Source organism: Variovorax sp. J31P207 (assembly GCF_030316965.1).
Classification (GTDB): Bacteria; Pseudomonadota; Gammaproteobacteria; order Burkholderiales; family Burkholderiaceae_C; genus Variovorax; species Variovorax ginsengisoli_B.
This window is the reverse complement of sequence record NZ_JASZYN010000002.1, coordinates 333,767-389,627: the sequence shown is the minus strand read 5'-3', so window position 1 is coordinate 389,627 and position 55,861 is coordinate 333,767. Positions and strand designations below refer to the sequence as shown.

General features: G+C 69.3%; 51 protein-coding genes (1 of these 51 only partly in view). 33 read left to right on the top strand and 18 right to left on the bottom strand.

Annotation, left to right across the window (positions count from 1 at the left end; all coding sequences use genetic code 11):
- Window positions 1-154: 154 nt before the first annotated feature.
- The 3 genes from QTI68_RS07420 to QTI68_RS07410 are packed head-to-tail and all read left to right on the top strand — an operon-like array spanning window position 155 to window position 2,384.
- Entirely contained in the window at window positions 155-1,051 is an 897-nt protein-coding gene (locus QTI68_RS07420) for a hypothetical protein (RefSeq protein ID WP_286520666.1), read from the top strand.
- Between the two features lie 44 nt (window positions 1,052-1,095).
- Window positions 1,096-1,548: a hypothetical protein gene (locus QTI68_RS07415; protein WP_286520665.1), complete on the top strand. Its 453-nt coding sequence runs from the start codon at window positions 1,096-1,098 to the stop codon at window positions 1,546-1,548.
- An 11-nt stretch (window positions 1,549-1,559) separates the two neighbouring features.
- Window positions 1,560-2,384, top strand: coding sequence for an NAD-dependent protein deacetylase (locus QTI68_RS07410; RefSeq protein ID WP_286520663.1), 825 nt, complete (start codon window positions 1,560-1,562; stop codon window positions 2,382-2,384).
- 1 nt (window position 2,385) lies between these two features.
- Here QTI68_RS07410 and QTI68_RS07405 read toward each other — a convergent pair whose 3' ends face one another.
- The 5 genes from QTI68_RS07405 to QTI68_RS07385 form a co-directional block, all read right to left on the bottom strand.
- On the bottom strand, window positions 2,386-3,045 hold the full coding sequence (locus tag QTI68_RS07405; protein ID WP_286520662.1) for a DUF1488 family protein: 660 nt from the start codon (window positions 3,043-3,045) through the stop codon (window positions 2,386-2,388).
- A 118-nt stretch (window positions 3,046-3,163) separates the two neighbouring features.
- Complete coding sequence (locus QTI68_RS07400; RefSeq protein ID WP_286520661.1) at window positions 3,164-3,367, bottom strand: hypothetical protein; 204 nt, start codon at window positions 3,365-3,367, stop codon at window positions 3,164-3,166.
- An 85-nt stretch (window positions 3,368-3,452) separates the two neighbouring features.
- Complete coding sequence (locus QTI68_RS07395) at window positions 3,453-5,921, bottom strand: response regulator (RefSeq protein ID WP_286520660.1); 2,469 nt, start codon at window positions 5,919-5,921, stop codon at window positions 3,453-3,455.
- Window positions 5,918-7,621: a SpoIIE family protein phosphatase gene (locus QTI68_RS07390; RefSeq protein WP_286520659.1), complete on the bottom strand. Its 1,704-nt coding sequence runs from the start codon at window positions 7,619-7,621 to the stop codon at window positions 5,918-5,920. Before QTI68_RS07390 ends, QTI68_RS07395 begins: the two co-directional genes overlap by 4 nt.
- A gap of 58 nt (window positions 7,622-7,679) precedes the next feature.
- Window positions 7,680-7,850, bottom strand: coding sequence for a hypothetical protein (locus tag QTI68_RS07385; protein ID WP_286520658.1), 171 nt, complete (start codon window positions 7,848-7,850; stop codon window positions 7,680-7,682).
- Between the two features lie 300 nt (window positions 7,851-8,150).
- Here QTI68_RS07385 and QTI68_RS07380 point away from each other — a divergent pair, with 300 nt between their 5' ends.
- The 4 genes from QTI68_RS07380 to QTI68_RS07365 all read left to right on the top strand — a co-directional run bounded on the left by QTI68_RS07380 (window position 8,151) and on the right by QTI68_RS07365 (window position 12,450).
- Complete coding sequence (locus QTI68_RS07380) at window positions 8,151-8,453, top strand: helix-turn-helix domain-containing protein (protein ID WP_286520657.1); 303 nt, start codon at window positions 8,151-8,153, stop codon at window positions 8,451-8,453.
- Complete coding sequence (locus QTI68_RS07375) at window positions 8,453-9,784, top strand: HipA domain-containing protein (protein WP_286520656.1); 1,332 nt, start codon at window positions 8,453-8,455, stop codon at window positions 9,782-9,784. Before QTI68_RS07380 ends, QTI68_RS07375 begins: the two co-directional genes overlap by 1 nt.
- Before the next feature lie 97 nt (window positions 9,785-9,881).
- Entirely contained in the window at window positions 9,882-10,754 is an 873-nt protein-coding gene (locus QTI68_RS07370; protein WP_286520655.1) for a carbonic anhydrase, read from the top strand.
- Window positions 10,755-10,803: 49 nt separating this feature from the next.
- Window positions 10,804-12,450, top strand: a complete 1,647-nt coding sequence (locus QTI68_RS07365; RefSeq protein ID WP_286520653.1) for a mechanosensitive ion channel family protein — start codon at window positions 10,804-10,806, stop codon at window positions 12,448-12,450.
- Between the two features lie 15 nt (window positions 12,451-12,465).
- On the opposite strand, the gene fabI is transcribed toward QTI68_RS07365, so the two are convergent.
- The 5 genes from fabI to QTI68_RS07340 form a co-directional block, all read right to left on the bottom strand.
- Entirely contained in the window at window positions 12,466-13,245 is a 780-nt protein-coding gene (gene fabI, locus QTI68_RS07360) for an enoyl-ACP reductase FabI (protein WP_286520652.1), read from the bottom strand.
- 10 nt (window positions 13,246-13,255) lie between these two features.
- Window positions 13,256-14,437 carry an acetate/propionate family kinase gene (locus QTI68_RS07355; RefSeq protein ID WP_286520651.1) on the bottom strand — a complete coding sequence of 394 codons (1,182 nt, stop codon included), beginning with the start codon at window positions 14,435-14,437 and terminating at the stop codon, window positions 13,256-13,258.
- 61 nt (window positions 14,438-14,498) lie between these two features.
- On the bottom strand, window positions 14,499-15,434 hold the full coding sequence (locus QTI68_RS07350) for a phosphate acetyltransferase (protein WP_286520649.1): 936 nt from the start codon (window positions 15,432-15,434) through the stop codon (window positions 14,499-14,501).
- Window positions 15,435-15,495: 61 nt separating this feature from the next.
- Window positions 15,496-17,712 carry a TerB family tellurite resistance protein gene (locus tag QTI68_RS07345; protein ID WP_286520648.1) on the bottom strand — a complete coding sequence of 739 codons (2,217 nt, stop codon included), beginning with the start codon at window positions 17,710-17,712 and terminating at the stop codon, window positions 15,496-15,498.
- Complete coding sequence (locus QTI68_RS07340) at window positions 17,712-18,284, bottom strand: GNAT family N-acetyltransferase (protein ID WP_286520647.1); 573 nt, start codon at window positions 18,282-18,284, stop codon at window positions 17,712-17,714. Before QTI68_RS07340 ends, QTI68_RS07345 begins: the two co-directional genes overlap by 1 nt.
- A 200-nt stretch (window positions 18,285-18,484) precedes the next feature.
- Between QTI68_RS07340 and QTI68_RS07335 the strand changes: the two genes are divergently transcribed.
- From QTI68_RS07335 to ppk2, 8 genes are all read left to right on the top strand, one after another.
- Window positions 18,485-18,733: an RNA recognition motif domain-containing protein gene (locus tag QTI68_RS07335; RefSeq protein WP_286520646.1), complete on the top strand. Its 249-nt coding sequence runs from the start codon at window positions 18,485-18,487 to the stop codon at window positions 18,731-18,733.
- Between the two features lie 9 nt (window positions 18,734-18,742).
- Entirely contained in the window at window positions 18,743-19,789 is a 1,047-nt protein-coding gene (locus tag QTI68_RS07330) for a hypothetical protein (RefSeq protein WP_286520645.1), read from the top strand.
- 24 nt (window positions 19,790-19,813) lie between these two features.
- Entirely contained in the window at window positions 19,814-20,212 is a 399-nt protein-coding gene (locus QTI68_RS07325) for a response regulator (RefSeq protein WP_286520644.1), read from the top strand.
- Window positions 20,213-20,366: 154 nt separating this feature from the next.
- Window positions 20,367-22,436, top strand: coding sequence for an ATP-binding protein (locus tag QTI68_RS07320; protein ID WP_286520643.1), 2,070 nt, complete (start codon window positions 20,367-20,369; stop codon window positions 22,434-22,436).
- A gap of 41 nt (window positions 22,437-22,477) precedes the next feature.
- A complete protein-coding gene (gene pflB, locus QTI68_RS07315; protein WP_286520642.1) occupies window positions 22,478-24,739 on the top strand; it encodes a formate C-acetyltransferase in 2,262 nt (753 codons plus the stop codon).
- Window positions 24,740-24,757: 18 nt separating this feature from the next.
- Window positions 24,758-25,615, top strand: coding sequence for a pyruvate formate-lyase-activating protein (gene pflA, locus QTI68_RS07310; protein WP_286520641.1), 858 nt, complete (start codon window positions 24,758-24,760; stop codon window positions 25,613-25,615).
- A gap of 42 nt (window positions 25,616-25,657) precedes the next feature.
- Window positions 25,658-27,250 (top strand): aspartate:alanine exchanger family transporter, encoded by a 1,593-nt coding sequence (locus QTI68_RS07305; protein WP_286520640.1) that lies wholly within the window; start codon window positions 25,658-25,660, stop codon window positions 27,248-27,250.
- A gap of 115 nt (window positions 27,251-27,365) precedes the next feature.
- A complete protein-coding gene (gene ppk2, locus QTI68_RS07300; RefSeq protein WP_286520639.1) occupies window positions 27,366-28,232 on the top strand; it encodes a polyphosphate kinase 2 in 867 nt (288 codons plus the stop codon).
- A 56-nt stretch (window positions 28,233-28,288) separates the two neighbouring features.
- Here the strand turns inward: ppk2 and QTI68_RS07295 are convergent, their stop codons facing one another.
- Window positions 28,289-28,753, bottom strand: coding sequence for a universal stress protein (locus QTI68_RS07295; protein ID WP_286520637.1), 465 nt, complete (start codon window positions 28,751-28,753; stop codon window positions 28,289-28,291).
- 82 nt (window positions 28,754-28,835) lie between these two features.
- On the opposite strand from QTI68_RS07295, the gene QTI68_RS07290 reads away from it, so the two are divergent.
- From QTI68_RS07290 to QTI68_RS07280, 3 genes are read left to right on the top strand one after another with little or no spacing between them, the layout of a single operon-like run.
- Window positions 28,836-29,408 (top strand): DUF3302 domain-containing protein, encoded by a 573-nt coding sequence (locus QTI68_RS07290; protein ID WP_286520635.1) that lies wholly within the window; start codon window positions 28,836-28,838, stop codon window positions 29,406-29,408.
- Window positions 29,408-30,628 (top strand): HlyD family secretion protein, encoded by a 1,221-nt coding sequence (locus tag QTI68_RS07285; protein ID WP_286520634.1) that lies wholly within the window; start codon window positions 29,408-29,410, stop codon window positions 30,626-30,628. The genes QTI68_RS07290 and QTI68_RS07285 overlap by 1 nt, the downstream gene beginning before the upstream one ends.
- Entirely contained in the window at window positions 30,628-32,007 is a 1,380-nt protein-coding gene (locus tag QTI68_RS07280) for a TolC family protein (protein ID WP_286520632.1), read from the top strand. The genes QTI68_RS07285 and QTI68_RS07280 overlap by 1 nt, the downstream gene beginning before the upstream one ends.
- Window positions 32,008-32,035: 28 nt before the next feature.
- On the opposite strand, the gene QTI68_RS07275 is transcribed toward QTI68_RS07280, so the two are convergent.
- A complete protein-coding gene (locus tag QTI68_RS07275; protein ID WP_286520631.1) occupies window positions 32,036-32,386 on the bottom strand; it encodes a hypothetical protein in 351 nt (116 codons plus the stop codon).
- Window positions 32,387-32,507: 121 nt separating this feature from the next.
- Here QTI68_RS07275 and QTI68_RS07270 point away from each other — a divergent pair, with 121 nt between their 5' ends.
- The 11 genes from QTI68_RS07270 (at window position 32,508) to QTI68_RS07220 (ending at window position 46,559) form a co-directional block, all read left to right on the top strand.
- A complete protein-coding gene (locus QTI68_RS07270) occupies window positions 32,508-33,977 on the top strand; it encodes a DUF3300 domain-containing protein (protein WP_286520629.1) in 1,470 nt (489 codons plus the stop codon).
- A gap of 18 nt (window positions 33,978-33,995) precedes the next feature.
- On the top strand, window positions 33,996-34,922 hold the full coding sequence (locus QTI68_RS07265) for a DUF2950 domain-containing protein (protein WP_286520628.1): 927 nt from the start codon (window positions 33,996-33,998) through the stop codon (window positions 34,920-34,922).
- Window positions 34,923-34,968: 46 nt separating this feature from the next.
- Window positions 34,969-37,671, top strand: a complete 2,703-nt coding sequence (locus QTI68_RS07260; protein ID WP_286520627.1) for a winged helix-turn-helix domain-containing protein — start codon at window positions 34,969-34,971, stop codon at window positions 37,669-37,671.
- A gap of 203 nt (window positions 37,672-37,874) precedes the next feature.
- Complete coding sequence (locus QTI68_RS07255; RefSeq protein ID WP_286521539.1) at window positions 37,875-38,723, top strand: TauD/TfdA dioxygenase family protein; 849 nt, start codon at window positions 37,875-37,877, stop codon at window positions 38,721-38,723.
- A gap of 34 nt (window positions 38,724-38,757) precedes the next feature.
- Window positions 38,758-39,816, top strand: coding sequence for a beta-keto acid cleavage family enzyme (locus tag QTI68_RS07250; protein ID WP_286520626.1), 1,059 nt, complete (start codon window positions 38,758-38,760; stop codon window positions 39,814-39,816).
- A 20-nt stretch (window positions 39,817-39,836) separates the two neighbouring features.
- Window positions 39,837-40,400: an RBBP9/YdeN family alpha/beta hydrolase gene (locus QTI68_RS07245; protein WP_286520625.1), complete on the top strand. Its 564-nt coding sequence runs from the start codon at window positions 39,837-39,839 to the stop codon at window positions 40,398-40,400.
- Window positions 40,401-40,487: 87 nt separating this feature from the next.
- Window positions 40,488-41,459: a quinone oxidoreductase family protein gene (locus tag QTI68_RS07240; RefSeq protein WP_286520624.1), complete on the top strand. Its 972-nt coding sequence runs from the start codon at window positions 40,488-40,490 to the stop codon at window positions 41,457-41,459.
- A 10-nt stretch (window positions 41,460-41,469) separates the two neighbouring features.
- On the top strand, window positions 41,470-42,831 hold the full coding sequence (locus tag QTI68_RS07235) for an MFS transporter (RefSeq protein WP_286520623.1): 1,362 nt from the start codon (window positions 41,470-41,472) through the stop codon (window positions 42,829-42,831).
- A 49-nt stretch (window positions 42,832-42,880) separates the two neighbouring features.
- Entirely contained in the window at window positions 42,881-44,524 is a 1,644-nt protein-coding gene (locus QTI68_RS07230; protein WP_286520622.1) for a 3-(methylthio)propionyl-CoA ligase, read from the top strand.
- Window positions 44,521-45,531, top strand: coding sequence for a YeiH family protein (locus QTI68_RS07225; protein WP_286520621.1), 1,011 nt, complete (start codon window positions 44,521-44,523; stop codon window positions 45,529-45,531). Before QTI68_RS07230 ends, QTI68_RS07225 begins: the two co-directional genes overlap by 4 nt.
- 29 nt (window positions 45,532-45,560) lie before the next feature.
- A complete protein-coding gene (locus QTI68_RS07220) occupies window positions 45,561-46,559 on the top strand; it encodes a Bug family tripartite tricarboxylate transporter substrate binding protein (RefSeq protein ID WP_286520620.1) in 999 nt (332 codons plus the stop codon).
- On the opposite strand, the gene QTI68_RS07215 is transcribed toward QTI68_RS07220, so the two are convergent.
- Both QTI68_RS07215 and QTI68_RS07210 read right to left on the bottom strand, forming a co-directional pair.
- Entirely contained in the window at window positions 46,546-47,244 is a 699-nt protein-coding gene (locus QTI68_RS07215) for a DsbA family oxidoreductase (RefSeq protein ID WP_286520619.1), read from the bottom strand. The genes QTI68_RS07220 and QTI68_RS07215 overlap by 14 nt on opposite strands.
- Before the next feature lie 143 nt (window positions 47,245-47,387).
- A complete protein-coding gene (locus QTI68_RS07210) occupies window positions 47,388-48,029 on the bottom strand; it encodes a VIT1/CCC1 transporter family protein (RefSeq protein WP_286520618.1) in 642 nt (213 codons plus the stop codon).
- 86 nt (window positions 48,030-48,115) lie between these two features.
- Here QTI68_RS07210 and QTI68_RS07205 point away from each other — a divergent pair, with 86 nt between their 5' ends.
- The 3 genes from QTI68_RS07205 to QTI68_RS07195 all read left to right on the top strand — a co-directional run bounded on the left by QTI68_RS07205 (window position 48,116) and on the right by QTI68_RS07195 (window position 50,572).
- Complete coding sequence (locus tag QTI68_RS07205) at window positions 48,116-49,342, top strand: DUF2252 domain-containing protein (RefSeq protein WP_286520616.1); 1,227 nt, start codon at window positions 48,116-48,118, stop codon at window positions 49,340-49,342.
- A 52-nt stretch (window positions 49,343-49,394) separates the two neighbouring features.
- Window positions 49,395-50,264: an amino acid ABC transporter substrate-binding protein gene (locus QTI68_RS07200; RefSeq protein WP_286520615.1), complete on the top strand. Its 870-nt coding sequence runs from the start codon at window positions 49,395-49,397 to the stop codon at window positions 50,262-50,264.
- Window positions 50,265-50,341: 77 nt separating this feature from the next.
- A complete protein-coding gene (locus QTI68_RS07195) occupies window positions 50,342-50,572 on the top strand; it encodes a hypothetical protein (RefSeq protein WP_286520614.1) in 231 nt (76 codons plus the stop codon).
- Here QTI68_RS07195 and phaZ read toward each other — a convergent pair.
- The 4 genes from phaZ to QTI68_RS07175 are packed head-to-tail and all read right to left on the bottom strand — an operon-like array spanning window position 50,569 to window position 54,771.
- Window positions 50,569-51,390, bottom strand: coding sequence for a poly(3-hydroxyalkanoate) depolymerase (gene phaZ / locus QTI68_RS07190; protein WP_286520613.1), 822 nt, complete (start codon window positions 51,388-51,390; stop codon window positions 50,569-50,571). The two genes, QTI68_RS07195 and phaZ, sit on opposite strands and share 4 nt — an antisense overlap.
- The gene (locus QTI68_RS07185; RefSeq protein WP_286520612.1) at window positions 51,387-53,054 is read right to left on the bottom strand and encodes an alpha/beta fold hydrolase; all 1,668 of its coding nucleotides are present in this window, start codon (window positions 53,052-53,054) and stop codon (window positions 51,387-51,389) included. The genes phaZ and QTI68_RS07185 overlap by 4 nt, the downstream gene beginning before the upstream one ends.
- The gene (locus QTI68_RS07180) at window positions 53,051-53,521 is read right to left on the bottom strand and encodes a MaoC family dehydratase (protein ID WP_286520610.1); all 471 of its coding nucleotides are present in this window, start codon (window positions 53,519-53,521) and stop codon (window positions 53,051-53,053) included. The genes QTI68_RS07185 and QTI68_RS07180 overlap by 4 nt, the downstream gene beginning before the upstream one ends.
- A 23-nt stretch (window positions 53,522-53,544) precedes the next feature.
- On the bottom strand, window positions 53,545-54,771 hold the full coding sequence (locus QTI68_RS07175) for a porin (RefSeq protein ID WP_286520609.1): 1,227 nt from the start codon (window positions 54,769-54,771) through the stop codon (window positions 53,545-53,547).
- A 239-nt stretch (window positions 54,772-55,010) separates the two neighbouring features.
- Between QTI68_RS07175 and QTI68_RS07170 the strand changes: the two genes are divergently transcribed.
- Window positions 55,011-55,861, top strand: partial view of a serine hydrolase domain-containing protein gene (locus QTI68_RS07170; RefSeq protein WP_286520608.1) — the 5' portion only. Its footprint extends 364 nt past the window's final position; the window shows 851 of its 1,215 coding nt (coding positions 1-851); the start codon lies at window positions 55,011-55,013; its stop codon lies off the right edge, out of view.

The following is a 55,861-nucleotide window of genomic DNA, read 5'->3' as shown; positions in this document are numbered from 1 at the left end:
TCCCGTAGCATTCGCTCCAGAGCATGGTGAGAGTTCTCCGCTTGCCGGCTGGAGCCATTGACGTGCCCGATGGCGTCCCTCGGGGACGCTGCGATCAGGCAGCACGGCGGCAACATTTGCGGCAAGTATCGCCATGCCACTGGAGGCCCGTGGGATGCCCATTGAAGCGCAAAGGGAAGAAGGTGTGTTCGTGCGTGGCGAGCGCCGATTGAGCGTGTCGGCGTACATCGGCCTGGTCGCTTCCTGCCAGTCTGCCCTGAACCTCGGGATGGCTCGTCTCAGCCCGGCGAGCCAGGTGGCGATCTGGAGTTCCCTGCAGCCCGATGCGCTCCTGCCCTCCAGTGGGAGACGCACGTTGTGGGCGTTGCGGCGAGGCGTATTGGACGACCTGGCGCCCCTGGCCCAGAGCATGCTGCCAGCCGAACGGCAGTGGGTCCCCACGAAAGACGAGCAACTGGCCTTTCGCGCCGTGCTCGAGGCCCTCGCGACCGGCCGGCAGACGCAAGGCGAGATCAGCGGTTTCTGCAACCTGATCCATGCCTGGCCGACGGTGTTGGGCGTGTCGGAGTACCTCAAGGGAGAACTGGCGGCCGCTGTCCGCCTGGCGACGCTGGAGATCGTGGACAACGACCAGCCGAGGCAGGTGCGATTGCCCAGCTGGGGCCTGGTCGGCGCGTTGCTGGACCCGGTCCGTGCCGCCGGGCTCCGGTCGGAGGTCGGCATCGGCGCATTCACGGCGGCGCTCGCATCGCTGCTGGGGCCGGCGAGCGCGGTGCTCACCGAGGTCCATGCGCACCTGCTGGTTCGTCTTTACGGGGCCACGCGAGCAGGCCGCAAGGCCTCGGCGCCGGAAATCGCGCTGCGCACCCTGTCGCTGGTCACGAAGAAAGGCGTGTCCCTGTCGCAGCAGCTGGCCGAGAGGCTGCCGCAGGTTGTGCAGGAACTGGAGAGCCTCGGGCTGATCCAGCGAACCGAGACGCAACAGATTCGCTGGGTATCGCTCACCCTCGTCCATCTCCCGCCGGGCCAGGGCGCCGCGCAGTCGACATGACGGCGTCACTACACTCTTCGGTGTGCCCCACGAAACGCAACGCCATGTCCCTGTCCGACCAGCTTCATATTCCCGCGCCGAACCCGGACGGCAGCTTTGCCGCGCCGGCGCCTCCGCCGGCCGATAGCGCCGCCGACGCGCTGCGCGACGCGCAGGCGCGGCACGCCGCGCTGGCCGAGCAGCTCGACGCGGTCAACGAGCTGCTGGCCAAGCCGCTCAACGAGATTCTGGCGGACCGCGAGCGCTTCAAGGAATCGGCCGCCGCGTGGGACGCCTTCGGCGCCATGTGGATGCTGTCGCAGCGCGCGATGAAACGCGTGGCGGTCGACCTCGCTGCGCAGCTCGGCGTGAGCGAGGACGAGGTGGTGGCCCGCGCGCTGGTGCACGCCAACGAGGTGCTCAACGGCGACGGCGTCGATCTGGGCGGCCTGGTTGCCGAGGCGCAGCTCGCGCACATCGCCCGGCACAAGGCGTTGCTGCGCAAGCAGTTCCGCTGAGCGCGGCGGCCATGGATGACATCGCTTCGCTCGCCGACTTCGCCGCGCGCCACCGCCGCCTCTTCGTGCTGACCGGCGCCGGCTGCAGCACCGACTCGGGCATTCCCGACTACCGCGATGCCAACGGCGACTGGAAGCGGCCGTCGCCGGTGACTTTCCAGGCGTTCACCGGCGACGAACTCACGCGCCGCCGCTACTGGGCGCGCAGCCTCGTCGGCTGGCCGACCATGGCGACAGCCCGGCCCGGCGCCTCGCACCGCGCGCTGGCCCGGCTCGAGGCCTCGGGCCGCGTGGGACTGCTGCTGACGCAGAACGTCGACGGCCTGCACGATGCCGCCGGCAGCCGCCAGACCATCGACCTGCACGGCCGCATCGACACCGTGCGCTGCCTCGGCTGCGAGACGCGCACGCCGCGTGCCCGATTGCAGCAGGCGCTGCGTGCGCGCAACCCCGCGTGGGCCGCACTGGAAGCCGGCGCTGCGCCCGACGGCGATGCGGATGTCGAGGGCCGGGATTTCGCCAGCTTCGACGTGCCGGCCTGTTCGCTCTGCGGCGGCATGCTCAAGCCCGACGTGGTGTTCTTCGGCGAGAGCGTGCCCCGCGAGCGCGTGCAAGCCGCCTACGCGGCGCTGAGCGAAGCCGATGCCGTGCTGGTCGCCGGCTCGTCGCTGATGGTGTATTCGGGTTTCCGGTTCGTGCAGGCGGCCGTGGCCGCGGGCAAGCCGGTGGTGGCGGTCAACCTCGGACGCACGCGTGCCGACGATCTGTTGGCGCTCAAGGTCACGCAGCCGGTGGGCGACGCATTGACCGCCCTGGCCGAGCAGCTGGCGGCATGACTCAGAAATCGGAAGACCGGACGATGATCGGTTCACGGCGCGTGGCGTCATAGCGCGACCAGGCGGCCACGTTGATCGCCACGTAGTTTTCCTCGTACGCACTCACCGCGCGGCTGGCGCCATCCGAGGCATGCACGTAGGCCCCGAAATGGGCCGCGAGCGCATCGTCGGTGATCAGGGCGTCGATCTCGCGGCCTTGCACCGGGAGTGCGAAGGCCACGCCATTGCCGACCCAGCGCGCGCCGCGCGAGCCGCCGATGCGATGGCCGCTGGCATCGATGCCCTGACGGGGTTCCAACGGCGCCCGCGCGGTTTCGACGGTTTCCTCGACGGGTTCTGGCTGCGGATCTTCAATGACTTCGGCCGACGCGAAGTCCCGGTCCAGATACATCATTTCGTAGTTGCAGATCTGGATCACGTCCCGGTCCAGCAACGGCCGCAGCGCCACGTCGTCGCCGTTGACCAGGGTCCCGTTGGTGCTGTGAAGATCGTGCAGGGTGACGAAATTCCCGAGTCGCGTGAGGACCGCGTGGGTCTTGCTGACGGTGGTGCTCGGGAGCACCAGGTGGTTGCTCATGCTGCGACCGATCCTGAACTCGCCTTCGAGCAGCCGCACATTGCGCAGCGCCACACCGTTCTTCGTCACGATCAGAGTCGGCATCGCTCGGGCTCCCTTCTTGGCGATGGTATTTCGTCACGGGCGTGGCCGCCCACGGTCGACACAAGACGAGAGCAATGAGACGAACTGATACAGCAGGCCGCGCCAGGCCGCGGCTGCGTCAATAGCGATACGGGTTGTCCGGACGGCGGTCGTAGCGGTCCGGGACGCCGTCGCGGTCGTAGTCACGCCGCCCGCCAGCGTGGGGTGGTGGCGGGGCAGGGCGACTGTAGTACGTGCCGGGCGGCGGACCGGCGTCATAGGGAACGGCGACGCAGCCGGTGAGTGCGGCGCCGGCCAGCAGCAAGGGAATGAGTGTTTTCATGCACTCAAGTTGCTCCGAACCGCCGCCTGTGACCACCGGCGCATCCACCCGTGTCCAGGTAGGTGCATGCCGCGTGATGCGCCCCTCAGGCTGCTTCCCTGCGTCCCGCGAAATAATCGACCAGGCGGTTCTGTTCCTGCTCGAACGCCGGCATGCCGGCGAGCACCGCCTTCCAGTCCCCGTTGCGGCTGGCACGGTCGATGGTCTCGCAGGCCGCTGCGAACGCGAGCGCACCGACCATCTTGCCGGCGCCCGCCATGCGATGGGCGAACTGGGTGGCCTGGGCGGCGTCGTCGGCCGCCACCGCCTGCCGGAGTCCTGCCGAGTCGTCCTCGCAGGTTCGCCGGAACGTCGCCAGAACCTCTTCCACCATCGATCCGTCGCCGCCGCATTTCGCCGCCAGCAGCGCCTCGTCGATCGGGCCGGCCGCGGGCGCGATGGCCGGGCCTGCGCCACCGGGCGCGGCGGGCGTCGGCGGCGCCAGGGGAAGCGGCAGCCATCGGTCCAGCTTTTCGGTCAGCCGCGCCAGTTCGACCGGCTTGACCAGGAAGTCGTCCATGCCGGCGGCGAGGCAGGCCTCGGCTTCCCCCTGGAGCGCGTTCGCGGTGCAGGCGACGATCGGCACGCGACTGCCGCCCCCCGATCCGGCTTCCTCGCTGCGGATGGCGCGCGCCAGTTCGTAGCCATCCATGTGGGGCATGTGGCAGTCGGTGATGACGAGGCCATAGCGGCCCGCCTGCCACATCTTCAGTGCCTGGACGCCGTCGTCGGCGGTCTGGGCGGCATAGCCCAGCGTTCGCACCTGGCGCAGGAGCAGCATGCGGTTGACGGGATGGTCGTCCACCAGCAGCACCAGCGTGCCCTCGGCCGCTGCCTGCGCCGCGGCGGGTGCCGCGCGCCGCATGGCGATGGCCGTCGAAAGCGCACGCACGCTCCCGGCGCTCTCCGGGAGGGCGTCGGCCACGGGCAGCGACAGCTCCAGGGCGATCGTCGTGCCGCTTCCCGGCCGGCTGTCCAGGCTGATCGAGCCACCCATCAGCTGCGCCAGCTGGCGGGAAATCACCAGCCCCAGTCCGGTGCCGCCGGGCCGCCGCCGCGCCTGCTCGCCGACCGCCTGGCTGAACGGCTGGAACAGGCGCTGCTGGTCCTCGGGCGAGATGCCGATGCCGGTGTCCTTCACCTCGAAGCGCAGGCGCTCCATCCCTTCCGATCGGCCCAGCCATTGCACGTTGATGTCGATCCAGCCCTCGGAGGTGAACTTGATCGCGTTGCTGACGAAGTTGTTGAGGATCTGGCGCAGCCGCACCGGGTCGACCGTCAGCGCCGGACTGACGCGCGGATCGACCATCCGGCGGACGATCAGGCATTTGCTGCTGGCATTGCCCAGGTAGATGCTCTGCACCTCCTCGACCAGGCGCTTGATCGACGCCACTTCGGGCCGGATCTCCAGCTTGCCGGCCTCGATCTTCGAGAAATCGAGGATGTCGTCGATGATGCGCAGCAGCGACCGGCTCGATTCGCGCACCAGCCCCAGCGTCTCGCGCTGCTCGGGGTCCAGCTCGGTCAGGCCGAGCAGTTCCAGCATCCCCAGCATGCCGTGCATGGGCGTCCTGATCTCGTGGCTCATGGTCGCCAGGAAGGTGCTCTTGGCGCGGGTGGCGGCCTCCACCTCGGCGCTGCGCTGCGCCAGAGCCGCGTTCAGCCGCTCGATTTCGCGCTCCCGCTTCTTCCGTTCCGTCACATCTTCCGCAATGGTCAGCAGGTAGCGCGGCTGGCCGGCCTCGTCGAGGATCGGGATCTTCTTCGCGTGGAGCACGCGCACGCTGCCATCGTTCGCATGCAGCGTCTCCTCGGGGATGTCCACTTCACGGCCGAGCGCCAGCGCTTCCTTGTCCTTGGCCGTGAAGAAGGCTGCCTCTGTCTTGGAACTGACGAAGTCGTCCACCGTCTTGCCCAGCAGCTCCTGCTGGCTGAGCCCCGTCAATTCCTCCATGCGGCGGTTGACGCGCACGAGCTTCAGGTCGGCCGCGTCCTTGACCATGACCTGGTAGGGAATGTGGTGGATCACCGAGTTGAGGAACGCGTTGGCCGTTTCCAGTTCGGCCGTGCGCAGGTGCACGCGCGCCTCCAGCTCGGCGTTCAAGGCCCGCAGCTCGTCTTCGGCCCGACGCAGCGTCGCCTTCTGCCGCTGTTCGGCGAGTGCTCGACGCACCGAGTAGAACAGCCGCCGCACCCGCTCCTTGAAGACGTAGTCCGTGGCGCCCGCCTTCATGCATTCGACCGCCTCCTCCTCGCTGATCAGGCGGGTCGACAGCACGATCAGGAGCGCTTCCGGCTGCTGCTGGCGCACCGCGTGCAGCATCTCCAGGCCGCCGGCTTCGTAGTCGGACAGGACCAGGTCGAAGGCTTGCCGATGCAGGGCGCGGACGAAGTCCTCCCGGGTCTGCACCCAGACGATGTCGCAGACCAGGCCCTCGTCCTGCAGCGTGCCGCGGATGCGCTGCGCGTCGGCCGGGTCGTCCTCCAGTTGCAGCACGCGAATGGCGGCGGTCATCGCGCTGCGTCCTGCTCGCCGCGCAGCGACTCGACGACCTCCTTGAACTCCTCGCGGTTGCGTTCGCTCAGCGCGGAGAGGGCCTCGTGTGCCTGCAGGATCCGCTGCTGCACGGCGGCACGAACGTCTCCTGTTCCGAGCGCGTAGAGAGGGGGCGCGGCGGGACCGGGCTCGCGGATCGCGGCCAGCACCTGCGCCATGCTCAGTTCCTCGAACAGGGCGCGCACGGCGGGCGTCACCTCCGCCAGTACCACGCCGCCCCGGGCGACCAGTTCGTGGACCGTGCCGAGGCAGGTGCTGTCCATGTACTCGCAGCCGGAGAGGTCGAGGACCAGCGGGCGTCCGCCGTCCAGCACGACGAGGGCGGTTTCATGGAAGGCATCGCAATGCAGCCAGGTGGCCCGGCCGCGCAGCGCGAGGTGCGCGGCATGGTCGGATTCGCCGTAGAACACCACCTCGCTCTCCGGGCGAGGCGCGCGGGACGCCGTCGCCTCGGGCAGCCCGGCGCCGTTGTCGAACCAGGAGGCGCCTGCATGCGCGTCGATCAGCAGGATCGTCACGTCGTCCCGTTCCGCTCCCGCCGGCGCGCCGGCGTGAAGCCGGGTGATGACCTCCTGCGCGCTGGCGACCGGGCTGGCGAGTACCTGCTGCAGCAGGTCCAGGTCGCGTTCCGACCCGGAGGGCAGGAGCCCGTCGGTATAGAGCAGGATCCGGTCGCCCGCCAGCAGTTGGAGACGCTCCTGCAGGAAATGCGCGTCCGGTGCCAGCCCGAGCGCGGGCCCGGTGCGGCGGACCAGGCGCGCCGGCTGGCCGTCGCGGGCGTGCAGCACCGGCGGATGGCCTGCCGATGCCAGCGTGAGGCTCGCGTCCGAGGTGTCCAGCAGGCCGAAGACGGCCGTCAGGAACAGCCCCGGCGCGGCATGCGCCTCGCAGATCGAGCGGTTCACCGCGGCCAGCACGTCCGCCGGCGGCAGCGCGAGGCCGGTCGCCGGGTCCACCAGCACCAGCCGCTGCTTGAACAGCACCGACAGCATCGCCGAGGTCACGCCGTGGCCGGTGGCGTCGGCCAGGTAGAAGGCGAGGTGCCGCTCGCCCAGCCGGACCACGTCGTAGAGGTCGCCGCCCACGTGCTGCCCCGGGCGATACAGCGCCTGGATGCAATAGCCCTCCATCGGGGGCGGGCTGCGCGGCAGCAGGGCGCGCTGAATCACTTCCGCCCGCTCGAGGTCGCGGCGCAGCACTTCGGAGGTCTCCTCGAGCTCGCGGACCTTGCGCTGCAGTTCCCGGTGCAGACGCTCGCGTTCGGCCAGCAGTTGCCGCCGTTCGAGCGCGTTGCGCACCGCCACCCCCATTTCCTCGGCGCGCGGCGACTTCGGCAGGAAGTCGAACGCTCCCAGCCGGATGGCGGCCACCGCCGAGTCGAAGGTCTCCAGCCCCGACAGGACGATCCACATGGCGTCCGGCACCGCCTGGCGTCCCCACCGCAGCAGTTCCAGGCCGTCCATCCGCGGCATCATGATGTCGGTCAGCACCAGGGCGATCTCGGGGTGCGCGCGAAGGACCGCCTGGGCGGCGATGCCGTCGACCGCCTCCAGGACCGGGGCGCAGCCGAGGCTTTCGAGGGCGCGCTTCACCAGCAGGCGAGTCACCGGCTCGTCATCCACCACCATCGCGACGGGAGGGGCAGCATCGAGGTTCATCAGGTCCGCCAGCGTTGCTGTGCAGACAGGGGATTCTCCGAGCCGGCGGGCGGGTTGTCTAGAAGCGGCCCGTTGCCCTTCGGATGACCGTCTTGTCCTTGGCCGGCGGCTTGGCGCCCGCGGGCGCTGCTGCCGACCGCGGCGCGCGCTTGGCGGGCTTGCGCCGGCCCTTGAGCGACTCGATCAGCGACAGGGCTTCCTTGTCGAACTTCGCTTTGTCGTCGGGCATGACGGCCCTTGGTTGTTGAGATTCTCTCTAGGGAAATCTCGTCGTTTTCCGGAAAACGAGGATGTTGATATTTTTGACTATTGTTGAGAGGTTGAGCAAGTTCCCGGCTGGTCAGCAGCCCTTGGCTTTGGCTTGGTTTATGTAGCTTTGGCCTGCCTTATGTGCTGCATCGCGCAGTATTGTTTCGCCATACCGAAACAACCCGCCTTCCTCGTCGCAATGGCGCTTTATTCCGTAATAACGAAACTAAAGGAGCGTTTGTGGTTTTCGAGGGTATAGTTTCGGCAAACCCGAAACAATATGGCCCGCACACTTCCCGAATTCCAGAAAAACCTGAGTCCAGCAGCCGCAACGCTCGAGCAGCTCGGGAAACTCGTGCGAAATCGACGCGCCCAGTCTCGCCTGCGCATCGACGACGCGGCGTCCCTCAGCGGCGTCTCCAGTGACGTGCTTTCGCGTTTGGAGAACGGCAAGCCGGTGACCGCGGACAAGCTCATCCTTGTGCTGGAGAGCTTGGGCCTGCGCATCCTCGTTGTGCCCAAGACGGAAATTCCTGCCATCGAAGCGGTGCTTGACCAGAGCGCTCCGAGCGAGGGCCGGTGATGGACGGGTACATCCTCGACGTGTACGCAGGCGGCGTGCGGGTCGGCACGCTGGGGCATGACCAAGCTCAGGATACCTTCCAGTTCACCTACGACGCTGCATGGCGCGCGTTGCCAGGCCGGTACCCACTCTCGCCACATCTGCCGTTGGAGGGCGGCGCGGCGCCGCACGCCATTCGCCGTTTTCTGGAGAACCTGCTCCCTGAAGGTGAGGCTCTGGTTGTGGCGGCCAATGATGCCCGCGTGGCGCGCAACAACGTCTTCGGGCTTATTCGCCACCTCGGGCATGAGACCGCTGGGGCGCTGAGCTTCGTGGCCGCCGGCCAGGTGCCGGCTGAGCAGGAGCCGCTGCGCCGGCAGCTGCCGTTCGAAGAGCTGCAGGCACGTATCGACAACCGCGCGAACGAGCCCTTCAACCGGTGGGACGGCAAAGTGCGCATGTCCATCGCGGGGCACCAGGACAAGCTTCTGGTGGCCATCGACGATGGAGAACTGTTCCTCGTCGACGGGGCACTGTCGTCCACGCACATCCTCAAGCCAGAGCCGGCGCGCGAGGCGGCGCCTTGCATGGTGGCCAACGAGCATTTCTGCATGCAGCTGGCCAACCGCATCAGCATGCGGCGCTGGAAAGCGCCTTGCGCCGCGCAGGTGAACATCCTGCGGGTGCCGTCGCCGGTGTTGAGCATCGAGCGATTCGACCGGCGCAGGACGCCGGGCGGCGTCGAGCGGCTGCACATCATCGATGGGTGCCAGGCGCTCGACTTGTCGGTGAGTGCGAAGTACGAGCGCAACGTGGGGGAACAACCGGACGTTCGGCACATTCGCGATGGGGCCAGTTTCGAAAAGCTCGGCACGCTCAGGCCCGGGTTCGTCCAGCCGGCGCTCGCGATGCAGCGGCTGGTGCTTTGGGCCGTGACAACCCTGCTCTTCGGCAACAGCGATTCGCACGGCAAGAACATCTCTTTCTTTGCAGACCGAACAGGGCTCACGCCGACACCGCTGTATGACCTGGTGAGCGTCGTTCAGTACGAGGCGTTCCATCACGACCTGGCGATGGCATTCGGGGACGAATTCGAACTGGATGCCGTGCTGTCTTTCGCACTCGCCGACTTCTGCGTGCGCATGAGCGTTGATCGCAAGTACTTTGCACGCGAGCTGACCCGACTCTGCGAGTTCGCGCTTCAAGAGGCGCCGGCGCAGGCGGCGAACCCCGCGTATACGGGAGAGGAAGTCGCCTTCGTTCAGAAGCTTGCCCGGTTTGTGGACACGCGAGCGCGGGCCTTGTTGGCCATGGCGCGCGACATCCCGAAATTCGCTGCGGACAGCTTCTAGGGACGGTCGAGACTGCGCCGCGGTGTGCACGGGGCAGGCCCCCCGCCTAGAATCGAAGCCCGCCCGGCCGCCATGTTCGTTCGCCAAGGGAGACGCGATGAGGCAAGTCGAGATCACCTACCGGTACGACGCCGACAGCACGGTCTCGCGGCCGCGGCCGTCGGATGCGGACGAGGCATGCCGACGCCTCGACGAGGGCAACCAGGCCTTCGCCACGCTGTTCGACAGCCTGGTGTCGGGAAGCGGCATGGCGCGACGGGTCATCGCTGTCGATTCGCGCGACCTCGGCATCCTGCCCGGCGACCATGGGCCGCCCAAGCAGCGCCCTTACGCGGCGGTGCTCGGCTGCTCCGACGCCCGCGTGCCGATCGAACTGATCTTCAACGAAGGGCCGAACGATCTCTTCGTCGTCCGGGTCGCGGGCAACGGCCTGGGCGGCGAAGTGCTGGGCAGCCTGCGATACGCCGCCGACAACCTGGGCGACAGCCTCAAGCTCGTCGTGGTGCTGGGCCACAGCGGCTGCGGCGCCGTGTCTGCGGCCGTCGACGCCTTCCTCCAGCCGGCGACCTACATCTCGCTGGCCCCGGACCATTCCCTGCGCGCGATCCTCGATCGCCTGCTGATCGTCGTCCACGCGTCGGCGACCCGGGTCCAGGCGATCCTCGGACCGGAGGTCACCCGCTGTCCGGGCTACCGCGATGCGCTCATCGAGGCCTCGGTCGTGCTGAACGCCGCGCTGACCGCCTACACGGTCCAGAAGGAACTCGGCGGCGTCGGGCAGGGCGACCTGCAGGCGACCTATGGCGTCTACCTCCTGTCGACCCGGCAGATCTGGGCCCCGCGCGGCGGCAGCGCCGAATGCGCCGGCCTCGCCCGCTGCCCCGTCGATCTGGCAGACTTTGCCGCCCTGGCCGATGCCGTGGCTCGATCGGATCGATTCACGAAGCTTCTCGAGGAGGGTCCGGCTTGAGCCGCCGGGCCGGCCCGGGCCGGCACCTTGGCGTGCGAGAGGAAAGACCATGGGACGCATGAGCGGGATGTTGGCGAGCGCGCTGCTGGGCACTCTGTTCGCGCTGGGCGCTGCCGGCGCGGCGGCGGCGGACACGGCAGCCACGGCCCACCCGCCGACCTCCGGCGCGGTCGTGGCCGATCAGGTCGACGAGCCCGCCACCCTGCGCATCCTGAATCGCGAAGTGCTGACGATGCGCGCACGCCTCGCCGGCTTGACCCCGCAGGCGCGCGTGCAGCGCGCCCGCGAGCGGATCGGGGCGCTGCCGGACGAGGCCGTGGACCTGCCGTTGAACCAGATCCAGTTCAACCTCGGCGAGGTGCACGGCGTGCAGTTCCTGCTCGGCGATCTGCCGCTCTTCTCGGTGCTTGAAGGCGACGCCGACATCGAAACCAAGCAGGGCTTCGATGCGCTGGTGCTGCAGACGCGGGCGCGGCTGGAGGAGATCCGCACCGCCTGGCGCCAGGCCCGCAGCAAGCCGCTGCTGCTGCAAGGCCTGCTGAGCACGCTGGTGGCCACCCTGGCGCTCGGCGCCCTGATCTGGATCGTCTATCGGGTCAGCGCCAAGGCGGTCGAATGGATGGAAAAAAAGCGCGACGTGCTGGCCGCACGCTTTCCCTACGTCGACTGGCGCGAGTTCCTGGCCCGGCTCGCCGTCGGGATTCTGCAGATCGTGCAGTGGGTCGTCCTGCTCGCCATCGGCTACTTCTATGTGTACTACGTGCTCGACAGCTTCGTCGCCACCGAGCCGATCGCCAAGAGCCTGGGCAACTGGCTCCTGGGCAAGGTCGAATGGCTGGCCGAAGGCTCGCTGGAAAGCCTGCCCGGCCTGGTCACCGTCTTCATCGTGCTGATGCTGACGCGCGCCGCGGTCGACGTGCTCGGCTACTTCTTCGATGCGCTGCAGAAGGGCCGGCTGCGCCTGCCGATGGTCCACTCGGAGACCGTGCCCGCCACCCGCCGGATCTTCACCCTGCTGACCTGGGCGCTGGGTGTCGCCATCGCCTACCCCTTTCTCCCGGGCTCGAGCAGCGATGTGTTCAAGGGACTCTCCGTGCTGTTCGGCCTGATGGTCACGCTCGGCTCGTCCGGGCTCGTCACCCAGGCCATGAGCGGCCTGGTCGTCGTCTATTCGCGCTCGCTGCACAAGGGCGACTTCGTCGACATCAACGGCGTGCAGGGCGTGGTGACCGAGGTGGCCTCCCTGGCGACCAAGATCGTCAACGTGCGCAACGAGGAGATCACGATTCCGAACTCGGTCCTGATCGCGAATCCGATCCACAACTATTCGAAGCTCGCAGGCAGCCAGGGCACCTTGCTCACCACCCGGGTCACGATCGGCTACGACGCGCCCTGGCGCCAGGTCCACGAACTCCTGCTCGGCGCCGCGAAGAAGACCGCCGGCGTGCGCGCCACGCCCGTCCCCTACGTCTACCAGCGCGCGCTGTCGGACTTCTATGTCGAGTACGAACTCTTCGTCAGCATCGACAACCCGCTGGAGCGCGTTCCGATCCTGTCGGTGCTGCATGCGAGCATCCAGGACGAGTTCAATGCCTACGGGGTGCAGATCATGTCGCCGCATTTCCTCGGCCAGCCGGACCGGGCCGTCGTGGTCGACAAGGACCAGTGGTATGCGGCGCCCGCGCGCCAGCCCTGAGCGCGGCGCGCGGACTCAGCCCATGATGTTCACGCCGCCGTCCACGAACAGCGTCTGTCCCGTCAGCCTGCGCGCATACGGCGTCGCCAGGTAGGCACAGGCGAAGCCCACGTCGTCGATGTCGACCAGCTCGCCCACCGGCGCCCGGCTCGCGGCCTCGTTCAGCAGCAGGTCGAAATCCTTCAGGCCCGAGGCGGCGCGCGTCTTGAGCGGGCCGGGCGACACCGGGTGCACACGGATGCCCTTGGGGCCGAGCTCGTACGCCAGGTAGCGGCACACGGCCTCCAGCGCGGCCTTCACCGGCCCCATCACGTTGTAGTTGGGCACCACCTTCTGCGCGCCGAGGTAGCTCATGGCGATCATGGTGCCGCCCTCGGTCATCAGCGGCGTCGCCAGCCGCGCCATGCGAACGAGGGAGTGGCAGGAGACATCCATCGCGCGCTGGAAGCCCTCGGCCGAGCAGTCGAGCAGGCCGCCCTGGAGGTCTTCCTTGGGTGCGAAGGCGATCGAATGCACCAGGATGTCGAGCCGGCCCCACTGGTTGGCGATGGCGTCGAACACGGCTTCGAGCTGCCCGGGCTGCTCGACGTCGAGCGGCATGAAGATGGGCGCATCGAGCGCCTTCGCGAGGGGCTCGACGTGCGGCCGCGCCTTCTCGTTCAGGTAGGTGATCGCCAGTTCGGCGCCGAGACTGCGAAAGGCATTGGCGCAGCCGTAGGCGATGGAGTACTCGTTGGCGACCCCCACCACCAGCGCCTTCATGCCGGCGAGGACGGGGCTGTGCGGTGGCGGCATGGGTGGATCCTCAGGCGAGAAGATCGCGCGTGTGGCGGGCGATCATCAGTTCTTCGTTGGTCGGGATCACCCAGGCGCCAGTGCGGCTGTCCGGCGTGCTGATGCGGGGGCCGCCCCTGGCATTCGCCTCGGGGTCGAGCGTGACGCCCAGCCAGGCGGCCTGGGCGCAGATGCGCTCGCGCACGGCGGTGGCGCGCTCGCCGATCCCGGCGGTGAAGACGATGGCGTCGAGCCCGCCGAGGGCGGCGGCCAGCGAGCCGAGTTCGCGGCCGATGCGGTAGACGAAGAGGTCGACCGCCACCCGGGCCTGCGGCTGGTCGGACGCCAGCAGTTCGCGCATGTCGCTCGACACGCCCGAGACGCCGAGCAGGCCCGACTCGCTGTAGATCAGCTTCTCGACGGCGCGGGTGTCCATGCCGTGCTCGTCCATCAGGTAGAGGATCACGCCGGGGTCGAGCGCGCCGCTGCGCGTGCCCATCGGCAGCCCGTCGACGGCGGTGAAGCCCATGGTGCTGGCGACGCTGCGGCCGGCGTCGAGGGCGCACATGCTGGCGCCGTTGCCGAGGTGCAGCACCACGGTCTTGCCGCGCGCGGCGCGTTCGTCGAAGCGCGGCAGCACCGAGGCGATGTATTCGTAGGAAAGGCCGTGGAAGCCGTAGCGCCGCACGCCGGCATCGGAAAGCGCCTTCGGCAGCGCGAACATCTGCGCCAGCGGCGGGTTGGAGCGGTGCATGGCCGTGTCGAAGCAGGCCACCTGCGGCAGGCCGGGCGCCTGCTGCAGCAGGGCCCGGATCGGCGCCAGGTTGTGGGGCTGGTGCAGCGGCGCGAGCGGGATCAGCTTTTCGAGACGGGTCACGATGTCGCCGTCGACCCGTACCGGCGCGGCGAAGTCCATGCCGCCGTGCACGACGCGGTGGCCGACCGCACTCAGGTGGTGTTCGTGGCCGTAGGTGGCGCGCAGCCATTCGACGATGTGCGCGATCGCGCCGTGGTGGTCGAGCCGGGCCTCGGCGTCCCAGCGCTTCTCGGCGATCGCGTTGCCGCCGCTGTCCTTCGCCACGAAACGCGGCGCCGCGGTGTAGAGGCCCGAGACCTGGCCGCCGACGACGAAGGGCAGGTCGTCCGCGCCCGCGAACACCGAGAACTTCAGGCTCGACGAGCCGGCGTTGAGGACGACGATCGCGTCGGTCATGAGGCAACCTCCGTGCTGCGCACTGCGGTGCGAGCCCCCTTCGGAGCGGCCGGGCGGGGGCTCATTGAATCGCCTTCGCCGCGCTCTCGCGCCGGGCGTGCGCGACCATCACGGCGACCGCGCAGGAGGCCAGCCGCGCGGTCACCGAGTCGGCCCGGCTGGTGAGGATGATCGGCACCTTCGCCCCCAGCACGATGCCGGCGGAATCGGCCTGCGCCAGGAAGCTGAGGCTCTTGGCGAGCATGTTGCCGGCTTCGAGGTTGGGCACGATCAGCACGTTCGCGCGGCCGGCCACCGGCGAGACGATCTTCTTGATGCCGGCGGCTGCCATGTCGATGGCGTTGTCGAGCGCCAGTGGTCCGTCGAGGATGGCGCCGGTGATCTGGCCCCGGTCGGCCATCTTGCACAGCGCCGCGGCCTCGACGGTCGACGGCACCTTCGGATTGACCGTCTCCATCGCCGACAGGATCGCGACCCGCACCTCGGGCTGGCGCAGCGCGTGCGCCAGGTCGATCGCGTTCTGCACGATGTCGACCTTCTCCTCCAGCGTGGGCGAGATGTTCACGGCCGCGTCGGAGATGATCAGCGCGTCCTCGTGCCCGGGCACGTCCATCACGAAGCAATGGCTGATGCGGCGCGCGGTGCGCAGGCCGGTGTCCTTGCGCACCACGGCGGCCATCAGTTCGTCGGTGTGCAGGCTGCCTTTCATCAGCGCCTCGGCCTGGCCGCACTGCACCAGTTCGACCGCCTTGGCGGCGGCGGCATGGCTGTGCGGCGCATCGACGATCTCGAAGCCGCCCAGGTCCTGGCCGCACTCCCTGGCCGCCGCTTCGATCTTGGCCCGGGGGCCGACCAGGATCGGCCGGATCAGGCCCAGCCGCGCCGCGTCCAGGGCGGCGGACAGCGAACTGGCGTCGCACGGATGCGCCACCGCGGTGGGGATGGTGTCGAGCGCCTTCGCGACCTCGATCAGCCGGTCGTACTTCTCGTGACTCATTCGGTAACCTCCGTGCTTCGCACTGCGGTGCGAGCCCCCTTCGGAACGGCCGGGCGGGGGCTCATGCCGCTCTCCTCGGGCGCACCGGCGTATCCAGGGACAGCACGCTGGCCAGCCGGCGGAAGCGCTCCTCCTGGTGCGCCGACAGCTTGCCGCGCGCGCCCGCCACCTTGCGCGCAGCCTCGACGCCCTTGCGGCGAAGGTGCATCTCGGGCACCAGCGCCGGCAGCGCGGCGATGGCGCGTTCCTCGTCGAGCGCGAGGACGAAGGCCTGCCGCTTGATCGCCGCCTTGACGGCGGCCAGCGCGGGCCGGTGCTCGGGATCCATCTCGTCGATCATGCGGCGCATCAGGTTGTAGGGACGTTCGTCGACCACGTTTTCCTCGCGGCGCACGTACAGCAACATCCGTGCCCATGCATCGAGCACCGAGCCGGATTCGAACTGCGATTCGATCTCCTGCCGCTTGAGGCGTTTCAGTTCGTCCTGCTCCCAGGTGGCCGAGGGCGGCCCGCGCCGGCCCAGCGCGTCGGCGCCCAGGCCGACGGCCGCGGCGAGCCAGGGGGCCTCGTAGATGGCCTTGAACATGCGCTCCGACATCGCATCCTTGGCATCGCGCACGCGGTCGAGCGATCGCTCGATGCCGCCGGACATCTCGCGCTCCGCCTTGGTGAAGGGGTTGTCGGGCGCGGCCGCGCGCCGATTCGCGCGCACGTTCTCGGCCATGGCCTGGACCCAGAACATCCAGGGGTTGAGGTTGGAGAAGCCCCAGCGCTCCATGCGCGACGGATTGGTGGCCCGCGACAGCTCGGCGCTCGCCTCGCTGCTCATGGCCTTGACCAGTGGCGAGGCAAAGGTGTCGTAGAGCCCCTGGTTGATCTGCGCCACGCGGTCGACCACCTCGAAGGCTTTCTCGTCCTCGCGGCCGTCGTCGAAGGCCAGGATGTCCTCGATGGTGCGCGGCACGAACTGGATCAGGTAGCGCCCTTCCAGGTAGGCCAGGCCGGGCATGTCGGGCTGGGTGTCCTGGATCACGGCCTCGTAGAGGCCGGGCGGCAGGGTCTCGATGAGGTCGAGCGCGCTCGCCAGTTCCGAGGTTTCGCGCTTCGCCACGCCGGCCGAGACGAAGATGCCGAGGTGGCCGATCTTCTCGTGCAGGCAGTAGACGATGGTCTGCTCGTTGAGCCGGATCTCGTCCACGCTCGCATAGGCGTCCGGGATCCAGTTCAGCGCCTGCTGCGGCGGCGTGATGTTGTCGCCCCAGGAGGCGAACACCACGATCGGCGTGCGGATGTTGCGGATGTCCACGCGGTGCTTGCCGTCGAAGGATTCGACCTCCCCGGCCGAGAGCTTGTTGCCGACGAAGAGGTTCTTCGTGATCCACTCCATCTCTTCCTTGTTCATGAGGAAGAGGCCGCCCCACCACTTCTCGAACTCGAGGAAGCGTTCGCGCTCGGTGTCCACCTGCGCGTAGAGGTTGTAGAGCTTGCTCCAGTAGGTGTTGGCGGGATTGAGGCTCTCGAAGTTGTTGACCAGGTAGGCGCCGTCGAACTTGCCGTGCCCGAGGTCGCCGGCCAGCGAGGCCAGCCAGGTGCCGCCGAGCAGGCCGCCCGAATAGCGCATCGGGTTCTTGCCCTCGACGCCGGCCCAGTAGGAGACCGGCGACCCGGCCAGCAGCAGCGGGCCCACATGCTGCGGCGCCAGCGCGGCGAGCATGACGAGCGCCCAGCCGCCCTGGCAGTTGCCGATGACGAAGGGCTTGCCGTCGGCGTCGGGATGCAGCTCGTTGACCTTCTTCATGAAGGCGATCTCGGCGGCGCAGACCGACTCGATGGTCTGGCCCGGCATCGGGTACGGAAAGAACATCACGAAATAGCAGGGATGGCCGTGCTGGAGCGCGATGCCGATTTCGCTGTCCATCTTGAAGCCGCCGATGCCCGGGCCGTGGCCGGCGCGCGGGTCGATCACCACGAAGGGCCGCTTCTTCGCGTCGGTCTTGGCATGGCTGGCATCGGGCTTGATGCGCACCAGCGCGTAGTTCGCGGGCTTCGGGAAATCGCGCGCGTCGAGCACCGTGTCGTAGTCGAACACCAGCACCGGCGGCTTGCCGGACTTGGTGTGCTCGAGGTATTGGTTGCCGCGCTCGCGCAGCACGTCCATGGTGAGGATGCTGCGCTGCCAGGCATCGATGCCGTATTCGGCGGCGGCCTGCGCGGCCTGCATCGGCCACAGCGGGGAGGAAGGGAAAGAGGCGGAAGGGGGAGAGGCTTTGTTGGCCATCAATGCACTCCTGGTGGCGAAGCCCGATCGTCCTCGCCCTTTGTTTCAGATTCGTGGCGGCAATCCATGCGCACCAGCGTCACGCCGCCGTCGCGCGCCAGCGTGATCGGCAGCCCGCTGCGCCTGAAAACGGCCAGCATCGGCGCGTTGTCCGCCAGCACTTCGGCCTTCAGCGTGTGCAGCCGCGCCGCCTTGGCGATCAACGCCAGGTGGCGCATCAGCAGCGTGCCGATGCCGAGTCCGTGGTGCGGGTCGTCGACCGCGAAAGCCATCTCCGCGCAGCCCGGCGCCGAGACGATGTAGCGGCCGCCGCCGGCGATCACCGGTTCGCCGTTCTCCTCCAGTTCGGCGACGAGCGCAACGTGGCTGACGAAATCCACGTTGATGTAGTAGTCGATCTCGGTGTCGGTGAAGTGGTGCTTGGGCGAGAAGAAGCGGCGGTAGAGCGAGGCGTCGCCGATGCGGTCCACCGCCGCGAGCATCGACTCGCGGTCCGCCGGCTTCAGCGCGCGGATGCGAACGGGTCGGCCATCGCGCAGGGTTTCTAACGCAAGGTACTCGGCTGCATTCATGAGTCGGTAGGCTGGGATTCGCGCTGCGGCGGGCTGTCGCCGGGCAGGTTCGGGTGGCTTGAGCTTGCGCCTGCGCCGCGCGGCGTGTGAATCCAACCAAAGTAGGATTTTCGGCCCGTCGGGCAGGGACTAGCGTAGGGCCTCCATTCGTGCGGCCACCTCCCGGTCGACCCACTGCCGCTTGCATCGAAGGACGACACATGCAACAACAAGTGCACATCGTCATCGGAAACCTCCCCGACGACGTCACCGAGGAAGGCATTCGCGAGGCGCTCAGCGCCTTCGCGCAGGCGGACAAGATCCGACTGGTCAACGAGACCGGCACGCCGAGCGCGCTGATCGACGTCGACATGCCGCGCGCGCAGGTCGAGGCCCTGGCGCAGCGCATCAACGGGCGCTCCTACCAGGGCCGCGTGCTGCGCGCCTGGGTGCCCAAGATGGACTGGTAGCGCGCCGCCATGGACCTGAGCGCGCTGTTCGATCGCGTGGCCTCGGCCCTGTTCGGGCGCGATGGTGCGCCGCCCGACGACGCGGCCGAGAAGCAGCTCGTCGCCGACATGACCGAGCTGGTGGTCGAGACGGTGGACGCGCGCATTCGCCTGCAGTCGCGCTACGCCGAGAAGCTCGAAGGCTGCGTGCGCAAGACCATCGCCCACCTGCGCGAGATCGGCCGCCAGCCCCTGGAACCGCTGCTGCTCTCCCGTTCGAGCTGGAACGACGATCCGCGGCTGAACGCGTTCTTCGCCTCGGCCGACGACGTGCCGGCGTTCCTGGGTCGCAGCAAGGAGCTCCGCGCCTTCTTCGGCGTGCCTTCGCAGCGCGAGCTCGGGGAGGCCTATGCGCTGCTGGCGATGAAGAGGGAGGAGCGCACCGTGCTGGCGCCGAAGCAGGACGGCGACCGGGTGCAGCACGAGGTGCCGCAGGTCACGGTCAGTTTTTCGGGCCACCGGCTGTTCGCACCCTCGGCCACGCTCGAAGCGACGCGGCTGGAGGTCGGGCGCCGCATCATCCGCCGCCTGTCCCAGCTGGCGCTCAAGCGCATCGTCGACCTCGACATGAAGGCGGCCGATCTCGGCGAGCGCAAGGCCTGGCTCGCCGCCCGGCTGCGGCTGGTGAAGCTGGCGGTGGACGGCGCGGCCGGCCTGCTGGAAGACACGGTGGACACGCGCTCGAAGATGGCCGCGCTGGAGCGCGAGCTCAACGAGACGGTGCACGACTACATCGAGACCAAGGCCAGCGTCGCCACCATGGCCAGCTACACCGGCCACATCAAGGCCATCCTGGACCACCCCGAGCAGCAAGTGAGCCTGCAGCGCACGCCGATGCGGCTGAGCCGGATGGGGGTGCGCGTGGACGACACCCATCCGGGGCCGGTCAACGCGTTCACGCTGTCCGAACTCGCCATCGGCGAGGGCGTGGTCGCGGTGATCGCCATCGTGCGCTGCCCGCTCGCCGAGTTGCCCGCCGAGGCGGACCCGCTCGCCAACGCCGAGCGATACCTCTAGCTGCCGACCAGGGAGGCGACGCCCATGTCGAAGTCAGCCAGCGTCCGGATCGTCTATGTCGTGGATGGCGACGCTTCGGTGCGCGAAGGCATGTCGCGCCTGATGGACTCCGCCGGACTGGAAGCGCGCCCCTGCGCCTCGGTGACGGAGTTCCTGGACCAGGCGCGCGGGATGCGCGTCGCCTGCGTGCTGCTCGACGTCTGGGGGGCGCGGCAGTGCGAGGTGGCGGTGCGCAATGCGCTGCTGGCGGTTGCCAGAGTGCTGCCTGTCATCGCCTTGTCATCGAGCGACGATCCGACGGCGCGCCAGCTCGCACGGGAGCTGGGGGCCCAGACCTTCTTCCGCAAGCCGGTCGATGCGGCGGCCCTGCTCGATTCGATCGAGTGGGTCATGCAGGGCGATGGCCGAAGCACCCCAAACTGAGGATGGCATGGGCCTTGCTCTTCGCTTGACAGGGATCGCGATCGGGAATCATCATCGTGCGGAATTCCGGCCCTCGGCACGCCTGGCGCGTTGCGGGTGGCGCTGCGACAGGCTGCCATGTACGACAACCCGCGATCCACGCGAGGAGGAATCGATGCGCCAGGCACAGGCCAGGTTGGCTGCGGGCGGCGTGCCCGCCGCAGATGGACGGACCGAAGCCGTTCTGCTGGAGCGGCACGCCTTCGAACGCCTGCTGGCCCAGCTGTCCCAGCGCCTGGGCGACATCGCGGAACCCGATTTCCTGGTCCGCGTCGAACGGGCGCTGAGCCGGCTGCTCGAGTTCCTCGACTGTGACCGCTGCACTTTCTCCGAGTTCGTCGCCGGCGACTACCTGAATGTGCTGTGCTCCGTGGGTTCGGCCGATTTCGGTGCCTTGCCCCGCGGCCGGTTCCAGCATCCGTTCCGGTGGTTCATCGAGGCGCTGCGAAGCGGTCGCATCGTGGCGCTGTCGAACCTGCCGGACGAGCTGCCGCCCGAGGCGATCGAGGAGGCCGAGCACTGCCGGCGCACCGGCCTGCGCTCGCACATCTCGATCCCGGTGCGCATCGGCGGGCGCGTGACCAGCGTGCTGTCGTTCGCCGCCGTGCGCAGGGCGCGCAGCTGGCCGCCCGAGATGGTCGACCGGCTCCGGATCGTCGGCGACCTGCTCGGCAGTTCGGTCGCCCTCGCGCGCTCGGAGGAGGAAGTGCGGCAGCTGCGCCATCGCGTCTGGCATGCCGACCGCGTGCAGCGCGTGAGTGCGCTCACCGCGGCGATCGCCCACGACATCAATCAGCCGCTCGCGGCCATCCTCAGCAACGCCCAGGCCGGGCTCCAGTACCTCGCGCGCGGCGACGCGGCGCCGGAGGCGATCAAGGACATCCTCGAATCGGTGGTGCGCGAAGGCAAGCGCGCCGCCGAGACCGTCCGCACCATGCGCGCCCTGATCCGCCGCGACCAGACCCGGCGCGAGCGCATCGACCTCGCGGCCGCGCTGGGCGAGGCCAAGCGGCTGCTGGAGAGCGAGTTCGCGGGCCAGGGCGTGCGCATCGAGACCGCCTTCGACCCCGCCTGCTGGGTGCTGGCGGACAAGGTGCAGATGGAACAGGTGGGCCTCAACCTGCTGCTCAATGCCGCCGCGGCCGTGCGGGACGAAGCGCAGGCACCGCGCGTGGTCCGGCTGCAGGTGTCGCAGGGCGATGACGGCAAAGTGCGGATGTCGGTGCGCGATGCGGGCAAAGGCATCGCGCCGCAAGACCTGGCGTCGATCTTCGAGCCCTTCTGGACCACCGGGCAGGAAGGGCTGGGCCTCGGACTCGCCATCTGCCGTTCCATCGTCGAGGCGCACGGCGGCCGGATCTGGGCCGAGTCGAACCCCGAAGGCGGTGCCACCTTCAGCGTCGAATTGCCGATGGCCACCCTCGACGGCGATGCGTCGCAGCCGCCGCCCGACGAGCCCGTGGACGCCGTGCCCGCGTGCCAGTGCCGGGCGGCCGGCGGGGAGGCGGTGGTGAGCGTCATCGACGACGACCCCGAGGTGCGGGGCAGCCTGCTGCGGCTGCTCGACGGCGCCGGCTGGACCGGCGCCGGCTATGCCTCGGCCGAGGAATTCCTCGCCAACCCTCCGGCGGGCGACCTGGCCTGCGTCCTGCTCGACGTGCAGATGCCGGGCCTCTCCGGGCCGCAATTGCAACAGTGCCTGCTCGAACGCGGCTGTGCGCCGCCGCTCATCTTCATCACCGGGCGCAGCGATGTCGCGGCCGGCGTCGACGCGATGAAGCGCGGCGCGTCGGACTTCCTCGAGAAACCGGTCGACGGCGAGGTCCTGCTCGCGGCGCTGCGCCGCGCGGTCGAGCGCCATGCCGGCGAGCGCCGGCAGGCGCTCATGCAAGACGCGGCCAAGGAGCGGATCGCCCGTCTCTCGCCGCGCGAGCGCGAAATCATGCGTCACGTGGTCAGGGGTCGGCTGAACAAGCAGATCGCCGCCGACCTGCTGATCGCGGAGCAGACCGTCAAGCAGCACCGGGGGCGCGTCATGGAGAAGGTGGGCGTGCATTCGGTCGCGGAACTGGTGCGGATCTGCGAGGCCGCCGGCCTCGCCGCGGAGCCGCCGCTGCTGCAGCAGCCGGCAGGCCCCTCCGAGCAAGTCGACGACCCGACCAGCGCGACAGCATCGCCGCGATAGCGCGGAACAAAGGCGCATCCAGCGCCAGACAGGAGACAAAAATGGAAACCCAGTTCGCATTCGATCTGTCGAGCCGCAAGGCCGAGGGCGCATGGCGCGGCTTCACGCCCGGCATGTGGCAGGACCGCGTCAACGTGCGCGAATTCATCCAGCGCAACTACACGCCCTACGAGGGCGACCACGCCTTCTTGCAGGGCCCGACTGCACGCACCCAGGCCATGTGGAAGTCCCTGGCGCCGCTGTTCGCGAAAGAGCGCGAGAAGGGCATCCTCGGCGTCTCGCAGGTGCCGTCGGGCATCCTCGCGCACGCGGCCGGCTACATCGACCGTGACAACGAGATCATCGTCGGCCTGCAGACCGACGCGCCGCTGGTGCGGGCGATCATGCCCTTCGGCGGCTGGCGCGTGGTCGAAGACAGCTTGCGCGCCTACGGCTACGAGCCCGACCCGGCACTGGTCGACGTCTTCACCAAATACCGCAAGACCCACAATGCCGGCGTCTTCGATGCCTACACGCCGGAGATCCGCAAGGCGCGTTCGTCGCACGTCATCACCGGCCTGCCGGACGCCTACGGGCGCGGGCGCATCGTCGGCGACTACCGCCGCGTGGCGCTCTACGGCGTCGACTTCCTGCTGGCCGACAAGGCGCGCGAGAAGCACGAACTCGACGAGCGCCATTCGACCGAGGAGACCATCCGCCTGCGCGAGGAACTGTCCGAGCAGATCCGCTCGCTCGAGGAGCTGAAGGAGATGGGGTCGCGCTACGGCTTCGACATCTCCGTGCCGGCGAACAATGCGCGCGAGGCCGTGCAATGGACCTACTTCGCCTACCTCGCCGCGATCAAGCAGCAGAACGGCGCCGCGATGTCCGCCGGCCGGCTCTCCACCTTCTGGGACATCTACTTCGAGCGCGACCTGCGCGAAGGCACGCTGACCGAAACCCAGGCCCAGGAGATCATCGACGACCTGGTCATCAAGTGGCGGCTGGTGCGCTTCCTGCGCGCCCCGGAATACAACCAGCTGTTCTCCGGCGACCCGGTGTGGGTGACGGAAGTGGAAGGCGGCATGGGCGAGGACGGCCGCACGCTGGTCACGAAGTCGGCCTTTCGCATGCTGCACACGCTCAACAACCTCGGGCCGGCGCCGGAGCCGAACCTCACGGTGTTCTGGTCGCCGCGCCTGCCTGAAGGCTTCAAGCGCTTCGCGGTCAAGATCTCGATCGACACCAGCTCGATCCAGTACGAATCCGACGACCTGATGCGCCCCAAGTGGGGCGACGACTGCGCCATCGCCTGCTGCGTCTCGGCGATGCGGCTGGGCAAGCAGATGCAGTTCTTCGGCGCCCGGGTCAACCTGCCGAAGACGATGCTCTACGCGCTCAACGGCGGTCGCGACGAGCTGACCGGCGAGCAGGTCGGGCCGATGCTGGCGCCCATCACCGGCGACCTGCTCGACTACGACGAGGTGATGAAGCGGCTGGACCCGATGCTGGACTGGCTGGCCAAGACCTACGTCAACGCGCTCAACGTCATCCACTACATGCACGACAAGTACTGCTACGAGGCGATCGAGATGGCGCTGCACGACCGCGACGTGCTGCGCACGCTGGCCTGCGGCATCGCGGGCCTGTCGCACGCGGCGGACAGCCTGTCGGCGATCCGCTACGCACAGGTGCGGCCGGTGCGCGACGAGCGCGGGCTCATCGTCGACTACCAGACGACGGGCGAATTCCCGTGCTTCGGCAACAACGACGACCGGGTCGACAGCATCGCGACCGAGCTGGTGTCGATGATGATGAACAAGATCCGCATGTACCCGAGCTACCGCAATGCGGTGCACACGCAGTCGGTGCTCACGATCACCTCGAACGTGGTCTACGGCAAGGGCACGGGCAACACGCCGGACGGCCGCAAGAAGGGCGAGCCCTTCGCGCCGGGCGCGAACCCGTCCAACGGGCGCGACACGCACGGCGCGCTGGCGGCGCTGATGTCGGTCGCCAAGATCCCCTACGACGATGCGGAAGACGGCATCTCGCTGACGCTGTCGGTGGTGCCTTCGGCGCTCGGCAGCGAGGAGGAGCGCCTCACGCGCGGCACCGGCGCCCTCGACGCCTACTTCGCGAGCGGCGGCTTCCACGTCAACATCAACGTGCTCAACCGCGAGACGCTGCAGGACGCGATGGCCCATCCGGAAAAGTATCCGCAGCTCACGATCCGCGTCTCCGGCTACGCGGTGAACTTCATCAAGCTCACCAAGGAACAGCAGCTCGACGTGATCAACCGCACCTTCCACGGCGCGATGTAGGCCGGCCCGGAGCACGACATGGGCCAGTCACTGAGCGGCAGCCGCTACGAGCTGCACGTCGCGCGGAAATGGGCGGCGGACACCAAGTCGCAGGACTACTACACGATCCACGCGGCGGATCTCGAGCAGGCGCCGGACACCGGCGAGGACATCGTCGGCTACGTCCACTCCTGGGAGGTGGGCAGCACGGTCGACGGGCCGGGCATCCGCTTCGTCGCTTTTCTGACGGGCTGCTTCCTGCGCTGCCAGTACTGCCACAACCCCGACACCTGGCACCGCCAGAACGGCAAGCCGGTGACGGTGGCGCGGGCGATGCGCGAGATCGCCAAGTACGCCAAGGTGCTCAAGATCAGCCGCGGCGGCATCACGCTGTCGGGCGGCGAGCCGATGGTGCAGAAGCCTTTCGCGATGCAGATCTTCAGGCGCTGCAAGCAGCTCGGGCTGCACACCTGCATCGACACCTCCGGCCGCCTCGGCGAGCGCATGACGGACGAAGAGCTGAGCCAGATCGACCTGCACCTGCTCGACATCAAGTCGGGCGACCCGGCGATCTACCAGCAGGTCACGGGCCAGCCGCTGCAGCCGACGCTCGACTACGCGCGCCGGCTCTCCGACCTGGGCCGGCCGATGTGGGTGCGCTACGTGCTGGTGCCGGGCCTCACCGACGGATTCGACAACGTCGAGAAGGTGGCCGACGTCTGCGCCGGCCTGAAGTCGCTGGAGCGGGTCGAGATCCTGCGCTTCCACCAGATGGGCCGCGACAAGTGGCAGCGGCTCGGGCTCGACTATCCGCTGAAGGATGTCGAGCCGCCTTCACCAGAGCTCGCGGAGCGAGTGCGCGGCCAGTTTCGCAGCCGCGGTCTCACGGTCTACTGAAGCGAATCCCGGACCAGAACCAAGAAAAACGAGGAGAAGACCTTGGAGACATTGAGCAACATACTCGCGCAGCAGCCGATGATGGCGCTGTTCCTCACCATCGCGCTCGGCTACCTGCTGGGCGAGGTCAACATCAAGGGCTTTTCGCTCGGCGTCGGCGCGGTGCTGTTCGTGGCCTTGTTCATGGGCTGGCTGGCGCCGAAGTCGGCGCCCGCACCGATGGTCGGCACGCTGGGGCTGGCGCTGTTCCTCTATGCCGTCGGCGTGCAGTACGGCAAGCAGTTCTTCGTCGGGCTCACCAGCGCCAGCGGCCGCCGGGCCAACCTGATCGCGCTCACGGGCGTGCTGCTGTCCGGCATCGTGAGCGTGCTGTTCATGAAACTGTCGAGCCTGCCGCTCGGGCATGCGCTGGGACTGTTCGCGGGCGCCGGCACCAGCACGCCGACCTTGCAGGCCGCCATCGTGCAGCTGGGCAACGACGATCCGGCGGTGGGCTATTCGGTGGCCTATCCGCTGGGCGTCGCGGGGCCGATCCTCTTCCTGTACATCTGCTTCATGGTCCTCAAGCCGAAGATCCAGGCGCCCACCGGCGGTGGCATCGAGATGCTGGAGATCGCACCCGAGGACTCGGCGCTGAAGGGCAAGACGATCGGCGACCTGCTCGCCGGACTGCCCGCCGGCATCGACATCGCGGCGCTGCGGCGGGCCCACCACAACCTGCCGGCCTCGCGCTCGATGGCGCTGGCGGCCAACGACGTGCTGCTGGTCACGGGGCCGAGCCGCGAGGCGCTGGAGCAGGCCGCCAAGCAACTCGGCGAGGTGCATCCCGGCCGCGTCACCGGCGACCGCCGCGACCTCGACTACGTGCGCATCTTCGCTTCGCGTGCGGCCGTGGTCGGCCGCAGCCTCGGCGACCTGAAGCTGCCGGAGGGCCGGCCCCACGCGCTGGTCCAGGTCCGGCGCGGCGACGCCGACATCATGCCCAGGCCCGACCTGGTGCTGGAGTTCGGCGACCGCATCGGCATGCTGGCGCACCGCGACGACTTCGCCGGGCTGCGCAAGTTCTTCGGCGATTCGATCAAGGGCACGGCCGAATTCAGCTACATCTCGATCGGCTTCGGCATGGCGCTGGGCTTTCTGCTCGGGGCGATCAACTTCCCGCTGCCGGGTGTCGGCAAGCTCGCGCTGGGACTGTCGGGCGTGCTGATCGTGGCGCTGGTGCTCGGCAAGATGCGCCGCACCGGCGGACTGAACTGGACCATCCCGCTGTCGGCCAACCTGGTGCTGCGCAACCTCGGCCTGACGCTGTTCCTGGCCCAGGTGGGCATGTCCTCGGGCCCGAAGTTCGCCGCCACGGTGTCGCAGACGGGCTTCCTGATGCTCGGCCTCGGCGCCATCGTGGTGGTGGCGCTGGTGCTGCCGATCCTGCTGCTGGGCCTGGGTGTCTTCAAGATGCCCTACGACGAGGTGGCCGGCATCGTGGCCGGGGCCTGCGGCAATCCGGCCATCCTCGCCTATGCCAACAAGCTGGCGCCCACCGACAAGCCGGACATCGGCTACGCGATGATCTTTCCGGGCATGACGATCATCAAGATCCTGTTCGTCGACATCGTGCCGGCGCTGTTGGGCGGGTGAGGCGGCCTGTAGATGACCTTGCGCCGCGCCGCCGAGGAAATCCGACCAAAGTAGGATTTGCGCCCCCGGTCGGCTGCGCTACGTTCGACGCACAACACTGACGAGCGAGGTCGCCATGGAGCAGAAACACAAAGCGTCGGACAAGCAGGAGCACGAAGCCGTTGCGGTGCACGACGAGGCCAAACCCAAGGATGCCGAGGCGACCAAGGGCAAGCTCGGCCGCCGCCAGTACGACAAGGAGCTCGAGCGGCTGCACGTCGAGCTCGTCAAGCTGCAGCAGTGGGTGGTGCACAAGGGCCTGAAGGTGTGCATCGTGTTCGAGGGGCGCGACGGCGCGGGCAAGGGCGGCACCATCAAGGCGATCACGGAGCGGGTGAGCCCGCGCGTATTCAGGGTGGTCGCGCTGTCCGCGCCGACCGAGCGCGAGAAGAGCCAGATGTACGTGCAGCGCTATCTGCCGCACCTGCCGGGGGCCGGCGAGGTGGTCATCTTCGACCGCAGCTGGTACAACCGCGCGGGTGTCGAGCGGGTCATGGGTTTCTGCAGCGACGAGGCCGTCAAGGGCTTCCTCGAGGCGATCCCGAAGGTCGAGCGGGTGATGGTCGACTCCGGCATCATCCTCGTCAAGTACTGGCTCGAGGTGAGCCCCGAGGAGCAGACCCGGCGGCTCGAGGAGCGCATCGACGACGGGCGCAAGATCTGGAAGCTGTCGCCGATGGACCTCAAGTCCTACAGCCGCTGGTACGACTACTCCCGCGCGCGCGACGACATGTTCGCGGCCTCCGACACCGAGTTCGCCCCGTGGAACGTCGCGCGGTCCGACGACAAGCGCCGGGCCCGCCTCAACATCATTGCGCACCTGCTGAGCCAGGTGCCGTACCGGGAGGTGCATCGCGAGAAGATCAAACTGCCCAAGCGGCAGAAGGCGGACGGCTACCGCGAGTCCAACCATCCGATGCGCTTCATCGAAGAGCGTTACTGAAGAGAAGCTGACCACGCCGCCACACCGGGAACGAACGGATGCCCCTCTTCAATCGCCTACCCGCTGGCCGCGGTATCTGGCGCCTGGACCAGCAGGACGGGCACCGTCGTCAGGCGCAGGACCTGCTGCGCGTCGCTGCCCCAGAGGATGCGCTCGATGCCCTTGCGGCCTCGGGTGCCGGCCACGATGAGGTCGGCCTTCCAGTCCATCGCGTCCTGCGCGACCAGCTCCGCCAGGTGCAGGGTGAGCGAACTCAGCAGCTGCGTCTCCACGTCCTTGGCACCGTGGCGCTCGGCGCGCTCGCGGGCCTCCCGCAAAAGCACATCGCCTTCTTCCTTCATCCTGGGCAGCAGCGCGGCGTAGGACGCGTGCGAGGCATGGCCGGGCGTGCGGCCGAACCGGTTGAGCCCGTGCACCAGGCGCAGGCTCGCGCCGTGCAGGAGGGCGAGGCGCACGGCCTCGTCGAGGCCGCGCAGCGAGGTCTCGCTGCCGTCGAGGGGGACAAGGATTCGCTGGTACATGGCCGGCCTTTTCTACATCGATCGACGGCATGCATCGTGACGCTTCGGGCAAGCGCTTGCAACCCGGCCTGATTGGAAAAACATGACTTTCGCACTCAGGGACCATGCGGCGAAGCGCCTCCATCCGCCGCGCCTGCTGGGCATCGGCGCGCTCGCTGCGGCGCCGGCGGCGCATGCGTCCTTCCTGCCGCCCGACATGCTGGCCTCCGCCGCCACCGGCATCGCCTGGTTCGTCGTCGTCGTGGTGCCCATCGCCGTGATCGTGCTGTTCTGGATGGTGCACGTGCTGCCCGAGAAGATCGCGCACAAGCGGCATCACCCCCAGCGCGATGCCATCAAGACGCTGTGCCTGCTGTCGCTGGTGTTCGGCGGCATGCTGTGGCCGCTGGCCTGGCTGTGGGCCTTCGTCAAGCCGGTGGGCTATCAGGCAGCCTACGGCACCGAGAAGCACGACGACTACTTCCACGAGCAGAGCGAGAAGGCCCACGCGGGTGAGCTGCTGGAACACGAGATCGCGCACCTGCGCGAAGAACTCGATGCGATGGAGGCCAAGGGCGCGCTGTCCGCCGAACTCAAGCAGGTGCGCCGGAACCTGGCCGCGGCGCTGCAGGCGCGGCGCGCCGAAGCGGACGCCACCCGAGACGCGAGCACCTGATGGACATCCTTCTCCTCGGCATCTATGCCTTCTTCGTCTGGCTGATCTTCATCAAGCTGAAGTGGCTGCCATGGAACACCGCCTGGCAGGTCACGGTGGTGATCATCCCGATCGTCGCGCTCTCGATCCTGATCCTCACGCTCAACGTCGTCGCGCCGTCGACCGCGGACGTGCGCGTCCTCAAGTACGTGGTGCAGGTGGTGCCGCAGGTGCGCGGCCGCGTGCTCGAGGTGCCGGTGGAGCCCAACCGGCTCGTGAAGAAGGGCGAGCTGCTGTTTCGCATCGACCCGACCCAGTACGAGAACGAACTCAACGCGGCCAAGGCCAAGCTGGCGTCCGACGAGGCAAAGTTCGCGGCCGCCGGCGCCTCGCTGGTCGATGCCTCGGCCGGCGCGCGCCAGTTGCAGGAGCAGTTGAAGGCCGCCACCGGCCAGGTCAAGGCGTTGCAGCCCAAGCTCGAACTGGCCCGCCTGCGGGTGCGCCAGAACCGCGAACTGGTCGCCACCGGCGCGGGCGAGCGCTTCGCGCTCGAGCAGGCCGAATCCACGCTGGCCGAGTTGCAGGGCCAGATCGCGACCGCCTCCGCCAACGAGACGCAGGTCTCCCAGCGGCTGGCGGCGCAGGTCAACGGCGAGCAGGCGTCGGTCGCCACCTCGCGGGCCCAGCTCGCGACCGCCAAGGCGCAGGTCGACCTCAGCCGGGCCGAGCTGGGCAATGCGCAATGGAACCTCGACCAGACGGCCGTCTACGCGCCCTCCAACGGCTATGCGATCAATGTCCAGTTGCGGCCGGGCTCCTTCGTGGTCTCGGTGCCGTTCTCGCCGGCGATGAGTTTCGTCGAGGAAACCTACCAGGTGATCGCGCTCTTCGACCAGAACGAGCTGCGGCTGGTCGAGCCCGGCGACAAGGCGGAGTTCACGCTCAAGACCTATCCCGGCCGCATCATCAGCGCGACGGTCGACTCCATCGTGTGGGCGCAAGGCCAGGGGCAGGTGCAGCAGTCGGGCACGCTGCCGCAGACCGGCGCGTTCCCGCAGGTGCCGGGCCGCTTTCCGGTCAAGCTGATCGTCGACGAGCCCGACGCCGGGCTCTTCCTGGCCGCCGGCGCGGATGGGCAGGGCGCGATCTACACCGAACACGTCGCGGCCATCCATATCCTGCGCATGGTGATCCTGCGGGTCGGTTCGATCACCAACTACCTCGTGCTGAAACTGCACTGATGTCCATGCCGTCGCTTCGTCCCTGGGTCCTGGCGGCGCCGCTCGCGGCGGCGCTGGCGGGCTGCGCGCTCAAGCCGCCGCCGACCACCGACGACCTGCGCAAGGAGGTGCTGCAGCAGGGGCCGATTCCCGAGGCCTTCAGGGCCGGCGGCGGCGTCTCGACTCCGGTGGCCGACCGCTGGCTCGCCTCCTTCGAGGAGCCGGCGCTGACCACGCTGGTCAACGAAGCGCTGGCCTACAACGCCGACCTGCAAGTCGCCGCGGCCCGGGTGGAGCAGGCGGCGGGCTATGTCAAGGTGGCGTCAGGCGGCCTGCTGCCGTCGGTCGGCGTGGCTGCCCTGGGCGGCGACAAGTCGGGCGGCGGGGGCGGGCTGAACGGCGTCTTCCTGAATGCCTCGCTCGAACTCGATGTCTGGGGCCGGCTGCGCTATGAAAGCGCGGCCGCGCGCGAGCAGTTCGCCGCGGCCGAGGCCGACTACGCCTACGCGCGCCAGTCGCTGGCCGCGATGGTCGCGAAGAGCTGGTTCCTGGCGGTCGAGGCCGGCATGCAGCGCGCGATCGCGAAAGATTCTCTCGGCTCTTCCGAGGGCCTGATGCGCCTGGCCGACGATCGGTTGCGGATCGGCAACGGCACGGCACTTTCGCTGGCGCAGGCGCGTGCGAGCGTCAACGGCTATCGCGACACGCTGCGGCAGATCGAGCTGTCGCGCGAGCAGGCCTTGCGCGCGCTGGAGCTGCTGGTCGGCCGCTACCCGGGCGCGGAGATCGCGGTCGCGGACCAGCTGTCGCGCATGCCGCCACCGCTGCCTGTCGGGGTTCCCTCGGAAGTGCTGGAGCGCCGGCCGGACATGGTCGCTGCCGAGCGTCGCGTGGCGGCCGCCTTCAATCGGGTGGGCGAAGCCAAGGCGGCGCAACTGCCGAAGATCAGGCTGACTGCGGGCGGCAGCAACGTTTCGAGCGAACTGATCGTCCTGAAGGACGTCAGCAGCCCGGTGTGGAGCCTGGGCGCCAACCTGATCGCGCCGATCTACCAGGGCGGCGCGCTGCGGGCGCAGGTCGAGATCCGCTCGGCCGAGCAGAAGCAGGCGGTGGCCGAATACGCGCGCGCCGGGCAGAAGGCGTTCAGCGAGGTCGAGACCGCGCTGGGCACGGAGTCGATCCTGCGGGAGCGCGAGGCGATCCTGGCGGCCGCGATCAGCGACAACGAGGAGGCGCTGAGGCTGGCGCGGATTCAATACCAGGTGGGCACGGCGGACCTGCGCACGGTGGAGCAGAGCCAGCTGGCGCTCTATGCGGCGCGGACGTCGAGGCTGCGGGTGCAGAGCGAGCAGCTGGCCCAGCGGGCCAATCTGTACCTGGCCCTGGGTGGCGGGGTCTAGGGCGATGGCGAACGAAAGCGGCTCGACCTCAGCGACCCATGCGGGCGTCGTAGCTGCGCGAGACCCGATCGATGAGCGCGGGATCGCGCGCGCCGGTGGCGTCGAACTGGACCCGGACACTGCCATCCGCCTGCTGGCGCACGCTGGCCGACACCGTGGCGCTGCCCGCCGTTCCGATGATCATGCCGGCGCTGCGGTCTTCGGTGCCGATGGCCAGCCCCTGGTCGCGCATCGCGCCGGCCGCGGCCGCGAACGATCGGTCGAAGCTGGCCGGGGCCCCCACGGTCACGGGGTACGCGGGCGGCGGGTAGTAGCAGCCACTGGCAACCAGGGCGGCGCCCAATGCCGCGACCCGCAGGAAGGTGATGATGAACTTCATTCGTGTCTCCGGTCGATCGTCCCGCGATCGTAGTGAGTTGCACATCGACTGCCTACAGTTAGCCAATTGCAGCCTCCGGCATACACCCGTATGCTGGCGGCCAACCTGGAGAGGAGTCCCCATGTTCTCTGTTGCGACCCGCTTCACGCGCATGCTGGCAGTGACGATCTCGCTGCTGGTGTCGGCGTCCCTGGTGACGGCGCAGCAGGCGCCCACCTTCAGCCGGGAGCAGCTCGACCAGATGATGGCGCCGATCGCGCTCTATCCGGATTCGCTGCTGTCGCAGGTGCTGATGGCCTCCACCTACCCGGCCGACGTGGTCGACGCCGCGAAATGGTCGAAGGCGAACTCGAAGCAGCAGGGTGATGCCGCCGTGAAGGCGGTGCAGGACAAGCCCTGGGACCCGAGCGTGCAGTCGCTGGTCGCCTTCCCGCCGGTGATCCAGATGATGGGCGACCAGCCCGACTGGACGCAGAACCTCGGCGACGCCTTCCTCGCCTCGTCGAAGGACGTGCTCGACTCGGCACAGCGGCTGCGCACCAAGGCCCAGCAGCAGGGCAGCCTCAAGACGACCGAGCAACAGAAGGTCATCGTCGAGCAGGAACCGCAGACGCAGCAGACGGTGATCAAGATCGAGCCGGCGAACCCGGAGGTGGTCTACGTGCCGGCCTACAACCCGACCGTGGTCTATGGCGCCTGGCCCTATCCGGCCTATCCGCCGTACTACTACCCGCCCTATCCGGCCTACTACCCGGGCGCGGCGCTCGCCACCGGCATCGCCTTCGGCGTCGGCGTGGCCGCCGTGGGCGCGCTCTGGGGCAATGCGAACTGGGGCGGCGGCAACGTGAACGTCAACGTCAACCGCTACAACAGCATCAACAGCAACCGCCAGATCGCGGCCAACCAGACCAACTTCCAGCACAACGCCGCCAACCGCAAGGGCGTGCCGTACCGCGACTCGCGCAGCCAGCAGCAGTACGGCCGCAACGCCGGCGATCCGGGCCAGCGCCAGGACTACCGCGGCCGCGACAACGCGGGCCGCGATGCGCAGCGGCAGCAGGCGCAGTCCTCGCTGCAGCAGCGCGGCATGGACCCGGGGCAGGGCCGCGAGAACCTGCGCAACGATCCGGGCACGCGCGAACGGGCACAGCAGGCCGCCGACCGCGGCGGCCAGCGGGGCGGCCAGGGTGGGGCTGGGGCCGGCGACCGCGGCGGGCAGGGCGGCGGCTTCGATCGGGGCGGCGCCGGTGGCCGCGAGCAGGTCCAGCATCGTGGCGGCTCCGACAACGCCCTGCGCGGCGCGGGCGACGGCGGCGCGCAGGCGCGGCAACAGGCCGATCGCGGCAACGCGAGCCGCCAGTCGATGGGCGGGGCCGGTGGCGGCGGTGCGCACGCCGGTGCCGGTGCGCGTGCGGGCGGCGGCGGCTATGGGGGCGGCGGTGCGCATGCCGGCGGCGGTGCGCGACCGAGCGGCGGTTCCTATGGCGGTGGCCATGCGGGCGGCGGCGCCCGCGCCGGCGGCGGCGGTGGCGGTGGCATGAGGGGCGGCGGTGGTGGCGGCGGACGCGGCGGCGGCGGAGGCCGGCGCTAGGCACCAGTGATGACGGCGATGAATCCACTCCACTTCATGCGAGGCTCGAACATGCTGAATCCGATGCGCACCAGGGCTGCGGCGGTCGCTGCGGTCGCCACACTCACGCTGGCGCTTTCCGCCCCCGCTTTCGCGCAGCGCGCCTATCCCAGTGCCGAGGCGGCCTCGGAGGCCTTCTTCCGGGCGCTGGCGGACAACGACCAGAAGGCGCTGCAGACGGTGCTCGGCAACGACTGGCGACGCTTCGTGCCGGCGGGCGAGGTCGATCGCGAGGACATCTACGATTTCCTGGGTGCCTACGCCAAGCAGCACAAGGTGGTGCCCGACGGGCCCGACCGGGCGCTGCTGGGGGCGGGCGACAGTGGCTGGACCTTGCCGATCCCGATCGTCAAGGGCGCGGGCGGCTGGCACTTCGACCCGCGCGCCGGCGCCGACCAGATGCAGACGCGCCGCATCGGCCGCAACGAACTGGCCGCCATGCGGGCCGCGCTCGCCTACTTCGATGCCCAGCGGGAGTACGCGCAGGTCGACCGCGACGGCAACGGCGTGCTCGAGTTCGCCCAGAAGTTCGCCAGCACGCCGGGCAAGCACGACGGCCTGTACTGGCACACCGGCCCCGGCGAGGCGGAGAGTCCGCTCGGCCCTCTCTACGCCCCGGCCCGGCCCGGCGAGGGCTACCACGGCTACCACTTCAAGATCCTCAAGGCGCAGGGTCCGAACGCACCTGGCGGCGCCTACGACTACGTCATCGGCAATCGCATGCGCGGCGGCTTCGCGCTGGTCGCCTGGCCCGTGAAGTACGGCGAGACCGGCGTGATGAGCTTCATGGTCAACCACGACGGCGTGGTCTACGAGAAGAACCTGGGCGCCGGCACGGACGCCGCCGCACGGGCGATGACCCGGTTCGACCCCGATGCGGGCTGGAGAAAGGTCGACGTACAGTAGGCGCGGGCGCGGTTCCGCCGGCGCCCTCCATGCAGCGGGGGCCCAATTGATTCCCGACACCACCCGTCCCGACGCCGGCAGCGACGACCTGCTGCTGCGGGTCTCGCCGCCGAGAGTGCCGCGCCATCTGGTGGCGCGGCCGCGGCTGCTGGCGGCCGACCCGGCGTTCCGCGATGTCCCGGCCATCCTGATCCAGGCGCCGGCGGGCTTCGGCAAGACCTCGCTGCTGGCGCAATGGCGGCTCGAACATCTCTCGCACGGCCTGGTGGTGGCCTGGGTATCGGCGCAGGCGCGCGACACGCCGCAGCGCCTGGCGCAGGCGCTGGCGCTGGCGGTGCGGCGCGCGGCGGGGCGCTCCACTTTCGGCCACGTGCTGCTCGACGCGGCAGGGCCGAGCGGCCTCGAGGGCATCACCATCTGGCTGGCGGAGCTGGCGCAGACGGCGCTCGACGTGGTGCTGGTGGTGGACGAGGCGGAGCGCCTGCCGGCGGCTTCGCGCGAGGCGCTGGCCTACCTGCTGCGCAATGCGCCACCCAACCTGCGCACCGTGATCGCCAGCCGGCCCGACTGCAACCTGGACATCGACGACCTGATCGCCTATGGGCAGTGCGTGGTGGTCGGCCCCGCGATGCTGCGATTCAGGCTCGAAGAGACGCTGGAACTGATCCACGGCCGCTTCGGTGCCAGCGTCGACAACGACACCGCCGCCCGGCTGCACGCGCTCACGGAAGGCTGGCCGCTGGGACTGCAGCTCTCGCTCACCGTGCTGGCGCGCGGCACCGACGCGCGAGCCGACGTGGCGGGGATGAGCGCCCTTGGCGGCCAGCTGCGCGAGCAGTTCCTGGCGATGCTGCTGGCCAATCTCGATTCGCGCGACCGCGAGTTCCTCACCCGCATCGCGATCCTCGACCATCTGCACCCGGAGCTGTGCCGGCAGGTCGCCGGAATGGACGATGCGACGGAGCGGCTGGCGCGACTGAGCCGCGACACGCCGGTGTTCGTGGCGGCGGAGCAGGGCGATTGGCTACGCATGCACGCGCTGGCCCGCGATGTGCTGCGCGAGGGCTTCGGCGCGCTCCCCGCGGAGGTGCAGGCCGGAGCCCATGCCCGGGCGTCCGGGTGGCTGGCCGAGCGCGGGATGCTCGAGGACGCGGCCCGCCACGCGCTGGTCGCCGGCCAGCGCGAGCGGGCCTACGAGCTGGCCGAGCGCAGCCTCTACGAATCGATCATGACCCACGGACGGCAGGGCGTGGTGCTCGAATGGCTGGCGCAACTGCCGCCCGACGAACTGGACCGACGGCCGCGGCTGCTGCTGGCCGCGGCCTGGACGCTCGCCACCAGCGAACGCCATGAAGACGCCGGCCGGCTGGTCGACCGGATCCTGGCGCAGCCGCAGCACGCGCCCGATGCCCCCCTGCGCTGCGAATGCGCGTTGATCCTGAGCGGCGGGGCGGTGTTCGCGGACGACCCGGACCGTTTCGCGGCACTGCACGACCCCTGGGCCGAGGCGCCGCCTCTGCGCGATCCGCTGCTGCTGCAGGTGCACGCCAACCGCACCGCCTACCGGACGCTGCTCGAGGGCGACCCGGCGCTGGCGCGGCTCCGCCAGCAGCAGTCGCCGCGCGGGGATTTCGGGCGCGGGCAGGGCTTCATCGGGCGCTGGGGCGAGCTCATCATCGCCCTCTCCTACGTCTGGGAAGGCCAGGTCCGGCTGGTCGAGAGCCTGCTGCATCCGGCCGTGGCCAGCGCCGAGGCGGACCTGGGGCGGCGCAACAGCTTCGTGTGCATGCTCGCCGCCCTCCTTGCCGCCGCGCTGTGGGAGCGCGGCCGCCCCGTCGATGCCGCCGCGCTGCTGGCCGACCGCCTCGACGTGCTGGAGCGCAGCGGGCTGCCTGAAGCGCTGCTGCTGGCCTACCGGACGATGGCCCGCAAGGCGGTGGCCGAGGGCGCCGAGCACCGGGCGGTCGAACTGCTCGGCGCGCTCGATGCGGCGGGCTCGGCGCGCGCGCTGCCGCGGCTTCGCATCGCCAGCCTGGTGGAGTTGGTGCGCCTGCATGCCCGGCGCTTTCGGGCGCAGCGCTGCCGGGAGCTGTGCCAGCGCATCGACGCCCTGCTGGCCGACCCGGCCCTGCCGCAGGGGCGGCTCTGGCGGCGCAGCGTGGACGCGCTGCGCGATCTGGCCCACGGCTACGCGGCGATCGCGGCCCAGGACTGGCGCGGCGCCCTGGCGCCGCTGACCCAGGCCAGCGAGCTCGTGCAGGTGGTGCGGCAAGGCCGGCTGGAGATCGAGATCCTCGGCCTGCGCGCCTTCGCGCTCGACCGTTGCGGCGAGAAGCGCGCCGCCCCGATGCTGCGCGAGGCGATCGACCTGGCTCAAAGTTACGGCCTCGTGCGTATTTTCGAGGACGCCCATCCGGACCTGGGCGCATGGGCCAGGCAGGTCGCCGGCGAAGGCGACGAACGCGCGCCGGTGGCGCCGGCCGTGGCCGCGCCGACGCGCCCGGTGCCGGCCGCCGAGACGCCCCGGCCTCCGGCCGTGCGCGGCATGGTGCTGACGCCCAAGGAGCGCGAGGTGATGGAGCTGCTGGCGCGCAGCCTGTCCAACAAGGAGATCGGGCGCGCCATGCAGGTGGGCGAAACCACGGTCAAGTGGCACGTCAAGAACCTGCTGGCCAAGCTGGACGCCGGCACGCGCAAGGAAGTCGTCGTCCGCGCCCGCATCCTCGGGTTGCTCCAGCCGGCGCCATAGCAGGGCGCCGCACTGGCGGAATGGGCCTCCCCCCTCCTGCAAGGAGGGGCTCCGAAAGGGCGCTGAATCCTATTCTTCGGGCTTGGGAATTCGCACTCAAGCGGCCTCCCGCCAGACGGAGACAAGACATGCCCTCAACAACCGAAACCGCGCCGCTGAAAGGCGCACCCGCCGTGGTGTCCAGCGCCGCGCTGAAGACATCCATCCAGGTCGAGCCTCTGACCTGCACCATCGGCGCCGAGCTGCGCAACGTGGACCTCGGCGCCGCCTCGCGCGACGCCGACACGGTGGCCGAGATCCGCGCGCTGCTGCTCAAGCACAAGGTGCTGTTCCTGCGCGACCAGGACTTCTCGCGCGCCGAGCACGTGGCCTTCGCCCGCCACTTCGGCGAACTCGAAGACCATCCCGTGGCCGGCAGCGACCCCGAGCACCCCGGCCTGGTGCGGATCTACAAGTCGCCCGACACGCCCAACGACCGCTACGAGAACGCCTTCCACACCGACGCCACCTGGCGCGAGAAGCCGCCCTTCGGCTGCGTGCTGCGCTGCGTCGAAACGCCGGAAGTCGGCGGCGACACCATCTGGGTGAACATGGTCGAGGCGTACGCGCGCCTGCCGGAAGACATCCAGCTGAAGATCGAGGGCCTGCGCGCCCGCCACAGCATCGAGGCCAGCTTCGGCGCCGCGATGCCGATCGAGAAGCGCCTGGCGCTGCACGCGCAGTTCCCCGATGCGGAGCACCAGGTGGTGCGCACCCATCCGGAAACGGGCGAGAAGATCCTCTTCGTCAACGCCTTCACCACGCACTTCACCAACTTCCACACGCCGGCGAACGTGCGCTTCGGCCAGGACTACGCGCCGGCCGCCGGCCAGCTGCTGAGCTACCTGATCAGCCAGGCCGCGATCCCCGAGTTCCAGGTGCGCTGGCGCTGGAAGAAGAACAGCGTGGCCTTCTGGGACAACCGCAGCACGCAGCACTACGCGGTCATGGACTACCCGGCCTGCCACCGAAAGATGGAACGCGCCGGAATCATCGGCGAGACCACCTACTGAACCCCTCATCCAACACGCAACTGAAAGACCAACCATGAACTTCCTCGACGGCTCCCTCTTCCCGGAGAACCAGGACAAGCTGGTGATCACCGTGGCGCCCTACGGTCCCGAGTGGATCCCCTCCGACTTCCCGCAGGACATCCCGGTGACCATGGAACAGCAGATCCAGAAGGCGGTCGACTGCTACAACGCCGGCGCCAGCGTGCTGCACCTGCATGTGCGCGAGCTGGACGGCAAGGGCTCCAAGCGCCTGTCGATGTTCAACGAGCTGATCGCCGGCGTGCGCAAGGCGGTGCCCGACATGGTGATCCAGGTCGGCGGCTCGATCTCCTTCGCCCCCGAGAGCGACGGCGCCAACGCCAAGTGGCTGCACGACGACACGCGCCACATGCTGGCCGAGCTCGACCCGAAGCCGGACCAGGTCACGGTCACCGTCAACACGACGCAGATGAACGTGCTGGAGCACATGGAGGCCGAAGACATCGCGGGCACCTCGCTGGCCGAGCCGCAGAACAACGCCGCCTACCGCGAGATGATCGTGCCCTCGGGCCCCGGCTTCATCGAGGAGCATGTGCGCCGCCTGAGCGCCGCCGGCATCCAGAGCGCCTTCCAGTTCTACAACATCAACAGCTACGAAACGGTGGAGCGGCTGATCCGCCGCGGCGTCTACAAGGGCCCGCTGGTGATGAACTGGGTGGCGATCAGCGGCGGCATGGATGCGCCCAACCCCTACAACCTGACGAACTTCCTGCGCGCGATTCCGGACGGCGCGATGCTGACCGTGGAAAGCAGCATGCGCAACGTGCTGCCGATCAACATGATCGGCATGGCGCTGGGCCTGCATGTGCGCTGCGGCATCGAGGACAACCTCTGGAACCAGTCGCGCAGCGAGAAGATGACCTCGGTGGAGCAGATCGAGCAGCTGGTGCGCATGGCGCGCGAGTTCGGCCGCGAAGTCGCCAACGGCAAGGAAGCCCGCGAGATCCTGAAGATCGGCGTGTTCTACGACACCGTCGAGGAGACGCTGGCCGCCAACGGCTTCGCGCCCAATCCGAAGGGGCGCCAGCAGGGCTACCTGCGCCGCGTGGCCTGAAGGTGAGCGGAGCATCCCCCATGCCGACCGTGCTCATCGTCCCCGGCCTGCGCGACCACGTCGACGCGCACTGGCAGACGCTGCTGGCCGCGCGCCTGGCGGCGCGCGGCCGCCAGGTGCGCTGCGTGCCGCCGATGGGCCGGGCCGACCTCGACTGCGCGGCGCGCGTGGCCGCGATCGAGCGCGAGGCGCAGGCCGTCGAAGGTCCGCTGATCCTGGTGGCGCACAGCGGCGGCTGCGTGATGGTCGCGCACTGGGCGCGCCAGACCAAGCGGACGGTCCATGGCGCGCTGCTCGCGGCGCCGCCGGACTTCGACCGGCCGATGCCCGAGGGCTACCCCACGCTCGAGGAACTGCGCGCCAGCGGCTGGCTGCCGGTGCCGCGCCGGACCTTGCCCTTCCCGAGCATCGTGGCGGGGAGCCGCAACGATCCGCTGGCCGACTACGGCCGGGTGGCGGAACTGGCCCGCGACTGGGGCAGCCGCCTGGTCGACCTCGGCGAGGTGGGCCACCTGAACCCCGCCTCGGGCTTCGGCGAATGGCCCCGCGCCGAACTGTTCATCGCCGAGCTTTCGCACCGCTGAACCATTCCCGGACGGCCCGGCACGGACCGCCGGGCACCACGGCTCGCATGCTGCCGGCCGCTTTTGAAGACACCAAGGAGACACACCATGGCCAAGGCCATTCGCTTTCATGAAACCGGCGGACCGGAAGTCCTCAGGCTGGAGAACGTCGACGTCGGCGAACCCGGCCCGGGCCAGGCGCGCGTGCGCCACACCTACATCGCGGTCAACTTCATCGACATCTACTTCCGCACCGGCCGCTATCCGCTGCCGCTGCCCAACGGGCTCGGCTCCGACGCCGTGGGCGTGGTCGAGGCCGTGGGTCCCGGCGTGACCGACATCCGCGTGGGCGATCGCGTGGGCTACCTGATCGGCCCCCAGGGCGCGTACTCGGAAGCGCGCGTGATGCCGGCCGAGCTGCTGATCCCGCTGCCCGAGGGCGTGTCCGACCGCACGGCATCGACCTTGATGATGAAGGGCATGACGGCGCAGTACCTGTTCCGCCAGGTGTTCCCGCTGAAGGGCGGCGAGACCATCCTCTATCACGCGGCCGCCGGCGGCGTCGGCCTGATCGCCTGCCAGTGGGCGCGCGCCATGGGCGTGACGATGATCGGCACCGTCAGCACCGACGAGAAGGCCGCCATCGCCCGCGCCAACGGCTGCGCCCACACCATCGTGACGTCGCGCGAGAACATCGCGAAGCGGGTGCGCGAGATCACCGACGGCAAGGGCGTGCCGGTGGTGTACGACTCGGTCGGCAAGGACACGCTGGAAGCCTCGCTCGACAGCCTGCAGCCGCGCGGCTCGCTGGTCAGCAATGGCACCACCTCGGGGCCGGTGGTGATCGACTCGCAGACGCTGGCGGTGAAGGGCTCGATCTGGGTCACGCGCCCGGCGATGATGCACTACATCACGCCGCGCGCCCACATGCTGTCGATGGCCGAGGAGCTGTTCGGCCACGTGCTGGCAGGCCGCATCGTCAGCGAACCCAAGCAGAGCTTCGCCCTGGCCGACGCCGCCGACGCGCACCGCGCGCTCGAATCGCGCGCGACCACCGGCGCGACCGTGCTGGTGCCCTGAGGGGAAGACCATGGATCTGCATTCCCATGACGCGAAGCCGGGCGCGGCCGACAGCTACCTGATCGGCCCGCGCCAGGCCTGGTTCGCCTTCGCCATGACCATCGGCCTGATGATGGTCGACTACATCGATCGCCAGGTGATCGTGTCGCTGTTCCCGCACCTGAAAGAGGCCTGGGGCCTGTCGGACAAGCAGCTCGGCGCGCTGGTGTCGGCCGTCTCGGTGACGGTGGCGCTGGGCGCGATCCCGATCGCGCTGTTCGCCGACCGTTTCAGCCGCGTGAAGAGCATCGTCGCGATGGCCACGATCTGGAGCCTGGCCTCGATCAGCTGCATGTTCACCCGCAACTATGGCCAACTCCTGGCCGCGCGTGCCGCGGTGGGACTGGGCGAGGCGGGCTACGGCGCTGTCGGTGCGGCCCTCATCGCCAGCCATTTCCCGGCCCGCATGCGCGGCGCGCTGATGGCGGCCTTCTTCGCCTCGGCCTCGGTCGGGTCGGTGCTGGGCGTGATGCTCGGCGGCCTCATCGCCGCCAAATGGGGCTGGCAGGCGGCCTTCGGCGTCGTCGGCGTGCCGGGCCTGCTGCTGGCGCTGCTCTACTCTCGGGTGCGCGACTACCGCACGGTGGCGCTCACGCCGCGCATCGAGCAGGCCACCCGTTCGACCCAGGGCACGGCGCGCGCCATCGTGAAGCGGCTGGCGCGCTCGCGCACCTTGCTGTGGGTCTGCATCGGCGCACCGGCGCAGCTGATCCTGGTGTCGGCCATCTGGGCCTGGATGCCGAGCTACCTCAACCGCATGCATGGCATGGCGCCGGAACAGGCGGGCGTGAAGGCCGCGCTGGTGGTGCTGTGCGGCGCGCTGGGCAGCGTGGTGTGGGGCGCGATCGCCGACCGCGCCGGCCGCAAGAATCCGGCGGCCAAGCTGCACGTGACGGCCGCGGTGTGCGTGGCCTCGGCGGCGGTGCTGGCGTTCGCCTTCGGCGCCGGCCACCTCGGGCTGGACCTCGGCAAGCAGGCGCAGTTCGCACTGTTCGCGCTGGGCGGCTTCCTGATGACCTGCACCGTCGGCGTGGTCGCCGCCGTGGTGATCGACGTGATCCACCCCGGCATCCGCGCCACCGGCGCCTCGGTGCTGTCGCTGTTCCAGAACCTGCTGGGACTGGCCGTGGGTCCGCTCATCGCCGGCGCGCTGTCGGACCTGTGGACGCTCGAGAACGCCCTGATGGTGATGCCGGTCTTCGGACTGCTGGCCGCCTGGGCCTTCATGGTTGCCTCGCGCAGCTACGGGGCCGACCTGCAGAGCGCCGGCGACAGCGCCGACGAAGACATCCACCCCGCGCCGGCCGGCGCTCCCCGCAGCGTGCCGGCCTGAGCCGCCGCCGCGCCACCCTGTCCATTTGAACGAACGAACGGAAACCGACATGAACGGATTGATGATGGATCAGCCGCTGCTGATCTCCAGCCTCCTCACCCACGCCGAGCGCCACCATGGCGACCAGCAGATCGTCTCGCGCCGGGTCGAAGGCGACCTGCACCGCTACACCTACCGTGACCTCGGCCAGCGCGCGCGCCGGCTCGCCAATGCGCTCGCCGCGCGTGGCATCGAGAAGGGCGAGCGCGTCGCCACGCTGGCCTGGAACGGCTACCGCCACATGGAGCTGTATTACGCGGCCTCCGGCTCGGGCGCGGTGCTGCACACGCTCAACCCGCGCCTGCACCCCGACCAGGTGGTGTGGATCGCCGACCACGCCGAAGACGAGATCCTGTTCTTCGACCTGAGCTTCCTGCCGCTGATCGAGGCCATCGCCTCGCGCGTGTCGACCATCAAGGCCTTCGTCGCCATGACCGACCGCGCCCACATGCCGGCCGAGTCGAAGGTGCCCAACCTGCTGTGCTACGAGGAACTGATCGAGGACCACTCGCCCGACTTCATGTGGCCGGTGTTCGACGAGAAGGCGGCTTCATCGCTGTGCTACACCTCCGGCACCACCGGCAACCCGAAGGGCGCGCTCTACAGCCACCGCTCGACCATGCTGCACACCTATGCGGCGGCACTGCCCGATGCGCTGAATTGCTCGGCCAACGACGTCATCCTGCCGGTGGTGCCGATGTTCCACGTCAACGCCTGGGGCCTGCCCTACATCGCGTGCATGGTCGGCGCCAAGCTGGTGTTCCCGGGTCCGTGGCTCGACGGCAAGTCGCTGCACGATCTCTTCGAAGCCGAGGGCGTGACGGTCTCGGCCGGCGTGCCCACCGTTTGGCAGGGCCTGCTCGCCCATGTGGAGAGCAACGACCTCCAATTCAGCACCATGCGCCGCACGATCATCGGCGGCTCGGCCTGCCCGCCGGCGATGATGCGCGCCTTCCAGGAGCGCTACGACGTGCAGGTGCTGCACGCCTGGGGCATGACCGAGCTGAGCCCGGTGGGCGCGGTGTGCACGCTCAAGCCCTGCCATCGGTCGCTCGACGGCGAGCAGCGCCTGGCGCTGCAATCGAAGCAGGGCCGCTCGGTGTTCGGCATCGACATGAAGATCGTCGGTGCCGATGGCGCCGAGCTGCCGCAGGACGGCAAGGCCTCGGGCGAGCTGATGGTGCGCGGCGCCTGGGTGATCTCCGGCTACTACAAGGGCGAGGGCGCGGGCCCGTTGGTCAACGGCTGGTTCCCCACCGGCGACGTCTCGACCATCGACGCCGACGGCTTCATGCAGATCACCGACCGCAGCAAGGACGTGATCAAGTCCGGCGGCGAATGGATCGGCTCCATCGACCTCGAGAACATCGCCATGGCGCACCCCGCCGTGGAGATGGCGGCCTGCATCGCGGCGCGCCACGCCAAGTGGGACGAGCGCCCGCTGCTGATCGTGGTGAAGAAGCCCGGCCAGGAATTGACGCGCGAGGAACTCATCCGCTTCTACGACGGCCGGATCGCCAAGTGGTGGACGCCCGACGACGTGGTCTTCGTCGACCGCATCCCGCTCGGCGCGACCGGCAAGGTGCAGAAGAACCTGCTGCGCGACGCCTACGGCAACCACCTCATGGCCGACAGCGGAATGAGGTTCGCATGACCGCCCTGTCGATCGCCGCCTGGCCGGCGCGCAGCCGCACGCTCTTCCCGGGGGTGCTGGCCTGCGCGGTGGTCGCGGCCGCCTCCACCTTCCTGTCGCAGCACTACGGCGCGCCGGTGATGCTGTTCGCGCTGATCCTCGGGATGGCGATGAACTTCCTGTCGGTCGACGGCGCCTGCAAGCCCGGCATCGAGTTCACGGCGCGCCAGGTGCTGCGCTGGGGCGTGGCGCTGCTGGGCCTGCGCATCACGGCCGCCCAGGTGGTGGCGCTGGGCTGGCATCCGGTGCTGCTGGTGGTGCTGTCGGTGGTGCTGACCATCGGGGTGTCGATGGTGGTCGCCAAGCTGATGGGCTTCCAGTCGCTGTTCGGCCTGCTCAGCGGCGGCGCCACGGCGATCTGCGGGGCATCGGCCGCGCTGGCGTTGGCGGCGGCGCTGCCGTCGCATCCGCAGAAGGAGCGCGCGACGCTGTTCACGGTGGTCGGCGTCTCGGCGTTGTCGACCTTCGCCATGATCGCCTATCCCATGATCGCTCACGCCCTCGGGCTCGACGAGCGCGCCGCCGGGATCTTTCTCGGCGCGACGATCCACGACGTGGCGCAGGTGGTCGGCGCCGGCTACAGCATGTCGAAGGAGACCGGCGACATCGCCACTTTGGTCAAGCTCATGCGCGTGGCGATGCTGCTGCCGGTGATCGTGTTCGCCGTGATGTGCACACGCGCCGCCGGCAAGGGCGAGGGCGGCCCGCGCCCGCCGCTGCTGCCGTGGTTCGCGGTTGCCTTCGCGCTGCTGGTGGCGGTCAACAGCACCGGCTGGATTCCGAAGGTCCTGACCGACGCCGGCAGCGACTGCTCGCGCTGGTTCCTGGTGGCCGCCATCGCCGGCATCGGCATGAAGACGCAATTGCGCGACCTCGCCACGGTGGGCCTGAAGCCCGTCGTCCTGATGTTGGGCGAAACGGTGTTTCTCGCGATACTGGCAATTGCGCTGATTCGCTGGACATCCTGAACAGAACAACAGTTAGAAGGAAACCGAACATGAATCCGAATCAATGGCGGCGCCGGATGATCCAGGCCGCGTGCGTGTCCTGCCTCGGCATTTCGGGTCTCGCGATGGCGCAGGCCCAGCCGGCGGCGAAATGGCCCGAGAAGATGGTGCGCGTGATCGTGGCCGGCCCGGCCGGCGGCACCGCCGACATCATCGCGCGCCTGGTGGCCGACCAGATGTCGAAAGACACCGGCCAGCCCTTCGTGGTCGACCCCAAGCCCGGCGCGGGCGGGGTGCTGGCGGTCAACGAGCTTTCGATCGCGCCGCACGACGGCCACACCCTGCTGGTGGGCGTCAACTCGCTGGTGAGCGAGATCCCGCACATCATCAAGCTGCGGGTGGACATGGCCAAGGAGATCAAGCCGGTGGCGGAACTCGGCCACGGCGGCCTGGTGATGGTCGGCGCGCCCACGGTGCCGGCGAAGAACTTCCGCGAGCTGCTGACATGGGTCAAGGCCAACCCCGGCAAGGTGAGCTATGCCTCGTACAGCCCGGGCACGGTGTCGCACGTGGCGGGGCTGCAGCTCAACAAGGCGGCCGGCCTCGACATGACGCACGTCGGCTACAAGGGCTCCACGCCGGCGCTCGCCGACGTGATGGGCGGCCACGTGCCGCTGATGTTCGACGGCATCGCGACTTCGCTGCCGTTGATCAAGGCCGGCAAGATCAAGGCCTTCGCGGTGAGCACGCCCAAGCGCTCGCCCCTGCTGCCCGAGGTGCCGACCTTCGCCGAGCTGGGCTATCCGCAGCTGGAGACCGTCTCGTGGATGGGCCTCTGGCTCAAGCCCGACGTGCCCGCCGCGGTGCAGGCCAGCGTGCGCGAGGCGACGTTGAAGGCGCTGGCCCAGCCGGCGCTGCGCGCGCATCTGCTCGACACCGGGCTGGAGGCCGGCGGCACCCGCACGCCCGAGGAGCTCACGGGTTCGCTCGCGGCTGACTACCGGCGCGTGGGCGAGGTGCTCAAGTCGATCGACTTCAAGCCGGAGTGAGTGCGCGCAGCATGGCGTCCAGCAGCGTGTCGGCCGACACGGCGCCGGCCAGCGCCAGCGATGCGTCGAACACGAAGAAGGGCACCCCGCTGACCAGGTGGCGCACCTTGGCCTGCGGGTGGCGGCCCTGGCTGCGCTCGCCGCCAGGGACCGGAGCCTCGGCCGGCAGCCCGCATTCGCGCGCCAGCTGCGCGAGCACGGAGGCGTCGCCGATGTCCCGGCCGCCGTTGAAGTAGGCCATGAAGATGCGGTCGATCAGCTGGCGCTGCTGGACCTCGGTGCCGACCGCGGCCGCCTGCGCGACCCGGGCGTGGGCGGCGGCCGTGTTCGGCATCACGGCGATCCGGTCGAAGGCGAACGGGACCCCGGCCGCCTGGCCGGCCTGCAGCACCTGCGCGCGCCGCCTGGCGACGGCTTCGGGACTGCCCAGGCGGGCCACATAGAAGGCCTGGTAAGGCAGGCCGGCCGCCGGCACGTCGGGCAGCAAGGGGTACGAATGCCAGACCATGTGCAACCGCACATCGGGCCGCAGTTCAGCGAGACGGCTGGCGGCGGCGTCGAGCTGGCGCTTGCCGATCAGGCACCAGGGGCAGACGAAATCGAAGTAGACCTCGACCGTCAGCGTGGGCTGGGTGCCCGCGTCCTCGCGGTCTGCGGCGGCCAGCGCCGGCTCGGGCGAATGCATGCTGTGCTCCTGTGGAAGGGGGCCGCACCCGGGTGGCGCGGCAAGGGGCGGACCCGTGGGGTCCGTGCCGCCAATCTATCGTCCGGACGTCCCGGCGGCCCCCTCCGCGAAGGAGGGGGAGGGTCGGCCGCGGGGCCGCGCGCTCAACCGCCCAGCGCGATGACGATCAGTTCGATGGTCACGCCCAGCACGACCATCAGCAGTGCGGCCCGCCAGGGCGGGGTGCCGGCGTAGCGGCCCCATTCGTAGCCGCAGAGAAACAGCATCACGATCGCGATCGCGGCGGACGCGCGCATCGCGGTGCGCAGGTCGGAGAAGAAAAGGAAGGGCAGCGTCGGCGGAAAGGTCGAAAGAAAGACCAGCAGGAAGACGCCCAGGCCGCCGACCACGTCCTTCCGCTTCAGCACGCGGGCCGGCGCGACGTGCGCGGGCTGGGCCAGCATCCATTGGCGCGTGCGTTCGAAATCCTGGCGCCCGAGCGCGTCCGACAGCGGGCCGATCTCCTGGGCGATCAGTCCATGCGCTTCTTCGGGTTGCTGGCTGGAGACCACCCGGCGCCAGAGCATCGCCTGGCGCGCGCGGCCGACGATGCGGCGCAGCATGAACATCACGCCGTCGACGAGGCCCCAGGCGATGTTGCAGCCGATGGCCGCGATCAGCATGGCGCGCACCTCCTTCGGTCCCGCCGAAGCCACGCTCAGCGTGCCGGTGAAGGTCAGGACCATGAAGAGCCCGAACAGGATCTCCGAGTTGCGATCGATCGGGTCCAGCACACGGTTGTTCATGTTTTCTCCATGCGGTCGGGCATCACGGGTCGACGCAGTGTACGTGCAGTGCTAGGCTCGAATGGACCGTACCTGGAGGTGCAGACATGGACGTCGTACGCGAGATCCTCGCCTTCAACGCGAACCGGGACCCGGAGCGGCTGCAACTCAAGTACCGCAACATGCGCACCAGCCCGTTCGTGTTCCTGCGCGGCACCTGCCATCTCTTCTACGACCGCCTTCCGGGCGGCGGCATCTTCCGGTCGGCGCCTCTGGGGTGGGTCTGCGGCGACCTGCATCTTGAGAATTTCGGCAGCTACAAGGGCGACAACCGGCTGGTCTACTTCGATATCAACGACTTCGACGAGGCGGCGCTGGCGCCGGTGAGCTGGGACCTGGTCCGCTGCCTGGCGAGCCTGTGGGTCGGCGGCGAGACGCTCACGGCACGCCGCCGCGAAACGCGGAAGCTCTGCGAGATCTTCCTCGAAAGCTATGCGACGACCCTTCGCGCGGGCAAGGCCTACTGGGTGGAGCGCGACACGGCGCAGGGCCTGGTGGGGGCGCTGCTCGACGGCCTGCGGCAGCGGCAGCGCACGCAGTTCCTCGCTGCGCGCACCGAGCTCAGGGCGCGTCGTCGCGTGCTGCGGATCGACGGCAAGAAGGCGCTCGCCGTCGACAAGGCGCAGGACGCGGCTGTCCGCGCGGTGGTCGCACAGTACGCCGAGGCGCAGCCGAACCCGGACTTCTACCAGGTGCTCGACGTGGCGCGCCGCATTGCGGGCACCGGCAGCCTGGGCGTCGACCGCTATGCGATCCTGGTCGAGGGCAAGGGTTCGCCGGACGGCAACTACGTGCTCGATCTCAAGCAGGCGCTTGCGTCGTCGCTGACGCCGCACCTGAAGGTGGCGCAACCGAAGTGGAAGTCGCAGGCGCACCGCGTGGTGGCGCTTCAGCGTCGCCTCCAGGCGGTGTCGATGGCCTTTCTGCAGCCGATCGTCGCCGGCGGTACGCCCTACGTGTTGCGCGCATTGCAACCGACCGAGGACCGGGTCGTGCTCGGCGGCCAGTCGGCCAGGAATCTCGCCGACCTCGAAGGCGTGATCGCGGTGATGGGCAAGCTGGTGGCGTGGGCCCAGTTGCGCAGTTCCGGGCGCGAAGGATCGGCCACCGCCGACGCGTTGATCGATTTCGGCGGCCGCGCGAAATGGAGGGGCCGCCTGCTGGAAGCATCGGCGGAATGTGCCGCCCAGGTGCGCGCGGACTGGTCGGCCTATTCGGCGGCCTATGACGACGGCGCCTTCGCCGGTCCGTCGGGCGGGCATGGACGGCGCTGACGGCGGCAAGCACAATGCACCCGCTCCCGGTCATGTGGGGCAGGAGGAATCCATGAAAGCTCGGTTGCTGGCGCCGTGTGCGCTCGTGCTCGTCTCTGCCTTGCTCGGCGCCTGCGCCAACCCGCCCGGCGCGGCAGCCGGTGCTCCGCTGCCGCGGGTCGCGCAGACGCAGACCCTCAAGCTCGGCTACCGGGAGGATGCACAGCCCTTCTCCTTCAAGGGGTCCGACGGCAAGCCGGCCGGCTACTCGGTGGCCTTGTGCCAGCGGGTGGCGGCTTCCATCCAGGCGCAGCTCAAGCTGCCCAAGCTCGATGTGCAGTGGGTTCCGGTGACCGCCGCCACGCGGATGCAGGCGGTGAACGACGGCACCGTGGACATCGAATGCGGCAGCACCACGCGCACGCTGGGCCGCGAGCAGCAGGTGGATTTCAGCAACACGATCTGGGTCGAGGGTGCCTCCTTCGTGACGCAGGCCTCGTCGCCCATGGCGCGCCCGGCCGACCTGAACGGCAAGCGCGTGGGCGTCATCCCCGGCACCACCACCGAGGCGGTACTCAAGAGGCTGTCGGCGCGCGGCATCGCGCCCGTGCTGGTCCCGATGCAGACGCACACCGAGGGCATCGCGGCGGTGCGCACCGCTCGCGTCGACGCCTACGCCACCGACCGCCTCATCCTGCTGGGCGAAGCGCTCGGCCAGCCCTCCACGGTGGCGCTCAAGCTCAGCGACGACTACCTGTCCATCGAGCCCTACGCGCTGATGATGCGGCGCGACGCCGACCTGCGGCTGGCGGTGAACCGCGGGCTGGCCGAGACCTACCGCAGCGGCGCGATCACCGAGGTGTTCCGCCAGTCCTTCCCGGCCGGCGCCCGGCCCTCGCCGCTGCTCGAGGCGGTGTACATCCTGAACGCGCTGGAGGAGTGACCGGGCCGTCTCCACCGCGCTCGCCGCCGGCACGTCGCAGTGCTACGCTATGCGGCACACGAGCGCAGGAGACAACCATGACGGCCAGCTACGTGGAAATACAAGGCGCCCAGGCGGATGTCGATCTCTGGGACGGGCTGATCAGGGACCACAACGCCCTGATCGTCGCCATGATGCAGAAGATGTCCGAGGTCGCCAACGCGGACGCGATGTGGTTCGACGAGCGGATCACGGAGGCCGAAGGCATCGAGAATCGCCTGGTCGTCGGACTCGACCGCGCCCAGCGCCGGCTGCGTGGATTGATTTAGGCCGCGTGCTGGTCCATGAACCGCTCGACGCGCCGCGCGGTCTGCGCGGCGCGGGTCAGCACGAAGAGATGCCCGCAGTCGACCGTCTCCAGCGTCGCCCGGGGCAGCCCGGCCGCGATGATGCGGCCGTTGACCGGCGGCACGATCGGATCGTCGCTGCCCATCATCACCAGCGCCGGCGCCTGCACCCGCTTCAGCCAGGGCCAGCTGGTCCAGCCCGCGGTGGCGAGCAGCTGGTAGAAGTAGCCGTGCCAGCTCGGGCTGCGCATGGATTGCGCATGCAGCTGCAGCAGCTCGCTCTCGAAGCGCAGTTCGCCGCCGTAGAGCTCGCCGCCGATGCGCATCAGGTAGGCCGGATCGACATAGCGCCGCGGGCTCAACATCTTCAGCAGCACGTTGAGCCGGCCCGGCACCATGACGATGCCCGCGCAGGTGGCGGCCAGTGTCAGCGTGCTGCAGCGGCGCGGATGGTTGATCGCGAACTCCTGCGCCGCGGCACCGCCCCACGAGACGCCGAACACATGGGCGCGCTGCACGCCCAGGTGGGTGAGCAGGTCGGCGCCCAGGCGCGCGATGTCGCGCGGACGGTAGGGCAGCCAGGGCGCGGGCGATTCGCCGACGCCCGGCGCATCGAAGGTGACGACCCGGGTGTGCGAGAAGCGGGCGATGAAAGGCGCCAGCGTCTCGACGCTGGCGCCGATGCCGTTGAACAGCAGCAGGGTGCGTTCGGCGTCCTGCGCGCCGCCGATGGCGACGCGCAGGCGCTGGGTTCCGATGCGGACCGGGAAGGTCTCCAGAGGCCGGACCCCGGCCTTCATTCGGCCGCCGACCCGGTGGGCCCGAGCACGTAGGTTCCCGGTGCCGTGCACAGGGCCGGATGGTCGCGCGAGCCTTCACGGGCCGGTGCCCGCTTCTGCGCGTCGGAGCGCGCCGCGAGCCAGGCCGTGAGGTGCGGCCACCAGCTTCCTTCGTTCGCCAGGCTGCCCGATTCGAAGCCCTCGGGCGTGTCGTGCGCATCGGCGTTGGTCAGGAACGACGCCTTCTTGCCGCCGGGCGGCGTGACGATGGACTGCACGTGCCCGCTCGAGGTCAGGACGAACTCGCTGTGCCCGCCGAGCATGCGGCGGGTCTGGTAGCAGCCCTCCCAGGGCGTGATGTGGTCGGTGCGGCCGGCGACGATGTAGCTGTCGCAGGCGACGTTGGCGAGCGACAGCGGCAGCTCGCCGATCGAGAGTCCGCCTTCGTGCGCCAGCGCATTGGTCTCCAGCAGCGCGATGAAGTCGGCATGCAGCCGTGCGGGCAGGCGCGTGGTGTCGGAGTTCCAGTAGAGGACGTCGAAGGTCGGCGGCTTCTCGCCCATCAGGTAGTTGTTGACCCAGTAGTTCCAGATCAGCTCGTTCGGCCGCAGCCAGGCGAAGACCTTGGCCAGGTCCTTGCCCTGCAGCACGCCGCTGCCCCCGCTGGCCGTGCGCGCGAGCTCGAGCGTTTCGAGGTGCGCGAACAGGCCCATGGAACTGTCGGCGATGCCTTGCACGTCGAGCAGCGACACCAGCAGCGTGAGGCTTCGCGCCCAGTCGCTGCCCTTGGCCGCCAGGTAGGCGAGCAGGGCCGATGCGGTGATGCCGCCGGAGCAGGCGCCCAGCACATGCATCTGCGGCGCGCGGGAGATGTCGCGCACGGCCTGCATGGCCTCTTCGAGCGCCAGCACGTAGTCTTCCAGCCCCCAGCCCGACTGTGCCGCGCCGGGATCGAACCAGCTCACGACGAAGACCTGGAAGCCCTGCTGCACCAGGTACTCGATCAGGCTGCGGCCGGGCGCGAGGTCCCAGATGTAGTACTTGTTGATTTGCGGCGGCACGATGAAGAGCGGCGTGCCGTGCACCTTCTGTGTTTGCGCCCGGTACTGGACCAGCTCCAGCATCGCATGCCGATACACGACCGAGCCGGGCGTGACCGCGAGGTTCTCGCCGACGCCGAAGGCGGTGCCGTCGACCATCGCGGGCAGGCCGCCGTTGTCGCGCCAGTCGGTCACCAGGTTGCGTGCGCCGTCGAGCAGATTGCGCCCGCCGGTATCGAGCGTGCGGCGCAGCGCCGCCGGATTGCCCAGCAGCGTGTTGGTCGGCGCCAGCGTGTCGGCGACCATGCCCAGCGCCATGCGGGTGCGGGCCTCGTCGCGTGGCGACAGATCGAGTTCGCCGGCCAGGCGCTGGGCTTCCCGCACCAGCGCCAGGTGGCTGTGCATCAGGCCGCGATAGAGCGGATTGCCCTGCCAGGCCGGATCGTCGAAGCGGCGGTCGCCGGCGGCGGGCTCGACGGTCGAGCGGCCGATGGCGACGTCCAGCAGGGCCGCGCCGGACCGGTGCAGGCTCTGCAGGGCCTCGACCGGACGGGTGCCGACGGCGGCGGCGAGCGCGGCCAGCGAATCGGCAAGCCGCGTGCCGTCGCGAGGCAGGTCGTCGCGGATGTGCGCACCGGTGCTCATGCCATCACCAGCGCAAGCGATTCGGCCACCATCACGGAGCCCCATGCCTCGCCACGGGCATGCGCCGTGTTGCGGCAGCGGACCAGCCACTGGCCGGGCTGCTTCTCAGTGACCTCCGCCAGTTCCACTTGCAGGCGGACATAGCTGCCGCTGGGCACCGGCGCGAGGAAGCGCACGCGGTCGAAGCCGTAGTTGAGCACGCCGCTCGCGTCGGCCGGATAGACGCCGAGCTCGAAATGCGCCGCCGGAATCAGCGACAGCACCAGCAGGCCGTGCGCGATGGTGTGGCCGAATGGCCCCTGCGTGCGGGCACGATCGACGTCGACATGGATCCACTGGCTGTCGCCGGTGCAGCCGGCGAAGCTGTCGATGCGCCGCTGGTCGAGCAGCACGGGGGCCGCGTGGCCGAAGTCGTGGCCGACATGCGCCTTCAGCGCGGCCAGGGTGTAGTCCTTGGGGATGTTCATGGTGAGTCCGCTGTCCGCCGCTCTCAGAAGATGTGGCGGATGCCGACGTCGTAGCCGGTGGAGGTCTTGGCGGTCGGCACGACGCCGTTGATCGGCTTCGCGTAGAAGGCCGGCCCGCCCACCGTGAGGTCGGCGCCGCCCTTGTTGTCGATGCGGGCCGCGGTCGCGTACAGGGCCGTGCGCGCCGACAGGTTGTACACGTAGCCGAGGGCGAACTTCTCCGACTTCGGATCCGGCGACAGGCCGGGGATGAGCTGGTTCAGGGCGGTGACGTTGTTGTACTTGACCTGGGTGTAGACGGCGCGGATCAGGCCGGGTCCGACCGGCACGGTGGCACCGACCAGGGCGCCGTTGGCACCGGGGCTGGTGAAGCCGAAGGCATTGGGCAGCGGCGGGATGCCGGAGAAGTCGGTCTTGGTCTTGTTGTGCGAGTACTCGCCGAACAGCTTGACGACTCCGAAGTCGTAGGTGGCGCCGAGGTTCCAGATGTCGAGATAGCTCGTGGTGCCCTGGAAGAACTGGTCCCCGATGGTGCTGCGGGCGGCCGCCACGGCGACATCCAGCGGGCCTTTGGCGTAGCCGAAGCGCCCGCCCACATAGCGGCCGGCGCGCTGGCTGTTGGGCACGTTCGGCGTCAGCGTGCCCGGGTCGTACTTGGTCGCCTCGTTGAAGGCGTACATGAGTTGGCCGTAGAAGCCGCCCAGGTTCGGCGGCAGGAAGTAGCCCACCGAGTTGGAGGCCCGGACATAGTTGGGATTGCCCTGGAAGCCGTTGGCCACCTGGCCCGGAGTGTTGAAACCGCTCGCGGTGGCGATCAGGTTGATGCCCACGCCGTTCGAGGTGAACGGATCCATCACGGCGTCGTTCCAGAAGGTCGGCGTGTAGTCCCGGCCGAGGCGGACCTCGCCCAGGGCGCCCGACAGGCTGACGGTCGAGCGGCGGTTGAAGGCCAGGCCACCGCTGGGCGTGACGCCGTTGCCGGTGTCGTTGAGGATCCCGGCTTCGAGCCAGAAGCTGGCGGCCGCGCCACCGCCCAGATCCTCGGTGCCGCGGAAGCCCAGGCGGCTGCCGGTGTAGCCCGAGCTGTTCTGCCCCGTGCTGCTGGTCGTGACGCCGACGCCGAACGGCGTCTCGGCCTTGTTCGAATAGCCGCTGACCGTGGCGTCGACGACGCCGAACAACGTGACGGTGGACTGGGCGGAAGCGCCGCCGGCGGCGAGGACGGTCAGGGCGATCAGGGTTTTCTTCATGGGGTCTCTGCGGTTTTGGAAATATGGCGAGGAAGTGAAGCGATCGAGCGCTGGCGAGGGCCAGCCTCGACCACCCGGTGTGCTTGCGGGACAGGCGGAATTTTGGAAGGGGGGGTGGCGTGGACGCCCCTCCTTGGCGGAGGGGGGGCGGGGCGGGGAACGCCCGAGGGCCGCGCTTGGCCGGTGCGTCCGGATTGCTGTCCAATGCGCTGCACATCATCACTTCAGTGGGTTGCAGCATGAAGCTCGGCAAGATCATCCTCGGCGCCCTCGCAGTCGCCGCCATCGCCGCCACCGCGGGCTGGTTCAGCCTGGACAAGGAAACGCGCGGGCTGCTCGCCACGCTGCCGACCGACCGCGACCTGCTGTTCTGGAGCCAGCCGCAGCGCGACGCCGCCTTCCGGGCCCTCGATCGCCTGCCGGTGCTGGCCAAGGCCCATGTCGTCGCCGCTGGCGGCAAGCCCTCGCCGTTGCCGCCGGGCCCGCCACTGGCCCTGCCCGTGGATGTCGATGCCTACATGGCCCAGCAAAGGAGTGCGGCACTGCTGATCCTCCATGACGGCAAGCTGCGCCTGGAGCGCTATGGCCTGGGCTTCGACCGCGACGGGCGCTGGACCAGCTTCTCGGTGGCGAAGTCCATCACTTCCACGCTGCTCGGCGCCGCCGTGCGCGACGGCAAGATCCGCAGCCTCGACGACAAGGTCAGCGACTACATCCAGGAGATGAAGGGCTCGGCCTATGACGAGGTCAGCATCCGCCAACTGCTGACCATGACCTCGGGCGTGCGCTGGAACGAGGACTACGCCGATCCGGACTCGGACGTGGCGCGCTTCAACAACCACCAGCCCGAGGAAGGCGTCGATGCGCTCGTGAGCTATCTGCGCAAGCTGCCGCGGGCGGTGCCGCCCGGCACGCGCTGGAACTACAGCACCGGCGAGACCAACCTGGTGGGCGTGCTGGTCGCGCGGGCGACGGGCAAGCCGCTGGCCAGCTACCTGTCGGAGAAGATCTGGGTGCCGGCCGGCATGGAGCAGCAGGCGACCTGGCTCCTGAGCCGCACCGGCCAGGAGATCAGCGGCTGCTGCATCCA

Excerpts from the sequence above, each read along its gene's own strand:
- QTI68_RS07420 (WP_286520666.1), top strand. The coding sequence starts at position 155 with ATGCCCATTGAAGCGCAAAGGGAAGAAGGTGTGTTCGTGCGTGGCGAG.
- QTI68_RS07415 (WP_286520665.1), top strand. The coding sequence starts at position 1,096 with ATGTCCCTGTCCGACCAGCTTCATATTCCCGCGCCGAACCCGGACGGC.
- QTI68_RS07410 (WP_286520663.1), top strand. The coding sequence starts at position 1,560 with ATGGATGACATCGCTTCGCTCGCCGACTTCGCCGCGCGCCACCGCCGC.
- QTI68_RS07405 (WP_286520662.1), bottom strand. The coding sequence starts at position 3,045 with ATGCCGACTCTGATCGTGACGAAGAACGGTGTGGCGCTGCGCAATGTG.
- QTI68_RS07400 (WP_286520661.1), bottom strand. The coding sequence starts at position 3,367 with ATGAAAACACTCATTCCCTTGCTGCTGGCCGGCGCCGCACTCACCGGC.
- QTI68_RS07395 (WP_286520660.1), bottom strand. The coding sequence starts at position 5,921 with ATGACCGCCGCCATTCGCGTGCTGCAACTGGAGGACGACCCGGCCGAC.
- QTI68_RS07390 (WP_286520659.1), bottom strand. The coding sequence starts at position 7,621 with ATGAACCTCGATGCTGCCCCTCCCGTCGCGATGGTGGTGGATGACGAG.
- QTI68_RS07385 (WP_286520658.1), bottom strand. The coding sequence starts at position 7,850 with ATGCCCGACGACAAAGCGAAGTTCGACAAGGAAGCCCTGTCGCTGATC.
- QTI68_RS07380 (WP_286520657.1), top strand. The coding sequence starts at position 8,151 with ATGGCCCGCACACTTCCCGAATTCCAGAAAAACCTGAGTCCAGCAGCC.
- QTI68_RS07375 (WP_286520656.1), top strand. The coding sequence starts at position 8,453 with ATGGACGGGTACATCCTCGACGTGTACGCAGGCGGCGTGCGGGTCGGC.
- QTI68_RS07370 (WP_286520655.1), top strand. The coding sequence starts at position 9,882 with ATGAGGCAAGTCGAGATCACCTACCGGTACGACGCCGACAGCACGGTC.
- QTI68_RS07365 (WP_286520653.1), top strand. The coding sequence starts at position 10,804 with ATGGGACGCATGAGCGGGATGTTGGCGAGCGCGCTGCTGGGCACTCTG.
- fabI (WP_286520652.1), bottom strand. The coding sequence starts at position 13,245 with ATGCCGCCACCGCACAGCCCCGTCCTCGCCGGCATGAAGGCGCTGGTG.
- QTI68_RS07355 (WP_286520651.1), bottom strand. The coding sequence starts at position 14,437 with ATGACCGACGCGATCGTCGTCCTCAACGCCGGCTCGTCGAGCCTGAAG.
- QTI68_RS07350 (WP_286520649.1), bottom strand. The coding sequence starts at position 15,434 with ATGAGTCACGAGAAGTACGACCGGCTGATCGAGGTCGCGAAGGCGCTC.
- QTI68_RS07345 (WP_286520648.1), bottom strand. The coding sequence starts at position 17,712 with ATGGCCAACAAAGCCTCTCCCCCTTCCGCCTCTTTCCCTTCCTCCCCG.
- QTI68_RS07340 (WP_286520647.1), bottom strand. The coding sequence starts at position 18,284 with ATGAATGCAGCCGAGTACCTTGCGTTAGAAACCCTGCGCGATGGCCGA.
- QTI68_RS07335 (WP_286520646.1), top strand. The coding sequence starts at position 18,485 with ATGCAACAACAAGTGCACATCGTCATCGGAAACCTCCCCGACGACGTC.
- QTI68_RS07330 (WP_286520645.1), top strand. The coding sequence starts at position 18,743 with ATGGACCTGAGCGCGCTGTTCGATCGCGTGGCCTCGGCCCTGTTCGGG.
- QTI68_RS07325 (WP_286520644.1), top strand. The coding sequence starts at position 19,814 with ATGTCGAAGTCAGCCAGCGTCCGGATCGTCTATGTCGTGGATGGCGAC.
- QTI68_RS07320 (WP_286520643.1), top strand. The coding sequence starts at position 20,367 with ATGCGCCAGGCACAGGCCAGGTTGGCTGCGGGCGGCGTGCCCGCCGCA.
- pflB (WP_286520642.1), top strand. The coding sequence starts at position 22,478 with ATGGAAACCCAGTTCGCATTCGATCTGTCGAGCCGCAAGGCCGAGGGC.
- pflA (WP_286520641.1), top strand. The coding sequence starts at position 24,758 with ATGGGCCAGTCACTGAGCGGCAGCCGCTACGAGCTGCACGTCGCGCGG.
- ppk2 (WP_286520639.1), top strand. The coding sequence starts at position 27,366 with ATGGAGCAGAAACACAAAGCGTCGGACAAGCAGGAGCACGAAGCCGTT.
- QTI68_RS07295 (WP_286520637.1), bottom strand. The coding sequence starts at position 28,753 with ATGTACCAGCGAATCCTTGTCCCCCTCGACGGCAGCGAGACCTCGCTG.
- QTI68_RS07290 (WP_286520635.1), top strand. The coding sequence starts at position 28,836 with ATGACTTTCGCACTCAGGGACCATGCGGCGAAGCGCCTCCATCCGCCG.
- QTI68_RS07285 (WP_286520634.1), top strand. The coding sequence starts at position 29,408 with ATGGACATCCTTCTCCTCGGCATCTATGCCTTCTTCGTCTGGCTGATC.
- QTI68_RS07280 (WP_286520632.1), top strand. The coding sequence starts at position 30,628 with ATGTCCATGCCGTCGCTTCGTCCCTGGGTCCTGGCGGCGCCGCTCGCG.
- QTI68_RS07275 (WP_286520631.1), bottom strand. The coding sequence starts at position 32,386 with ATGAAGTTCATCATCACCTTCCTGCGGGTCGCGGCATTGGGCGCCGCC.
- QTI68_RS07270 (WP_286520629.1), top strand. The coding sequence starts at position 32,508 with ATGTTCTCTGTTGCGACCCGCTTCACGCGCATGCTGGCAGTGACGATC.
- QTI68_RS07265 (WP_286520628.1), top strand. The coding sequence starts at position 33,996 with ATGAATCCACTCCACTTCATGCGAGGCTCGAACATGCTGAATCCGATG.
- QTI68_RS07250 (WP_286520626.1), top strand. The coding sequence starts at position 38,758 with ATGAACTTCCTCGACGGCTCCCTCTTCCCGGAGAACCAGGACAAGCTG.
- QTI68_RS07245 (WP_286520625.1), top strand. The coding sequence starts at position 39,837 with ATGCCGACCGTGCTCATCGTCCCCGGCCTGCGCGACCACGTCGACGCG.
- QTI68_RS07240 (WP_286520624.1), top strand. The coding sequence starts at position 40,488 with ATGGCCAAGGCCATTCGCTTTCATGAAACCGGCGGACCGGAAGTCCTC.
- QTI68_RS07235 (WP_286520623.1), top strand. The coding sequence starts at position 41,470 with ATGGATCTGCATTCCCATGACGCGAAGCCGGGCGCGGCCGACAGCTAC.
- QTI68_RS07230 (WP_286520622.1), top strand. The coding sequence starts at position 42,881 with ATGAACGGATTGATGATGGATCAGCCGCTGCTGATCTCCAGCCTCCTC.
- QTI68_RS07225 (WP_286520621.1), top strand. The coding sequence starts at position 44,521 with ATGACCGCCCTGTCGATCGCCGCCTGGCCGGCGCGCAGCCGCACGCTC.
- QTI68_RS07220 (WP_286520620.1), top strand. The coding sequence starts at position 45,561 with ATGAATCCGAATCAATGGCGGCGCCGGATGATCCAGGCCGCGTGCGTG.
- QTI68_RS07215 (WP_286520619.1), bottom strand. The coding sequence starts at position 47,244 with ATGCATTCGCCCGAGCCGGCGCTGGCCGCCGCAGACCGCGAGGACGCG.
- QTI68_RS07210 (WP_286520618.1), bottom strand. The coding sequence starts at position 48,029 with ATGAACAACCGTGTGCTGGACCCGATCGATCGCAACTCGGAGATCCTG.
- QTI68_RS07205 (WP_286520616.1), top strand. The coding sequence starts at position 48,116 with ATGGACGTCGTACGCGAGATCCTCGCCTTCAACGCGAACCGGGACCCG.
- QTI68_RS07200 (WP_286520615.1), top strand. The coding sequence starts at position 49,395 with ATGAAAGCTCGGTTGCTGGCGCCGTGTGCGCTCGTGCTCGTCTCTGCC.
- QTI68_RS07195 (WP_286520614.1), top strand. The coding sequence starts at position 50,342 with ATGACGGCCAGCTACGTGGAAATACAAGGCGCCCAGGCGGATGTCGAT.
- phaZ (WP_286520613.1), bottom strand. The coding sequence starts at position 51,390 with ATGAAGGCCGGGGTCCGGCCTCTGGAGACCTTCCCGGTCCGCATCGGA.
- QTI68_RS07185 (WP_286520612.1), bottom strand. The coding sequence starts at position 53,054 with ATGAGCACCGGTGCGCACATCCGCGACGACCTGCCTCGCGACGGCACG.
- QTI68_RS07180 (WP_286520610.1), bottom strand. The coding sequence starts at position 53,521 with ATGAACATCCCCAAGGACTACACCCTGGCCGCGCTGAAGGCGCATGTC.
- QTI68_RS07175 (WP_286520609.1), bottom strand. The coding sequence starts at position 54,771 with ATGAAGAAAACCCTGATCGCCCTGACCGTCCTCGCCGCCGGCGGCGCT.